At 34.0% G+C, this 57,671-nt stretch carries 64 protein-coding genes, 4 pseudogenes and 2 riboswitches; of the genes and pseudogenes, 57 read left to right on the forward strand and 11 right to left on the reverse strand.

From position 1 onward, the window contains the following. Positions 1–60: 60 nt before the first annotated feature. The 6 genes and pseudogenes from COD11_RS25095 to COD11_RS27295 form a co-directional block, all read left to right on the forward strand. Complete coding sequence (locus COD11_RS25095; protein ID WP_098799616.1) at positions 61–474, forward strand: GNAT family N-acetyltransferase; 414 nt, start codon at positions 61–63, stop codon at positions 472–474. A gap of 106 nt (positions 475–580) precedes the next feature. Continuing rightward, complete coding sequence (fabZ, locus tag COD11_RS25100) at positions 581–1,006, forward strand: 3-hydroxyacyl-ACP dehydratase FabZ (protein ID WP_098799617.1); 426 nt, start codon at positions 581–583, stop codon at positions 1,004–1,006. Positions 1,007–1,009: 3 nt separating this feature from the next. Beyond that, on the forward strand, positions 1,010–1,579 hold the full coding sequence (locus COD11_RS25105) for a histidine phosphatase family protein (protein ID WP_098799618.1): 570 nt from the start codon (positions 1,010–1,012) through the stop codon (positions 1,577–1,579). A 72-nt stretch (positions 1,580–1,651) separates the two neighbouring features. Next, on the forward strand, positions 1,652–3,688 hold the full coding sequence (locus COD11_RS25110; protein WP_098799619.1) for a molybdopterin-containing oxidoreductase family protein: 2,037 nt from the start codon (positions 1,652–1,654) through the stop codon (positions 3,686–3,688). A 54-nt stretch (positions 3,689–3,742) separates the two neighbouring features. Continuing rightward, on the forward strand, positions 3,743–4,054 hold the full coding sequence (locus COD11_RS25115; RefSeq protein ID WP_098799620.1) for a DUF3892 domain-containing protein: 312 nt from the start codon (positions 3,743–3,745) through the stop codon (positions 4,052–4,054). 124 nt (positions 4,055–4,178) lie between these two features. Beyond that, positions 4,179–4,304: pseudogene (locus COD11_RS27295) on the forward strand (YjcZ family sporulation protein); the annotation flags it as partial. Between the two features lie 103 nt (positions 4,305–4,407). On the opposite strand, the gene COD11_RS25125 reads toward COD11_RS27295, so the two are convergent. Then, the gene (locus COD11_RS25125) at positions 4,408–4,629 is read right to left on the reverse strand and encodes a hypothetical protein (RefSeq protein WP_098799621.1); all 222 of its coding nucleotides are present in this window, start codon (positions 4,627–4,629) and stop codon (positions 4,408–4,410) included. 176 nt (positions 4,630–4,805) lie between these two features. Here COD11_RS25125 and COD11_RS25130 point away from each other — a divergent pair, with 176 nt between their 5' ends. Then, on the forward strand, positions 4,806–5,024 hold the full coding sequence (locus COD11_RS25130) for a spore germination protein (protein WP_098799622.1): 219 nt from the start codon (positions 4,806–4,808) through the stop codon (positions 5,022–5,024). A 118-nt stretch (positions 5,025–5,142) separates the two neighbouring features. Here the strand turns inward: COD11_RS25130 and COD11_RS25135 are convergent, their stop codons facing one another. Further along, the gene (locus tag COD11_RS25135) at positions 5,143–5,583 is read right to left on the reverse strand and encodes a DUF2512 family protein (RefSeq protein WP_176551245.1); all 441 of its coding nucleotides are present in this window, start codon (positions 5,581–5,583) and stop codon (positions 5,143–5,145) included. Between the two features lie 156 nt (positions 5,584–5,739). Here COD11_RS25135 and COD11_RS25140 point away from each other — a divergent pair, with 156 nt between their 5' ends. The 8 genes from COD11_RS25140 (at position 5,740) to COD11_RS25170 (ending at position 9,400) form a co-directional block, all read left to right on the forward strand. Next, complete coding sequence (locus COD11_RS25140; protein WP_098799624.1) at positions 5,740–5,943, forward strand: hypothetical protein; 204 nt, start codon at positions 5,740–5,742, stop codon at positions 5,941–5,943. A 13-nt stretch (positions 5,944–5,956) separates the two neighbouring features. Next, entirely contained in the window at positions 5,957–6,256 is a 300-nt protein-coding gene (locus COD11_RS25145; RefSeq protein WP_098799625.1) for a spore coat protein, read from the forward strand. A 196-nt stretch (positions 6,257–6,452) separates the two neighbouring features. Beyond that, positions 6,453–6,617, forward strand: a complete 165-nt coding sequence (locus COD11_RS27170) for a hypothetical protein (RefSeq protein ID WP_162987381.1) — start codon at positions 6,453–6,455, stop codon at positions 6,615–6,617. Positions 6,618–6,644: 27 nt separating this feature from the next. Beyond that, positions 6,645–6,866 (forward strand): YozQ family protein, encoded by a 222-nt coding sequence (locus COD11_RS25150; RefSeq protein WP_098799626.1) that lies wholly within the window; start codon positions 6,645–6,647, stop codon positions 6,864–6,866. A 121-nt stretch (positions 6,867–6,987) separates the two neighbouring features. After that, a complete protein-coding gene (locus tag COD11_RS25155) occupies positions 6,988–7,986 on the forward strand; it encodes a DUF3231 family protein (protein ID WP_098799627.1) in 999 nt (332 codons plus the stop codon). A 120-nt stretch (positions 7,987–8,106) separates the two neighbouring features. Continuing rightward, positions 8,107–8,928, forward strand: a complete 822-nt coding sequence (locus COD11_RS25160) for an SPL family radical SAM protein (RefSeq protein ID WP_098799628.1) — start codon at positions 8,107–8,109, stop codon at positions 8,926–8,928. A 70-nt stretch (positions 8,929–8,998) separates the two neighbouring features. Then, positions 8,999–9,190 carry a hypothetical protein gene (locus tag COD11_RS25165; RefSeq protein ID WP_098799629.1) on the forward strand — a complete coding sequence of 64 codons (192 nt, stop codon included), beginning with the start codon at positions 8,999–9,001 and terminating at the stop codon, positions 9,188–9,190. Between the two features lie 12 nt (positions 9,191–9,202). Continuing rightward, on the forward strand, positions 9,203–9,400 hold the full coding sequence (locus tag COD11_RS25170) for a hypothetical protein (protein ID WP_098799630.1): 198 nt from the start codon (positions 9,203–9,205) through the stop codon (positions 9,398–9,400). Between the two features lie 68 nt (positions 9,401–9,468). Here COD11_RS25170 and COD11_RS25175 read toward each other — a convergent pair whose 3' ends face one another. Beyond that, positions 9,469–10,698, reverse strand: coding sequence for a sensor histidine kinase (locus COD11_RS25175; protein WP_098799631.1), 1,230 nt, complete (start codon positions 10,696–10,698; stop codon positions 9,469–9,471). A gap of 232 nt (positions 10,699–10,930) precedes the next feature. Here COD11_RS25175 and COD11_RS25180 point away from each other — a divergent pair, with 232 nt between their 5' ends. The 13 genes from COD11_RS25180 (at position 10,931) to COD11_RS25240 (ending at position 24,597) form a co-directional block, all read left to right on the forward strand. After that, a complete protein-coding gene (locus COD11_RS25180) occupies positions 10,931–11,848 on the forward strand; it encodes a manganese catalase (protein WP_098799632.1) in 918 nt (305 codons plus the stop codon). Positions 11,849–11,903: 55 nt separating this feature from the next. Continuing rightward, positions 11,904–12,071 carry a hypothetical protein gene (locus COD11_RS27175; protein ID WP_218012762.1) on the forward strand — a complete coding sequence of 56 codons (168 nt, stop codon included), beginning with the start codon at positions 11,904–11,906 and terminating at the stop codon, positions 12,069–12,071. A 105-nt stretch (positions 12,072–12,176) separates the two neighbouring features. Then, positions 12,177–13,031 carry a gamma-glutamylcyclotransferase family protein gene (locus COD11_RS25185; RefSeq protein ID WP_098799633.1) on the forward strand — a complete coding sequence of 285 codons (855 nt, stop codon included), beginning with the start codon at positions 12,177–12,179 and terminating at the stop codon, positions 13,029–13,031. A gap of 248 nt (positions 13,032–13,279) precedes the next feature. After that, positions 13,280–14,386, forward strand: coding sequence for an HD-GYP domain-containing protein (locus COD11_RS25190; RefSeq protein ID WP_098799634.1), 1,107 nt, complete (start codon positions 13,280–13,282; stop codon positions 14,384–14,386). Positions 14,387–15,419: 1,033 nt separating this feature from the next. After that, a complete protein-coding gene (locus tag COD11_RS25200) occupies positions 15,420–16,649 on the forward strand; it encodes an MFS transporter (protein WP_098799636.1) in 1,230 nt (409 codons plus the stop codon). Further along, positions 16,624–17,175, forward strand: coding sequence for a GNAT family N-acetyltransferase (locus tag COD11_RS25205; RefSeq protein ID WP_098799637.1), 552 nt, complete (start codon positions 16,624–16,626; stop codon positions 17,173–17,175). Before COD11_RS25200 ends, COD11_RS25205 begins: the two co-directional genes overlap by 26 nt. 96 nt (positions 17,176–17,271) lie before the next feature. Next, positions 17,272–17,466, forward strand: a complete 195-nt coding sequence (locus COD11_RS25210; protein ID WP_247343350.1) for a hypothetical protein — start codon at positions 17,272–17,274, stop codon at positions 17,464–17,466. Between the two features lie 355 nt (positions 17,467–17,821). Next, positions 17,822–18,649 (forward strand): pentapeptide repeat-containing protein, encoded by an 828-nt coding sequence (locus COD11_RS25215; RefSeq protein WP_098799638.1) that lies wholly within the window; start codon positions 17,822–17,824, stop codon positions 18,647–18,649. A 132-nt stretch (positions 18,650–18,781) separates the two neighbouring features. Continuing rightward, entirely contained in the window at positions 18,782–19,642 is an 861-nt protein-coding gene (locus COD11_RS25220) for an SDR family NAD(P)-dependent oxidoreductase (protein ID WP_098799639.1), read from the forward strand. Positions 19,643–19,909: 267 nt separating this feature from the next. After that, positions 19,910–19,988, forward strand: a riboswitch (ZMP/ZTP riboswitch). A 139-nt stretch (positions 19,989–20,127) separates the two neighbouring features. Continuing rightward, complete coding sequence (locus COD11_RS25225; RefSeq protein ID WP_098799640.1) at positions 20,128–21,327, forward strand: phosphoglycerate dehydrogenase; 1,200 nt, start codon at positions 20,128–20,130, stop codon at positions 21,325–21,327. Positions 21,328–21,466: 139 nt separating this feature from the next. Beyond that, positions 21,467–22,228, forward strand: coding sequence for an NRDE family protein (locus COD11_RS25230; RefSeq protein ID WP_098799641.1), 762 nt, complete (start codon positions 21,467–21,469; stop codon positions 22,226–22,228). 74 nt (positions 22,229–22,302) lie between these two features. Beyond that, the gene (locus tag COD11_RS25235; RefSeq protein WP_098799642.1) at positions 22,303–23,304 is read left to right on the forward strand and encodes an LLM class flavin-dependent oxidoreductase; all 1,002 of its coding nucleotides are present in this window, start codon (positions 22,303–22,305) and stop codon (positions 23,302–23,304) included. 234 nt (positions 23,305–23,538) lie between these two features. Beyond that, positions 23,539–24,597, forward strand: coding sequence for an LLM class flavin-dependent oxidoreductase (locus COD11_RS25240; RefSeq protein ID WP_098799643.1), 1,059 nt, complete (start codon positions 23,539–23,541; stop codon positions 24,595–24,597). 522 nt (positions 24,598–25,119) lie between these two features. Here the strand turns inward: COD11_RS25240 and COD11_RS25245 are convergent. Then, a complete protein-coding gene (locus tag COD11_RS25245; RefSeq protein WP_098799644.1) occupies positions 25,120–26,322 on the reverse strand; it encodes an MFS transporter in 1,203 nt (400 codons plus the stop codon). A gap of 275 nt (positions 26,323–26,597) precedes the next feature. On the opposite strand from COD11_RS25245, the gene COD11_RS25250 reads away from it, so the two are divergent. From COD11_RS25250 to COD11_RS25265, 5 genes and pseudogenes are all read left to right on the forward strand, one after another. Then, a complete protein-coding gene (locus COD11_RS25250) occupies positions 26,598–27,029 on the forward strand; it encodes a hypothetical protein (protein ID WP_098799645.1) in 432 nt (143 codons plus the stop codon). A gap of 491 nt (positions 27,030–27,520) precedes the next feature. Beyond that, positions 27,521–27,913 (forward strand): annotated as a pseudogene (locus tag COD11_RS28290) (PAS domain-containing protein); the annotation flags it as partial. Between the two features lie 204 nt (positions 27,914–28,117). Beyond that, positions 28,118–28,450: pseudogene (locus COD11_RS28295) on the forward strand (methyl-accepting chemotaxis protein); the annotation flags it as partial. Positions 28,451–28,630: 180 nt separating this feature from the next. Beyond that, positions 28,631–29,344 carry a response regulator transcription factor gene (locus COD11_RS25260; protein ID WP_098799647.1) on the forward strand — a complete coding sequence of 238 codons (714 nt, stop codon included), beginning with the start codon at positions 28,631–28,633 and terminating at the stop codon, positions 29,342–29,344. 39 nt (positions 29,345–29,383) lie between these two features. Continuing rightward, entirely contained in the window at positions 29,384–30,583 is a 1,200-nt protein-coding gene (locus COD11_RS25265) for a sensor histidine kinase (protein ID WP_098799648.1), read from the forward strand. Between the two features lie 107 nt (positions 30,584–30,690). Here the strand turns inward: COD11_RS25265 and COD11_RS25270 are convergent, their stop codons facing one another. After that, positions 30,691–31,311, reverse strand: a complete 621-nt coding sequence (locus COD11_RS25270; RefSeq protein WP_098799649.1) for a CPBP family intramembrane glutamic endopeptidase — start codon at positions 31,309–31,311, stop codon at positions 30,691–30,693. A 312-nt stretch (positions 31,312–31,623) separates the two neighbouring features. Between COD11_RS25270 and COD11_RS25275 the strand changes: the two genes are divergently transcribed. The 5 genes and pseudogenes from COD11_RS25275 (at position 31,624) to COD11_RS25295 (ending at position 35,228) form a co-directional block, all read left to right on the forward strand. Further along, positions 31,624–32,340 (forward strand): ABC transporter ATP-binding protein, encoded by a 717-nt coding sequence (locus tag COD11_RS25275; protein WP_098799650.1) that lies wholly within the window; start codon positions 31,624–31,626, stop codon positions 32,338–32,340. A gap of 13 nt (positions 32,341–32,353) precedes the next feature. Further along, positions 32,354–33,094 carry an ABC transporter permease gene (locus COD11_RS25280; RefSeq protein ID WP_098799651.1) on the forward strand — a complete coding sequence of 247 codons (741 nt, stop codon included), beginning with the start codon at positions 32,354–32,356 and terminating at the stop codon, positions 33,092–33,094. Positions 33,095–33,204: 110 nt separating this feature from the next. Then, positions 33,205–34,122 (forward strand): annotated as a pseudogene (locus COD11_RS25285) (glycerophosphodiester phosphodiesterase). Between the two features lie 214 nt (positions 34,123–34,336). Further along, positions 34,337–34,543 carry a transcription initiation factor TFIIIB gene (locus tag COD11_RS25290; protein WP_098799652.1) on the forward strand — a complete coding sequence of 69 codons (207 nt, stop codon included), beginning with the start codon at positions 34,337–34,339 and terminating at the stop codon, positions 34,541–34,543. 163 nt (positions 34,544–34,706) lie between these two features. Further along, positions 34,707–35,228 (forward strand): nitroreductase family protein, encoded by a 522-nt coding sequence (locus COD11_RS25295; RefSeq protein ID WP_098799653.1) that lies wholly within the window; start codon positions 34,707–34,709, stop codon positions 35,226–35,228. 202 nt (positions 35,229–35,430) lie between these two features. Here COD11_RS25295 and COD11_RS25300 read toward each other — a convergent pair whose 3' ends face one another. Next, the gene (locus tag COD11_RS25300) at positions 35,431–35,871 is read right to left on the reverse strand and encodes a cell wall hydrolase (protein WP_098799654.1); all 441 of its coding nucleotides are present in this window, start codon (positions 35,869–35,871) and stop codon (positions 35,431–35,433) included. 210 nt (positions 35,872–36,081) lie between these two features. Here COD11_RS25300 and COD11_RS25305 point away from each other — a divergent pair, with 210 nt between their 5' ends. The 3 genes from COD11_RS25305 (at position 36,082) to COD11_RS27180 (ending at position 37,959) form a co-directional block, all read left to right on the forward strand. Continuing rightward, positions 36,082–36,354 (forward strand): hypothetical protein, encoded by a 273-nt coding sequence (locus tag COD11_RS25305; protein ID WP_098799655.1) that lies wholly within the window; start codon positions 36,082–36,084, stop codon positions 36,352–36,354. A 15-nt stretch (positions 36,355–36,369) separates the two neighbouring features. Continuing rightward, positions 36,370–37,695, forward strand: coding sequence for a D-serine ammonia-lyase (locus COD11_RS25310; RefSeq protein ID WP_141549748.1), 1,326 nt, complete (start codon positions 36,370–36,372; stop codon positions 37,693–37,695). 123 nt (positions 37,696–37,818) lie between these two features. Continuing rightward, the gene (locus COD11_RS27180) at positions 37,819–37,959 is read left to right on the forward strand and encodes a hypothetical protein (RefSeq protein ID WP_176551246.1); all 141 of its coding nucleotides are present in this window, start codon (positions 37,819–37,821) and stop codon (positions 37,957–37,959) included. Positions 37,960–38,074: 115 nt separating this feature from the next. On the opposite strand, the gene adhP is transcribed toward COD11_RS27180, so the two are convergent. Then, positions 38,075–39,088 (reverse strand): alcohol dehydrogenase AdhP, encoded by a 1,014-nt coding sequence (gene adhP, locus COD11_RS25315; RefSeq protein WP_098799676.1) that lies wholly within the window; start codon positions 39,086–39,088, stop codon positions 38,075–38,077. A gap of 378 nt (positions 39,089–39,466) precedes the next feature. Beyond that, the gene (locus COD11_RS26570; protein ID WP_141549749.1) at positions 39,467–39,613 is read right to left on the reverse strand and encodes a BH0509 family protein; all 147 of its coding nucleotides are present in this window, start codon (positions 39,611–39,613) and stop codon (positions 39,467–39,469) included. A gap of 284 nt (positions 39,614–39,897) precedes the next feature. Between COD11_RS26570 and COD11_RS25320 the strand changes: the two genes are divergently transcribed. Further along, positions 39,898–40,077, forward strand: coding sequence for a hypothetical protein (locus COD11_RS25320; RefSeq protein ID WP_098799657.1), 180 nt, complete (start codon positions 39,898–39,900; stop codon positions 40,075–40,077). 191 nt (positions 40,078–40,268) lie between these two features. Beyond that, entirely contained in the window at positions 40,269–40,412 is a 144-nt protein-coding gene (locus COD11_RS27185) for a hypothetical protein (protein ID WP_176551247.1), read from the forward strand. A gap of 100 nt (positions 40,413–40,512) precedes the next feature. On the opposite strand, the gene COD11_RS25325 is transcribed toward COD11_RS27185, so the two are convergent. Further along, positions 40,513–40,689, reverse strand: coding sequence for an aspartyl-phosphate phosphatase Spo0E family protein (locus COD11_RS25325; RefSeq protein WP_098799658.1), 177 nt, complete (start codon positions 40,687–40,689; stop codon positions 40,513–40,515). Positions 40,690–40,938: 249 nt separating this feature from the next. After that, a riboswitch (SAM riboswitch) is annotated at positions 40,939–41,038 on the forward strand. A gap of 213 nt (positions 41,039–41,251) precedes the next feature. Between COD11_RS25325 and COD11_RS25330 the strand changes: the two genes are divergently transcribed. Next, positions 41,252–42,355 (forward strand): 5-methyltetrahydropteroyltriglutamate--homocysteine S-methyltransferase, encoded by a 1,104-nt coding sequence (locus COD11_RS25330; protein WP_098799659.1) that lies wholly within the window; start codon positions 41,252–41,254, stop codon positions 42,353–42,355. Positions 42,356–42,486: 131 nt separating this feature from the next. Here the strand turns inward: COD11_RS25330 and COD11_RS25335 are convergent, their stop codons facing one another. Beyond that, positions 42,487–42,588: a YjcZ family sporulation protein gene (locus tag COD11_RS25335; protein ID WP_098799660.1), complete on the reverse strand. Its 102-nt coding sequence runs from the start codon at positions 42,586–42,588 to the stop codon at positions 42,487–42,489. A gap of 347 nt (positions 42,589–42,935) precedes the next feature. Beyond that, complete coding sequence (locus COD11_RS25340) at positions 42,936–43,496, reverse strand: TetR/AcrR family transcriptional regulator (RefSeq protein WP_231307597.1); 561 nt, start codon at positions 43,494–43,496, stop codon at positions 42,936–42,938. A gap of 205 nt (positions 43,497–43,701) precedes the next feature. On the opposite strand from COD11_RS25340, the gene COD11_RS25345 reads away from it, so the two are divergent. The 13 genes from COD11_RS25345 (at position 43,702) to COD11_RS25405 (ending at position 57,616) form a co-directional block, all read left to right on the forward strand. After that, complete coding sequence (locus tag COD11_RS25345) at positions 43,702–45,702, forward strand: efflux RND transporter permease subunit (protein WP_098799661.1); 2,001 nt, start codon at positions 43,702–43,704, stop codon at positions 45,700–45,702. Further along, positions 45,702–47,492 carry a hypothetical protein gene (locus COD11_RS25350; protein WP_098799662.1) on the forward strand — a complete coding sequence of 597 codons (1,791 nt, stop codon included), beginning with the start codon at positions 45,702–45,704 and terminating at the stop codon, positions 47,490–47,492. The genes COD11_RS25345 and COD11_RS25350 overlap by 1 nt, the downstream gene beginning before the upstream one ends. A 186-nt stretch (positions 47,493–47,678) precedes the next feature. Further along, positions 47,679–47,972: a VOC family protein gene (locus COD11_RS27190; protein WP_176551248.1), complete on the forward strand. Its 294-nt coding sequence runs from the start codon at positions 47,679–47,681 to the stop codon at positions 47,970–47,972. Positions 47,973–48,177: 205 nt separating this feature from the next. Then, positions 48,178–48,966 (forward strand): hypothetical protein, encoded by a 789-nt coding sequence (locus tag COD11_RS25360; RefSeq protein WP_098799663.1) that lies wholly within the window; start codon positions 48,178–48,180, stop codon positions 48,964–48,966. A gap of 4 nt (positions 48,967–48,970) precedes the next feature. Then, positions 48,971–49,429, forward strand: a complete 459-nt coding sequence (locus tag COD11_RS25365; RefSeq protein ID WP_098799664.1) for a hypothetical protein — start codon at positions 48,971–48,973, stop codon at positions 49,427–49,429. Between the two features lie 164 nt (positions 49,430–49,593). Then, the gene (locus COD11_RS25370) at positions 49,594–50,409 is read left to right on the forward strand and encodes a lipid II flippase Amj family protein (protein ID WP_098799665.1); all 816 of its coding nucleotides are present in this window, start codon (positions 49,594–49,596) and stop codon (positions 50,407–50,409) included. 413 nt (positions 50,410–50,822) lie between these two features. Next, a complete protein-coding gene (locus tag COD11_RS25375; RefSeq protein ID WP_098799666.1) occupies positions 50,823–51,839 on the forward strand; it encodes an SGNH/GDSL hydrolase family protein in 1,017 nt (338 codons plus the stop codon). A 225-nt stretch (positions 51,840–52,064) separates the two neighbouring features. Continuing rightward, positions 52,065–52,787: an ABC transporter ATP-binding protein gene (locus COD11_RS25380; protein ID WP_098799667.1), complete on the forward strand. Its 723-nt coding sequence runs from the start codon at positions 52,065–52,067 to the stop codon at positions 52,785–52,787. After that, positions 52,787–53,854: an ABC transporter permease gene (locus COD11_RS25385; RefSeq protein ID WP_098799668.1), complete on the forward strand. Its 1,068-nt coding sequence runs from the start codon at positions 52,787–52,789 to the stop codon at positions 53,852–53,854. Before COD11_RS25380 ends, COD11_RS25385 begins: the two co-directional genes overlap by 1 nt. Before the next feature lie 30 nt (positions 53,855–53,884). Continuing rightward, on the forward strand, positions 53,885–54,532 hold the full coding sequence (locus COD11_RS25390; RefSeq protein WP_255301708.1) for a TetR/AcrR family transcriptional regulator: 648 nt from the start codon (positions 53,885–53,887) through the stop codon (positions 54,530–54,532). A 271-nt stretch (positions 54,533–54,803) separates the two neighbouring features. Then, on the forward strand, positions 54,804–56,738 hold the full coding sequence (gene fbp / locus COD11_RS25395) for a fructose-1,6-bisphosphatase (RefSeq protein WP_098799670.1): 1,935 nt from the start codon (positions 54,804–54,806) through the stop codon (positions 56,736–56,738). 251 nt (positions 56,739–56,989) lie between these two features. After that, positions 56,990–57,295, forward strand: coding sequence for a PAS domain S-box protein (locus tag COD11_RS25400; RefSeq protein WP_098799671.1), 306 nt, complete (start codon positions 56,990–56,992; stop codon positions 57,293–57,295). 27 nt (positions 57,296–57,322) lie between these two features. Further along, positions 57,323–57,616, forward strand: coding sequence for a histidine kinase dimerization/phospho-acceptor domain-containing protein (locus COD11_RS25405; protein WP_098799672.1), 294 nt, complete (start codon positions 57,323–57,325; stop codon positions 57,614–57,616). Positions 57,617–57,671: the final 55 nt, after the last annotated feature.

Raw genomic sequence — 57,671 nt, forward strand, 5'->3', positions numbered from 1 at the left:
GTTATATACTCACTGTTTGCTAGTTACATAACGATACAATGAATATAGAAGGTGAATAGAATGAGCCATCAATTTTCCGATCAACTTCCTTCCTTTGAACAATTCGTTTCTTTGCATGAAGCGAGTGGATTAATAAAAAGTAAAAAAGGTACGTATACGAGGGAACAATTATATCAAGCAGCTGAGAATAGCTGGTATCACATATCCATTTATGACCAAGACCAACTAATTGCATTTGGAAGAATGATCTCTGATGGTGTTTATCAAGCATTAATTTGTGATGTTATGGTTGATCCTTCTTATCAAAAACAAGGTTTAGGTAAAAAAATAATTGAAGCACTTTTACAAAAATGTAAAGACTCTGGTATACAATCTGTTCAGCTTTTTTCTGCAAAAGGAAAGCAGCAGTTTTATAAAAAATTAGGATTTGAAGAAAGAGAGCTAGATGCTCCTGGAATGTCACTTATAATATAGAAAACTCAGTGTATAAAGAAACACTGAGTTTTTTTTATAAAGTATTAGTACCAAGTTCTAATAACAAGTGTTAAAATGTTTACAAGCAAATTCAAGGAGGAATAAAATGGTAGATAATAATAAAATAAAAGAGATCATACAACATCGTTATCCTTTTTTATTGATAGATAAAGTGACAGAGATTGAAGAAGGTAAGAGTGCCGTTGGAATGAAAAATGTTACAGGAAATGAACCATTTTTCATGGGGCATTTTCCAGAATATCCGGTAATGCCGGGTGTATTAATAGTAGAAGCATTAGCGCAAATGAGTGCGGTTGCCATGTTAACGAAAGAAGGAAACGAAGGCCGGTTGGGGCTATTAGCGGGAATTGATAACTGCCGGTTCAAACATCAAGTAAAACCAGGAGATCAATTGAAGCTGGAAGTGGAAATTACGCGTGTAAAAGGTTCGATTGGAAAAGGAAGAGGAATTGCATCAGTGGATGGGAAAGTCGCTTGTGAAACAGAATTAATTTTTGCATTTGGTAAGTAAGCAATGGAGATAACATTAATCAGGCATGGACGCTCTCAGTTAGATGGTAAAAAAAGGATTACATTCCGAGAATTTTCAGATTGGGTGATCCAGTATGATTCACTTGGTGTGGTTGAAGAATCCTGTTTTCCGAATGAAGCACTAAAAAAAATAAACGAAGCAAATCTTGTTATCACAAGTGATTTAAAAAGATCGATTGATTCAGCATCCCTTTTAAGAAAAAGTGTAAAAACAATATCTAGTAGTCTTTTTCGTGAAATAGAATTACCTGTAACAACTAAAAGTTTCTCAAGCATTAAATTATCTTCAGATACATGGGCTGTTTTGTTCAGAATTTTGTGGTTTAGTGGCTATTCTTCTAACTGCGAATCCTATAACAGTGCCAAGGAACGAGCAGAAGTTGCAACCAATAAAATGATCGAACTTACATCTATACATAATAATGTTGTTTTAGTAGGACATGGCTTTTTTAATCGATTAATTGCGAAAGAGCTTAAAAACAAAGGCTGGAAAAGAGAAACAAAGATAACCTCTAAGCATTGGGGTACCACCACTTTTACAAATCATTTGTAATCTATCTAATCGTTTCAGAAAATTCTGTTATACTCAATATAACAATTTTGTATAACTGAAAGGATAGAAGATATGGAGACTTATAAAAACATAGAAAATGGGATCGTGCCTTCTGTTTGCTCACTTGATTGCCCTGATCAGTGCGGATTGCTTCTTCATAAAAAAGATGGTCGAATCAGGAAAATTGAAGGAGATCCGAACCATCCGGTAACAAAAGGAGCCATTTGTAATAAAGTTCGCCATATGGGAGAGAGAATCTATGATGTTAAAAGACTTCAATCTCCTCTTAAACGCGTAGGGAAAAAAGGAGAGGGGCGTTTCGAGACCATCACCTGGAAGGAAGCAATTGATACGATTGCTTCCAGGTGGAAGAATATTATTTCTGACGCAGGAGCTGAATCAATTTTACCATATAGTTTTTACGGAAATATGGGAAGAATTAATTCAGAAGGAATGGATCGACGTTTTTTCAATCGACTCGGTGCAAGTCAACTTGATAGAACAATATGTTCAGTAGCTGGCTCAAAGGGATATCGCTATACAATGGGCGGGAGCTATGGAACAGATCCTGAAGAGATGACAGATACTAAGTTATTTATTATGTGGGGAATCAATGCAGTTAGTACGAATATGCACCAAATGATGATTGCTCAAAAAGCAAGAAAAAAAGGTGCTAAAATCATTGTGATTGATGTTCATAAAAATCAAACAGGAAAAATGGCAGATTGGTTTATTCCTATATTACCAGGAACTGATGGAGCACTTGCACTAGGAATTATGCATATTCTTTATAAAGAAAATCTAGTGGATCGTCCTTTTTTAGAACAATATACGATTGGTTTTAATGAACTAGAGGAACATGTCCAACAATATGAACCTCAACTTGTTTCAAGTATTACAGGAGTTCCTGAAGAAGATATTTATTCATTAGCCCGTATGTATGGGGAAACCTCTCCATCGATGATTCGAATTGGAAATGGCCTGCAGCATCATGATAATGGTGGAATGATTGTTCGTACGATTTCATGCTTACCTGCTTTAACAGGTCAATGGAATGTAAAAGGTGGAGGTGCACTTAAAGGAAATTCAGCATTTCTAGCTTTTAACACAGATGCATTACAACGACCTGATTTATTAAAGCAAAATACGAGAACGATTAATATGAATTCATTAGGAAAAGAACTTTTAGAATTGAATTCTCCTATTCAATCTTTGTTTGTATACGGTACTAATCCAGCGGTTGTTGCACCAGATGCGAATAAAGTACGGAAGGGCTTAGAAAGAGAAGATTTGTTTACGGTAGTTCATGAGTTGTTTATAACAGAAACTGCCATGTATGCTGATATCGTTTTAACAGCAACTTCTGCCTTTGAGAACATTGATTTTTATACGTCCTATTGGCATCATTACATACATCTACATGAGCCAGTTATCCATCCTTTTGGTGAAAGTAAATCAAATACAGATGTTTTTCGAATGCTTGCTGAAGCGATGGAATTTGAAGAACGAGAATTTAAGGACAATGATGAGGAATTAATTAAACAATCGTTAATTCAAACAAACAATCCTTTTTTAAAGCATGTAACCTATGAAAAGCTAAAGAAAAAAAGGTATTTAAAAGCAAATAGAAATAGTCAATTGTTAGATAACTTAAAAACACCTTCAGGAAAAATCGAATTATTTTCTCAGCAAATGAAGGAAGAAGGTTATCCACCTTTACCTACTTATATCCCGATTTTACAGGAAAGTGATTTTCCATTTTTATTCGTACCAGGACCAAATCATAATTTCTTAAACTCTACATTTTCTCATCAAGATAAGCATATGAAGCTTGAGAAAACACCAAAGCTTTTCATCAATTCTCTTGATGCAACAAGACTTGGTATAAATGATGGTGATACTGTCCGAATTTGGAATCAGCGAGGTGAGTGTCAATTAACTGCTTCAGTTGGTGAACAAGTTTTACCGGGTGTTGTTGTAAGCCAGGGGTTATGGTCTGATTTGAATGGTAAAAATCATTTAGTAAATGCGTTAACTCCAGATCGTATTGCTGATATGGGGGGAGGGGCTGTGTTCTTTTCAGGTCGTGTGAAAGTAGAAAAGATGTAGAAGAAAGAATAAAATCACTTCAACTGGAAATAAGAAACATGAGGTGATTATGTGATGGATCGTTTTGAAGAAGTGTTTAATCAATACAAAAGTAAAGCAGATCAAGATGAAATTAATGCTGAAATATCAACTGATATGAAGACGAATCAAGAGAAAATCATTGCTGTAAGAAAAAACGATGATGGCGATTTAATCGCATTTCAAACAGAATCTGGTAGACAGTTAGACTATATGCAAGCACTTTCTGAGGCAAGAGATGGTAGGTTAGCACATGTTGATGTGTTTCATAAATATGGGCGTGACATTCTTCGTAGTGAGCCTGATGGTGATAAAACTAATAACTTAGATTCTTTGCCGGAATTCTAAAGTTAAACAAATATCCCTTATATAGGTATATATCTATTACAAAAGTAATCCTCCTAACATATTTATAAGTAAAACATTATCCAAAAAGATATGTTTTAGCATATAAAAAGGAGGAAATAACATGGGCTATGGTTGTAATTACGGATGTGGATATGGATATGCTCCAGTTGCTTCAGCAGGAGTAAATCCTTTTGTGTTGATTGTTGTTTTATTTATTCTTCTTATCATTGTAGGAGCAGCTTGGTGCTAAGAAGTAGAAAAAGGTTGCCCTGGCAACCTTTTTTATTATTTTGCTAAGTATAAGGAAAATTAGGTTTTCTTCAAAGGGGCTTGTCAATAAGCCAAGTTTTCTCTTATTCAAGAATCATTCCTTTTTGATAACCCCTCATAAAGCCTGATAAAACCTCTTCTACTGATTCATTTGCTTCAGGAATTTGGACAATTACCTCATTGCGACTTTCTACACTTGTGATTGAAATCGTTTCCATCCTGTTTATGTTAAGTTGTACTTTGAGATCATCTGCAACTTGGTTTGCTTGAAATTCATCTTGTATTAAGTAACGTATATTTCTCAATGATATACCCTCCATTATTACGAAGAAATTTGCTTCATCTTATGCTTTGTATAAAGTACCCATTTCATGTATGAAAAACTTTGTCTATCTTTTCATTGAGTAGGGACGTGTCCACAACAATATACATAAATTCCATACAATAGCGTAAAAGCTCTAACGAAAGGGGGGCTAGCTAAATGCCGTGTTTTATTAAAAATTTAAAAATTGATAGTGTTAGTGGTGGAGTGATTAATTTTGGTGATTCATATAGCATTTCTCCCAAAAGCATCGACAAAGCCATAACAGGATCAGGTGGTGGGGGAGTTGGGGACTATCAATTAGTTATGAATGGTCAGAGCATAACAAATGGTGTTGATCCAGAAGTTTTAGATCAAAATTTACTTGGTAATAATTAAAGTAGGTACCAGATTTTTAATAAATCCTCTTAAATCATCCTTCATTTTATTATATGCAGAACTGAAATTTGTGTTGCCTGTATATATTATGCAAAAAACCTAATCATTTCGATTAGGTTTAATCTTCCTTTATTTTATGATAATCTGGAGAAATTTCTTCCGATACTTCAGTAGTGTAACGTAAATTTCCTATATTCACATGGCTTTCTTTTTCGTATAAAACGTTTTTTCTCATATATCGATGGAAGACGCTCTCAAATAACGCAACACCAATTGCTGTGATAAGTGATGCGATAAATACATTCGTGGCATAGGTTGTGATCGTCGCTAGGTAAAACCATGTAAGTAACATTGCAATGGCAAAATCAGAAATTGTTGCAGTAAAGTTTGATGTTCTTGGTAAAAGCATTAAATCTCCAAGTATATAAGAAACTAAGCCTAAAATTAGAGTAAGTCCTAATATAACTGAAAGGGAATATTGAAATAACAAGCCAAGCACAACAAAAAGTAAAAGAAAAGAAACAACAGATTTTATCGCCAGAGCTTTTAAATGGTTCACGTTTTTTCTTCCTCCAATCTTTGCACTCTTAATATCTTCTTTATTGATATCCCTTATGTTAGAAATTGCATCCAAATTCACATCATTATGGATAATAATAAAATAAAGATAAATACTAACGTAAGAGAAGGATTTTAAAGTAGGAGTGACTTAAAAATGAAACAGCTAACAATGAAGGAATTATCTTTTATTGAAGATGAAATTAGAGCGGAAGAAATTACAGCAAAAACAATGAACTGGTGTGCTTCTCTTTGTGAAGATGAGAGCTTAAAAAAGTCATTAGAGCAAATGGCAGAGCTGCATCAGCTAAAAGTTGCAGACTTATCACAATACTTTAATCAATCAAAAATGATGCAATAAAGGAGATTTTACAATGCCTAACAATATAGAAGGACGAGGATTAACAGATCGTGAAATGGTACAACTTTGTTTGGAGCTAGAAAAAGGAAGATGTCGAAGCTTAGGAAGCACGATGTTGGAAACCACTCATAAGGAACTTCGGGACATCTATACTCAGTGCTTTGATAATGCTTCAAAAAATCATTATGAATTATATCAGTTAATGGATGAAAAAGGGTGGTATAAAACAGAACTTGCTACTGTAGATCAAATTAAGAATGTTCAGGAATATATGCAAAATAATTTACATCCTGATGATCAGTTTCAATCATAGTAAGTTTTCTTTACATATACGAAAAAAGAGCATTTCTGCTCTTTTTTTGTTGTTTAAGCCATCAATTTTAACATTGAAATGAATCTGAACACTAGGTAATTTAATTTTGTACATTGATTTTATTTCATTGGACATAATGAATTCAGAAGGTCCTTAAAGTGTATGTTAATAGAGTTAAGAGGAAAAGGAGATCATCATGAAAGAAAATAATAAACAGTTTCAACAAGATGCAGATCAATACAAAATGCCTCAAGCATTACAAGAACAACAAGACGTTACCTATAATGTAGGGTACGAGGCATCAACAGGAAATCAAACAAATCCAAATCATGATATATCAAAAAAAGAAAATCGTTCATAAAGATTTATAATAAAGGAGTGTATAGGAATGGCGGTTAATAAAGCAAACGAAAACACTAAAGATCTTGCAGGAAAGATTTATGATGTGAAAGACTATCAAGCAACTGATACTTTATCTGCTGGAATAGCGACAACACATGAACAAGCATCTGATGCATATATGGAAGGTGAGATACACCCTGTTATTGATGATGTAAATGGTAAAGATGTTGAAGTGAAAAAAGAAGGTTACGAAAAAGAATCACGATAAGAACAAAGGTGAGCCATTTTTTACGGCTTACCTTTTTACATATTCAGTTTTTCCGTAAAGTAAATACTTTTTACATGGCTGGTTAAAATACAAATAGTTATTAAAAACGGAGGTTATTAGAATGGAGTCACATCATGTTCGTTTAACAGCTTCTGAGATAGGTGGGCTTTGGACTAATTATGTATCAGATAGCATGTTTATCTGTGTGTATAAATATTTTTTAGCACATGTTGAAGACAAGGAAATTAAATCTGTTTTAGAGCATGCTTTAGATTTGGCTCAACAACATGTTTCAGTCGTTACAAAGATTTTTACAGAAGAGAAACATGCTATTCCTGAAGGATTTACTGAAAAAGATGTTGATATAAAAGCACCAAAATTGTTTACAGATGAATTTTTCCTTTTTTATACAAAACAAATGACAAAGGGAGCACTTGTTACTTATAGTGCTTTACTTCCACATACATTTCGAAATGATATAAGAGAACATTTTATGTCTTGCATCTCGTCGACAATGGAATTATTCAATGATACAACAAACATTATGTTGTCTAAAGGGCTGCAAGTGAGAACACCTTACATACCTTACTTAAAAGAAGTAGACATGGTTGAAAAGCAACGCTTTTTAGCAGGTTGGATTGGTGAGCAAAGACCTTTAACAGCGATGGAGATTACAAATTTTTATTCAAATTTACAAACAAACTTCCTTGGAGGTACTTTAGTTACAGCATTTGGACAGGTTGCTCGAACTGAAGATGTTCGAAGCTATATGAGAGAAGGAAAAAAATTAGCAAAAAAACATACAGAAATTATGAGTAACTACTTAAAACATGATGATCTTCCTGCTCCAACTCCATGGGATGCTTATGTGCTTGTGACAAAAGAACCTCCTTTTTCAGATAAATTGATGATGTTTCAAGTATCTATGATGTCTGCTGCGGGGATGGGGAATTATGGAACAGCTATTGCTGGGAGCCCGCGACGAGATATTGCAGCAGAATATTCGAAATTATTAGGTGAAGTTGGTTTATTTGCTGAGAATGGGGCAAGCATACTCATTAAACATAAGTGGATGGAACGTCCACCACATGCAGTTGATCGGAATGAATTGATGAAATAGTCAGGGTTGGAGATAAGATAAGATAGCGAAGGAAAGGGGCCCCTGGCTTCTTTTTTGTTATTCCTAACTTAAAAGTTATAAAATTTTCATAATTTTCAATAGTAAAATCGTGGTGAAATAATGAAACCTTCCATAAATTATAAAATACCTAAAAAAATATTAACATCTACAAGTGGATTTTTATATGGCTATACACATTCATTAAACCCTTATTCTGGTTGTGCCTTTGCATGCTCGTATTGTTATGTAAGACAAAGTCCTGTTGGGTTGTTTAGAAAACAAGAATGGGGAACATGGGTTGATGTAAAACAAGAATCTCATGATAAACTCTCTCGTGAAATCAAAAACTTAAGAAAAAGAGACAAACCTGTAACAATATTCATGTCTTCAAGTACTGATCCCTATCAGCCTGTTGAATATAAAGAACAAATTACAAGGGCTTTACTTGAGGCAATGGCTGAAATCCCACCAGATTTTTTATTTGTTCAAACAAGAAGTCCTTTAGTAACCAGAGATATAGATTTGTTTCACAAGCTGAAGGAGAAGCTAAGGATTAGCATAACAGTGGAAACAGACGATGATGATGTTCGCAAACGATTCACTCCGCAAGCACCACCAATACAAGCAAGATTAAAAGCTATTTCTCAGCTTAAAGAGGCTAATTTACCTGTTCAAGTAGCAGTTGCACCAGTACTGCCATTTTCAAATGAATTTCCAAAAATTCTTTCAAGCTTAGTAAGTCGAATTGTTGTTGATGATTACTCAGGTGATGGAAGCCAAGGTAAAAGAAGTGAGAGATTGAATGTAAGGGAATTGTACAAAACAGAAGAATTAGATACATGGTACGGAAAAAATACCTATCAAGTTGCAGTAGAAAAGTTAAAACAATCACTTTCTTCAGATCAAATATTAATTAGCCAAGAAGGCTTCATGCCTTATTAATGACGAATAGAAACCCTCTTGTTAGTTAAACTATGACAAGATGAAATTTCATAGAAAGAGGGGACAAGCTTTGCGAGCAAGTCGCAGAAATGAAAAACAAATTGATACAATCTATTGGTTTTCAATTATTGGCTTTTTATTTAGTGTTGTCTATACCATTGTGGTTATGACAAAAGGGTCTCAAGTAATCGATAAAATTGATTATATTTATAACCGCAACCAAAGAGAAGCAGAAAGAAAATGGCGAATGACTTTAAAATAGGAGTGGTACAAAATGAATCAGGAAAAACTACTTGCAGATGAATTAAGTAAAATGATTGAAGAAGATCAAATTCCTTTATCTATTGCAGAAGATATCCATGAAATTAGTGGAAGTTTACGCTCAGGTAATATGAGTTTAAATGACTTAAAAGGAAAAGATGAATTTATAGAAAAAGCTATAAATGAGGCTAAAAGTCGTTTACATATGTGAGTAATAACGCATACAGATAAAAGACAGGTTAGGCGTAGCATCTAAAATTAACATGACTACGCCACTGTCTATCTAGGAACAGCAATAGGGAATTTTATTGTAAACTTTGTTCCAACCCCTTGCTTGCTTTCAATTGAAATGCTTCCTTTCATCCCCTTTATAATACTAAACACAACCATCATTCCAAGTCCTGTTCCTTTTTCCTTTGTTGAAAAATATGGCTCCCCAATCCGATTGATTTGCTCTTGTGACATGCCAATTCCTGTATCAGATATTTCAATTAAAACGTGTTTATTTAAAATCGACGTATAGATGTTTAATGTCCCACCATCCGGCATAGCTTCTATACAGTTTTTCGTGATGTTTAAAAAACATTGCTGAAATTGTTGCTTGTTGCCCTGTATAACACATGTTACAAGATCAGATTCAATTACGACAGAGTTCATATTCGCATAAGAGAAGATAATGTCTTCAATATGTTTAAGATGAATGCCTATATCAAGTAACTCCCAATATGCAGGAGCCGGCTTTGCAAATGTTAAATAATCATTAATAATGTTTGAAGCAGTATCAAGCTCATCAATAGCAAGCTTAATATATTCATCTCTTTTCTCTTTTTCAATGGTGTCACTTTCTAACACAAGTTGTAAAAATCCTCTTGTAACAGTCAAGGGATTACGTACTTCATGAGAAACACTAGCAGCAAGTTGACTAACTACTTCTGATTTTTCAGTTTTAATAATTTTTTGCCTTAGAGAGATTGTTTCTCGAATGCTTTCAAATATATAACCAACAACAAATATGGCAACTGTTGGTGAGAATAACATCATTATTGTATGAATTGTGATTATTTCTTCTTTATTTGTGAACACAAATAAGAAAATGGTAAAAACGATCGTAACATAAACCATCGTCTCAAGTTTCTTTGAAATGTTTGAATTCAAGAAAGTGGGAGACATGAAACCGCACACTAACCCTAATACCCCATACATAATTAAAAAGGTAATGTATGTGTCAGTTACCCCATAAAAGAAGGTAAATACGACAACAATGACAATAAATAATATGGTTGAAGTAACAATTCCGCCATAAAGCCCTCCGATTATATAAGGAATAAGCTTTAAATCCTCAACAAATGAGCTTTCTAGGGGGAAAGGAATACAAAGCGTAATTGTTATGGCAGAAGCAATACCTATGACAATTTTATTTTGGTGATGACCCGTTTTTTCTGACCAAAGATGCTGAAGGAAGATTCCGACCAAAATAAAAAGTAAATTCAATAAAAATTCATTTAGCATATTACGACCTTGCTTTCATCTTTAATTTCAAACCTAAGCAATGTTTGTATTCGGCTAGTTAAATACAAAATCCTCTTATTTCGATAAAAATTAACAATCTTTACATAGAGAAAATTGCAATTGATTAAGTTAATGAAGTATTGGTTACAATTGGTCGTTATATCTTTTCTTACTATCCCCACACTAATAGTGTAAGTTGATTTAACAATACTTTCTTCAAGGGAGAGATTTCATGTTTTATCATGTAAAGGAACTGCAATATAACGCAAAACCAAGTCAACCGGACCCAGTATATGCAAAAAAATTACAAGAAATTCTTGGTGGACAATATGGGGAAATGTCAGTTATGATGCAGTACCTTTTCCAAGGCTGGAACTGTCGTGCTGAAGGAAAATACCGTGATATGATTTTGGATATTGCAACAGAAGAAATTGCCCATGTAGAAATGATCGCAACAATGATTGCCCAGCTCCTAGACGGTGCACCAGTACAAGATCAAGAACAGGGAGCAAAAGACCCTGCAGTTGAGGCTGTATTAGGTGGAATGAATCCTCAACACGCTATCGTAAATGGGCTTGGGGCACAACCAAATGACAGTGTCGGCTTCCCTTGGACAGCTCGTTACACAATTGCAAGTGGGAACTTATTAGCAGACTTCCGTGCAAATTTAAATGCGGAATCACAAGGTAGACTTCAGGTTTGTCGTTTATATGAAATGACAACAGACCCTGGGGTAAGAGATATGCTATCGTTCTTAATTGCACGTGATACGATGCACCAAAACCAGTGGATGGCAGCCATTGAAGAAATTGAACAAACACAAGGTGCAATTGTACCAAGTAACTTTAACCAAGAGTATGAGAAACAAGAGGTATCATACTCATTTATGAACTTTTCTGAAGGAGAAGACAGCAGCACTGGTAACTGGGCACATGGGCCAACATTAGATGGACAAGCGAATTTCGAATATATCCAACATCCAGAGCCAATGGGACAAAAGCCACAATTACAACCAGGGCCTGCTTATATGCATGGAACAAACCCTAAAGACATGCGTATTCAGCAAGGAATGGGAAAATTAGAACCAACTCAATCAGCAAATAACAATATCTTTTCAAAATCACAGCAACCACAAAATCAAAACTTCTAAAATAATGAACCCAAAGCATCTACCATGTTGGTAGGTGCTTTGGAATTTGAAAGGAATGAAAACTTTGGAAAAAGATCATTTTGGTGAAAACTTAAGTCTAGACGGTAAAAGAAAAGAGGAACACTTAGAAATAAGCTCTACAGGTTATGGATTAGAATCTGTAACTTCATCTGATCCAGCTAAATCAGAGGAAACGAAACAGTCAACTTGCGGAGGATTATAATAACAGGTTAATCTTATGAACATAAGAAAAGCAAGGTCCTCCTTAGATAGATTTTTCATGATACCATTGTAAGTAACGATGATATGCAGAGGAGGACATTTTCTTATGGAAAAAACATATAAGGTTTTTGTGTATGGTACACTCCGTGAACATGAATTCAATCATCATTTTCTAAATGGAGCAGTGTGTCTTGCAAGGCAATGCTGGACACTTGGCATTCTTTTCGATACAGGTTTAGGTTATCCAGCGATGATTACAGATAAAGTAAATGTAATATACGGGGAGTTATATGAAGTAAATGAAATTATATTAAAAAAGCTAGATTGGTTAGAGGGCTACGAAGCAGAAGGGATCGATAACGAATACGAACGTATAACCCAAACCATTTTTACTGATCATCACTCAGAACAAGCCATTGTATATAGTTACTTACATAATAAAGTAGAAAATCTGTCTATAATTAATGGTGGTGACTGGAAACGTCACTTATATACAAATAAATCTAAATTACTTTATTTTGCTTATGGTTCATGTATGGACAATGAAAGATTCAAGCTGGGAAAAGTAGATCACTTGTTTAAAAACATAGTCGGCTGTGGTCATGCCACAAACTTTTCTTTAGCTTATACCGTTCATTTTCAAGATGGAAGCCGCGCGGATATGATAGAAGCAGATGATATTGTTGAAGGAAAAGTATATGAAATTAATCAAGAGGCCTTATATTATTTGTATGAACGAGAAGGTGTAATGGCTAACATTTACCGCCCTGCATTTATTAATGTAGAAATAAATGGTATAGTACATAAAAATGTCCTTACATTTCTTGTTATGAATAAGAAGGAAGAAGTTGCACCACCTGAACATTATTCAAATGAAATACTACGAGGTGCTAAGGGATTTGTAAGTAGTGGTTATTATCGTAAGTTGGAAAATAAACTATTGACTTTAAAGCAGGAATAACATATTGATATTTTGATATAGTAATTAGCGATTGTTAACTTTTTTATTTTATTTCCTAAATATGATGATCACGAACTTTCATTGAAATATAAAGAAAAATTGACTATAATCGACAGTAAGAGACATTTAGTATGACAAGAAAAAGACATCAAGAAAAGAATTAATGTGCTGGTTGACCCGTACACATAGTGAAGACGCATTAATCCTAACTTTTTCAAGGAATACATGTGAGACAGGAGCAAGAAAGAATGCGTTTAGTTAGATTAGAGCGATGCTCATCAGGAATAAAGCTAGGAAAATCTATTTATAGTGAAAATGGCAAAATTCTACTAACAAAGGGAACTGAACTTACTGATAGCTTTATTAACAGACTTAAAAATCTTAATATTAATACAGTTTACATAGAAGATACAGCATCAGAAGGTATCGATATTATTGAATCTATACCAGTTGAACTATTAAATGAAGCAACGAATGTCATTACTGATGGATTAAATACAATCGCAGATATAAATATGACAAAACCCACTGTTAAGGGTATGATGGAAACAGAAAAAACGGTTAGAAATTTTCAACGAATATTCAAGGATATTTTGACGATCCTAACTGAAAACCCAACAGTCCTAAATCTGCTTGCTACCACAAAAATACATGAAAGTCATGTGTATACCCATAGTTTGAACGTAACAATTTATTCGTGTCAGCTTGCAATTAAAAACGGTCTTCAAACAAAAGAAATCGAGGAGATTGGTTTAGGAGCATTATTACATGATCTTGGAAAAATCTTTGTAAAACCTGAAGTGCTAAACAAACCTGGTCGATTAACACAAGAAGAGTTTGAACAAATGAAATCACATTCACAACTAGGTTTTGATATTTTAAGAAAAGTACATGAAGTACCTTTTGTTGTTGCACATTGTGCTCTTCAACATCATGAAAGAATTGATGGAGCGGGTTATCCAAGGGGACTGAAAGGAAACCAAATTCATCCCTATGCAAAAATTTTAAGTGTGGCTGATGTGTTCGACGCGGTAACAAGTCATAGAGTCTATCGCCCAGCTATGCTTCCACACCAGGGAATGGAGCTTTTGTATTCGGGAAGTGGCACGCAATTTGATACAGACCAATTGAAGTTATTTAAAAACTGCATTGCGATCTATCCACAAGGACTAACTGTTAAATTAAATGACGGAAGAACAGGAATTGTCACTAAATACAATTTCCATTCAGTGGGACGTCCGGAAATACGGATCATTCGTGACGAAGAAGACCAGGAAGTAGCACCATATGAAATTGACTTATCATCTTCAGGAAACCTTACGCTAGAAATCGTAGAAGCTGATGCGTTGTTATAATTTATAGAGTAGATGACCCATGCACTTGAAATTGGTGCTGGGTTATTTTTGTGAAGAGCGTTGTTTTCATATCGGGACAAGAACTGGTTGAAGCAAGCATGATGTGTCTCGATAGGAGGAGAATGGGGACAGATCCTGGTTGAGGCAATCATGATGTGTCTCGATAGGAGGAGAATGGGGACAGATCCTGGTTGAGGCAAGCATGTTGTGTCTCGATAGGAGGAGAATGGGGACAAGAACTGGTTGAGGCAATCATGGTGTGTCTCGATAGGAGGAGAATGGGGACAAGAACTGGTTGAAGCAAGTATGGTGTGTCTCGATAGAAGGAGAATCGGGACAAGAACTGGTTGAGGCAATCATGGTGTGTCTCGATAGGAGGAGAATGGGGACAGAACCTGGTTGAAGCAAGTATGGTGTGTCTCGATAGAAGGAGAATCGGGACAGAAAACGGTTGAAGTAAGCAAGATGTGTCTCGATACATGAGGAATCTGGACAGAACCTGGTTGAAGCAAACATGGTGTGTCTCGATTGAAGGAGAATCTGGACAGAAACTGGTTGAAGCAAGTATGGTGTGTCTCGATACATGAGAGATCTGGACAGAAAACGTGAGAAGCAAGTATGGTGTGTCTCGATAGAAGGAGAACTGAGACAGAAACGGTTGAAGCAAGCAAGATGTGTCTCGATAGAAGGAGAATGGGGACAGAACCTCGTTGAAGCAATCATGGTGTGTCTCGATACAACGGGAATCGGGACAGAAAACAGGCCATTAAAACAGAATGTGTCCCCAAAAACACCACTACCTTAACTAAATAAATTCGCTAAATTAACTCAACAATGGATTTTTTCCACAATAAAATAAAAAAATAACATCCGCTTCAACAACATATGCTAAAATTAGGAAAAAACATATTTCTTTATCGAAGTTACAAGGACTATATAAAAGTTACTCTTTAATCCATTCTAGAGATAACAGCTAAAAGTCAACACACTCACACTTTTTGAAACCGTTATCAAGAACGTAAGGGAGGTCCCTATGATATCACAAGAATGGAGGACATTGTTTTGGGTTGGACTTTCTGTCTTATTTGCCTTGAGCTTATGGTTTAGTGCATCATCTATAGCACCAGAGCTTATTCGCTTTTGGGATATTACCTCGCAATTAGAAGCATGGCTATCAGCTTCAGTACCTCTTGGCTTTGTTGTAGGAGCATTTTGTAGTGCTTATTTTGGTATGGCAGATCGCTTTCATTCTCGTAAAATCTTTGCTATCTCTGCACTAAGTGGTTCATTTTTTAATGGAATTCTCATCTTTGTTGACCAGGCTTTACTCGGAATTCTCTTAAGAGTTTTAACTGGTGTATGCCTTGCTGGTGTATATCCTATAGCTGTTAAAATATTATCTCAATGGTTCCCTAGGAAGCGTGGACTTGCTATTAGTATATTAATAGCTGCATTAACACTAGGTTCCTCTTTACCACATTTTGTGTTAATGTTTTTTTCATCATTTCAATGGCAGTTCGTACTCATCACGAGCTCTGTACTCTCCTTTCTTTCAGCAATTATTATCTATTTTATTGTAAAAGATCCAACAATAACTTCGACAAAAACTCCTTTTTCCATTACATTTATTCATCAAGTTGTAAAAAATAAACCTGTAATGCTAGCGAACTATGGGTATTTCGGGCATATGTGGGAATTGTATGCGATGTGGACATGGCTGCCAACATTCTTAGCTGCTAGTTTTTACAACAATTCACCTGGGGTTTCACCTTGGATTATCGCCTTTTCCACATTTCTATCTATTGGAATTGCAGGAGGAATTGGATGTGTTCTAGGAGGCATTATTTCTGATAAAATTGGAAGATCTAATCTTACAATGATCTCGATGATGATAAGTGCAATATGTTCTATTTTGATAGGTTTTACATATGGTCAGGTTATTTGGCTGACTCTTGCTGTATCATTTATTTGGGGGATGACTGTTATATCAGATTCAGCACAATTTTCAGCAGCTGTTTCTGAGGTATCAGATAGTAGTTATGTAGGAACAGCATTAACTTTTCAAATGTGTATTGGATTTCTAATTACTATATTTTCAATTAATCTTATTCCAGTTTTACAAAAAATTATGGGGTGGGAGTGGGTTTTCACACTATTAGCGATTGGACCGGTCCTTGGAATCGTATCTATGGCCAAGTTTAAATATTATGAGGTAACAGCAATCGGAGGAAATAAAAATGAAGATACAGCAACAAGAATTTGAACAAAATCAATTGAAGTATATGATTAGATCTGCAGAAGAACAAGATGCATTAGTCTTATCAGAACTGAGAGTCAAGATTGATGGTGAAACGGAAAATCTAGACAGAGAACCCGGTGAAGCATATATAGATGAAGCTGGTTTTAAACAGTTAATAAAAGAAGATACTGAAAAGCAATGCAACCTTTTTTTGGTCGTTGAAGTAAATAATAAAATTGTGGGTTTTTCACGATGTGAAGGAAGTGAGTTGAAGAGATTAGCTCATAAGGTGGAATTTGGAATTTGTGTATTAAAGGAATTTTGGGGATATGGTATTGGAAGGAATCTTTTAGACGAATCTCTAAAATGGGCTGATTCTACTGGTATCAGGAAAGTAACGCTTAGTGTTTTAGAAACCAATGTTACCGCCATAGAGCTTTACAAAAAATTCGGTTTTGAAGTAGAAGGCACACTAAAAAATGATAAGTTGCTTTCTGATGGACAATATTATCATACCATGATTATGGGAAGACTTTATGAAAAAATGTAATGAGTTTCAATAGTAATTTTTTTAGGGGATAGAAATGGAAAATATTACAATTAAACGGTATAATGGGTTAAGGTCTAAATGCTAGGAGGGGTTCCAATGCAGATGGGAGCATTTACTGTTTATCTTATATTAATCGCAGCCATTGTTCTTGATTTCTTTTGGCTTGATGTTGAACAAAAGAGATGGGGTTGGATGAAAAACTGGTCCAGGCTACATAAGGGTTTATTTTTCTCTGGATTTATTGCCGTAACTGCATGTATTTATGTTGGCTTAAGCTTGAATTATATGTAAAGAAAGCTCTCAATGTGATAGCTTTCTTTTTTTAAGTTAAGGAGGAACAATGGATCTTTTACTAAAAATTCTAGCCTATGTTGTATTTATTTTAGGATCCCTTTATTTTTTCTTTGGTAGAAGCAACCCTGAAAATAAGCAGAAAAGAAAGCATAGTAGATTTATCATGTTAGTAAGCATTGTGCCATTAAGCTACTACTATTGGTTCTCGAATTAAAGTAAAAAAAACGTTTATTAAGGATGGAAACATTTTTATTACAATATAGTGATAATCTATACATACGATTGTTATGATATGGTATTATTGCAAGGTAATTTTAGATATAACTAGGCTTTTTAAAGGGAAGTGTAATTCTTGTCTACGAAACTACTAAATAGTGAAAAATATAGCGCTGATTGTGTAAATTGTTTTGGGCTTTGTTGTGTGGCCTTACCTTATGCGAAATCAGCAGACTTTGCAAAAGATAAAGCTAGTGGATCTCCATGTGAAAATCTTCAAGAAGATTATCGCTGTAAAATTCATAAAAACTTAAGAAATACAGGATATCGCGGGTGTACAGTTTATGAATGCTTTGGGGCAGGACAGAAGGTTTCCCAAATATCATACAAAGGGAAAGATTGGCGTGAGCACCCAGCAATAGCAAAAGAAATGTACGATGTTTTTCCAATTATGCAGCAACTGCATGAAATGCTTTGTTACTTAACAGAAGCATTGCAGCGAGCAGAAGCTAAAGCAATTTATAAAGATCTAAGAGATATGATTGAGAAAACAGAGGCTCTCACTGCTCAAAATCCTAAGTCTATACTCGAGTTGAATCTCCATGTTCATAGAGCTGGTGTAAGTGAGTTACTACAAAAGGTAAGTGAGTTAGTTCGTTCACAAGTAAACAAAGCTGAAAAAAGACATGAAAAAAGAAGCGATTTTATAGGTGCAAAGTTAAGAAAAGCAAACCTAAAAGGAGCAAATTTAAGAGGAGCACTGCTAATTGCAGCTGATTTAAGAGAAGCTGATATGAGAGTAACTGACCTTCTTGGTGCAGATTTACGCGATGCTAACTTAAGTGGAGCAAATTTAATGGGATGTATTTTTCTAACGCAAGCTCAAGTAAATTCCGCTAATGGAAATCGTGATACGAGGTTACCACTTGGTTTAAAAACACCAGATCATTGGGTGGTGAAATAGTAATGTAATCACGATCTGCAATTTATATGATAATAATAATATTATGTTAACTAAAATATCATCTTCGTTATTTTACGATAATTAAGATGGAGTTTTATCAAAGACCTTTTGCCAAGTAAAAGGAGTGAACATATGGCTAGCAAAACATGCTTAATAACTGGTGGAAATTCGGGGATTGGAAAAGCTGCAGCCATTCAACTAGCAAAACATGGTTTGAAAATTATTATCGGTTGCAGAGATGAAAATAGGGGTTTGGTTGCATTAAAAGAAATTAAGGAGAAAAGTAATAGCAATTCTGTGGAATTATTACTACTAGATATGAGTTCTCAACGTTGTATTAGATCTGCAGTTAATAAATTAATATCTAATCACAGCCAAATCGACATTCTTATTCATAATGCAGCTGATTTTGATATTAGTAGAAAAGCACCTCAATATTCAGATGAAAACATTGAAACTGTTTGGGCAACAAATCACGTTGGACCTGTTTTGTTGACAGAATTATTACTAGATAAACTAAAACAAAGTGAACAAGGTCGAATTATTACAATTGCTTCACAAGGATTAGTTTTACACCCGTTTTTAAAAATCAATTTTGCTAATCCTGAATTTACCAATGAAAAATTCCGAGTTGAAACAGCGTATTATCAATCAAAACTTGCTCAGGTGATGTATACATATTGGCTTTCCGATAAGTTGAAAAACACAAAAATTACAGTGAATTGTATAAGAGTTACCAATGTGAAAATAGATATTGAACGTTACCCAAACTTATCTCAACTGATGAAACTTATGTATTCAATAAAAAGTAAGTTTTCCATCTCTCCAGATGAAATGGCTCAAACCTACTTATATTTAGCAACATCTCCTGAGTTACAATCAGTTACCGGAAAATACTTTGACGAAAAAAATAGACTAGTAACTTCATCAACGTTCAGCAAAGATAAACATCAGATTGAGAAATTAATGGAACTAACCGCTAAGTATATTTAATGACTCAAAATCTTGATCATTTTTACTAGAAGATTATTTGCTGTAACATGTTAAAAAATTTGGAGAAATAAGTCAGTATATGCGCTTACCCAGGAAATGATGCAATCTATAAAATGGTACAAGGGTAGAAATTAACGGCATTATTATGGAAACGTTTAATTTTTTAGTATGAAATAACAGAAAATAGTACTCAATAGTTTAAACAAGAATATTCTTAAAATAACTGTTGAAGTTCACGCTAACTGTGTTAAAATGTATTTAATTCAAAAGGCTATGTGTAACTGGCGAAACGCGGATAACCGTGAGGGAGCACATAGTGTCGAAGCCGTTCGCCTGGGCAAAGGTAAGGGAAATCTTCCCTTGCCTTTTTCTGTTTAATAGGAGAGGATAATTCGAGTAAACTATGTTATAATTCCATTATTCTATTAAAATGAAAATATTCATAAAATTTGAAAACTTACCTGATGAAAAGAGGAGATCGAAAGATGAGTACAACAACATTAGAAAAAGTAAAGACAATTAAAACGTTAAATAACATTGCAGAAGTTGGTTTAAATGTATTTAACAAAGGTAATTACACTATCGATAATAATAGTGAAAATCCTGATGCAATTGTTCTTCGCAGCTTTAACATGCATTCAATGGAATTTGCAAACAACTTAAAAGCTATTGCACGTGCAGGTGCGGGCGTAAACAATATTCCAGTTGATAAATGCACAGAGCAAGGTATTGTTGTATTCAATACTCCTGGTGCGAATGCAAATGCAGTAAAAGAAATGGTTCTAACTACGTTAATGGCTTCTTCACGTAATCTATTTGCAGGTGTTGAATGGACGAAAACATTAGATGGTGAAGGCGAACAAATTCCTAAGCTTGTCGAAGCGGGCAAAAAACAATTTGTTGGGAAAGAGATTAAAGGTAAAACGCTAGGAGTAATCGGTTTAGGCGCGATTGGTGCGCTTGTAGCTAATGATGCTCTTGGACTAGATATGGATGTTATCGGATTTGATCCATTCATTTCTGTAGATACTGCTTGGAATTTATCTCGTAAAGTTCAACGCGCAATGAGCCTTGAGCAACTTTTTGCTAACTCTGATTATATTACAGTACACGTTCCACTAACTAACGACACAAAAGGTATGTTTAATCAAGAAACATTCAGCATCATGAAACAAGGTGTTCATATTATGAACTTCTCACGTGGTGAGTTAGTGAACGAAGATGATATGAAGATAGCATTAGAAAGTGGAAAAGTAGGTAAATATGTAACAGACTTCCCTAATCAAAACATCTTAAAAATGACAAACGTTGTACCTATTCCACATCTAGGGGCATCTACAAAAGAATCTGAAGAAAATTGCGCGATTATGGCAGCACGTCAAGTGAAGGAATTCTTAGAAACAGGAAACATTCGTAACTCAGTTAACTTCCCGAATGCGTCTCTTCCATATACAGGAAAACGTCGTGTAGCAACTTTCCATAAAAACGTGCCAAATATGGTTGGCCAAATAACTCAAGCTATTTCAAGCTATAACTTGAACATTGCAGACATGGTAAACAGAAGCCGTGGTGAGTATGCGTACACAATGATTGATATTGACAACGAAGTAAATGGTGACATTATCCCTAAACTAGAAGAGAAAATCACTCAAATTGAAGGTATTGTGACAACTCGTTTAATCTAATAAAAGCTATTTTTATTAAAGGTTGCTGTTAAACAGCAGCCTTTTTGTGTTTGAAAAAGTCACTTTAGAGGAAGTAATGTTTGTTTTTTTGTAAAATATAAGCAATAAGACCACAATTGGTTGTAAGGAAGTGATATAAATGTGCTTAATTAATTTTGCTTACAAAATAGATCCTGTTTATCGTCTAATACTTTCTGCAAATCGAGATGAATTTTATAAACGATCTACAGCGCAAGCTGGGTTTTGGGAAGATGCCCCATATATTTTAGCTGGAAGAGACTTAGAAAAAATGGGAACATGGATGGGAGTTACAAAAAACGGTCGTTTTGCAGCACTTACGAATTACAGAGAACCGGTAAAAGAAAATAAACAGCTACGATCTCGGGGGGAACTAGTGAGCAAATTTCTGCAATTCAATGAAAATCCCAAGGACTACTTGGATAACATTCAAGAAAATCGTGAACATTATCCAGGATTTAATTTACTTGTTGGAAATCAAGATGCACTTTACTATTATTCAAACGTAGAAAATGAAATAAAATTACTTCAACCGGGTTTGTATGGATTAAGTAATTCTTTACTTGATACACCATGGCCGAAAGTTCGTAAAGGGAAGGAAGGTTTACAAAGTTGCTTAAATCAAGCAGGTGAAAAATTGACAGAGTGTTTGTTTTCAAGCCTACAATATGCAGATCCAGCTGCCGATTCAGAATTACCAAGTACAGGTGTATCTATCGAATGGGAGCGAAAGTTATCTCCATTATTTATAAGAACACCGGATTATGGTACAAGATCTTCGACAGTACTTTACATGAAGAATGAGGAAGTTAAATTTGTTGAAAGGACATATATTGGGGGTCAGGTCAAGGAAAAAGACTTCGAATTTCAAATTGAAAAGTAGTAAGCATAAAATTTTTTTTCTTCGATTTAAATTGGTACGATAGTAAAGAACTTGATGAAGAAAGGACAATTACTATGTCAAATATACAAATACCTGTTTCTGTTTTGAATTTGGTGCCTATTCGCAAAGGACAGGAAGCTAAAGATGCAATCGATTCGATGGTTGATTTAGCGCAGGCAACAGAAAAAATGGGTTACTCACGATATTGGATTGCAGAGCATCATAATACATCAACACTTGTTAGTTCTGCTACATCCATTTTAATTAAACATACTCTAGAAAACACGGAAAGAATTCGTGTAGGATCGGGAGGAATTATGCTACCGAACCATTCTCCACTGGTTGTTGCTGAACAATTTGGAACAATGGCTACTATTTATCCAAACCGTCTCGATTTAGGTTTAGGTCGTGCACCAGGCACAGATATGATGACAGCAAGTGCACTAAGACGATCACAAAACGATTCAGTTTATACGTTTCCGGAAGATGTTAACTCATTACTTACTTATTTTGGTCCGGTGGAGCGCCAAGATTATGTGAAAGCACATCCAGGAGTTGGGACAAACATTCCTATTTATATTCTTGGTTCTTCAACAGATTCTGCATACTTAGCAGCTAAACTAGGCTTACCATATGTATTTGCTTCACATTTTGCTCCACGTTACATGGAGGAAGCCATTTCCATATATCGAGCAAGATTCCAGCCGTCTGAATATTTAGATAAACCTTATATGATGGTATGTCTAAATGTGATTGCAGCTGAAAGTGACGAAGAGGCAAGAAGAGAACAAACTTCCATGCAGCAATTTTTCTTAAATGTTGTCCGCGGAACGCAGAATCCATTACTACCACCAGTAGAAAGTATGGAAGACTTATGGCAGCCTCATGAAAGAGAAATGGCTACATCTATGTCCAGTGTCACGTTGCTTGGTAGTAAGGATTCAATTCGTCAACAACTAACAAACTTTCAAGAAAAATATAATGTTGATGAAATCATGGCTGTTTCCTATATCTATGATCAAGACAAACAAAAACGTTCGTATGAGATTTTAAAAGAAGTGGTAGATGGTAAGTAAGAAATGTGAAATAAACTAGGATGATAAGAAATAGGGATGGTCCTTGGCCATTCCTATTTTTCTGCTTTAAATAATAAATTTAATGTTGTTGAACAAGATATTTAAGTTTAGAAATAATGTTAAAGGAGAGAAGGTTAATTTACTATTTACCTTTAAGTAAAAGTACTTATAAAAAGAGAAATATCATTCTTTTTGCTATAATTCTAATTATCCATAAAAGTAGGAGGAACAACAATGGAAATAGGAGTAAGTACCTTTGTTGAAACAACACCAGATTTGAAAACAGGCAAGGCGATAAGTCATGCTGAGAGAATACGAGAAGTCGTAGAGGAAATTGTCCTCGCAGATTCAGTTGGACTAGATGTATTTGGAGTAGGTGAACATCATCGTGAAGATTTTGCATCTTCCAGTCCAGCAGTCATTCTATCGGCTGCTGCCTCGCAAACAAGGAACATTCGTCTAACAAGTGCGGTTACGGTGTTATCATCAGCTGATCCAGTTCGGGTTTTTCAAGACTTTGCGACACTTGATGCCATTTCAAATGGACGAGCAGAAATTATGGCAGGAAGAGGTTCTTTTATTGAATCATTCCCTTTATTCGGTTTTGATTTAAAAGATTATGATGAATTGTTCGAAGAGAATCTTGCATTATTATTAAAAATTCGTGAATCTGAGAAGGTATCATGGAAAGGCGGACATCGCCCAGCTATACATAACCGAGGTGTTTATCCCCGACCAGTTCAAGATCCTTTACCAGTTTGGATAGGAAGTGGAGGGAATTCTGAATCTGTTATTCGTGCAGGTATTCTGGGGTTACCGCTCGTATTGGCGATTATAGGGGGAATGCCCGTACAATTTGAGCCACTTGTACAATTGTATAAAAAGGCTGTTGCTCATGCTGGCCACGACATTTCAAAGTTAACCGTTGCCTCACATTCTCATGGGTTTATTGCAGATACAACAGAAGAAGCAGCCGATAAATTTTTCCCATCAACACAATATGTGATGAACAAATTAGGAAAAGAACGTGGCTGGAGTCCGTATACAAGAGGAAGCTTTGATATGGCTCGAACACTTGAGGGTGCTCTGTATGTTGGAGATCCAAAAACGGTTGCTGAGAAAATCATTTACCTACGAAAAAATGTAGGAATCACTCGTTTTATGTTACATGTACCTGTTGGAAGCATGCCTCATGATGATGTAATGAGAGCGATTGAACTATTAGGTAAAGAAGTAGCTCCTATGGTACGCTCAGAAGTTACAAAGTGGGAGAAACAAGAAAGCGGAGAATAGCTTGGACTACTCTATTGTCCGAGAAATATCTGTGCTCAAAATAAAGCAAACCTCTATTCATTCATGAGGTTTGTTTTATTTTGAAGATTAGGGAAAATTTACTTGGTTTTGCGTTTACTTTGAAACAAAAAAGGATACGTCATTTTTACTAAAAGGATCAGTTTTGAAGTACAAAATACGAAGTAACATTGTTTTTCAAATAGTAATTCTCACCAGGCTTAAAAAACGATTTGGCAAGGAAATCAGCTGCTAAAATAAGCGGAGAAATTTCTCTTAATGTGTTAAAAGCATGAAAAATAGATTAAATAGACGGAAAAATTCCACCTATTTAATCGAATAAGATGAAAATGGACCATTTTTCTTTGCTTAAACGGAAAAATTCCGCTTATATCGTCCAAACCAAGTTCCATTCTTCATTTAAACGGAAAAGATCCGCTTATATTGATCCGCCTCTTGGACATTGGTGTGCTATTCGAAAACCTAACTCGTTCCATTTTACTGAATCTTTTTAGCAATCTATAACTACGATGATAGTAGTTTCTTTTTAATAGTTGAATATATTCCTGAACTAAACAATAATAATGCTGCTATGATGAATGAAAAACTAACAGAGTACAGCTCTGTTAAAAATCCAAAAATAACAGAAGAAACAGCAAAAACAAGAGAAAGCAATGCACCTTGTGCTGCATAAATTTTAGGTAATTGATGAATTGAAGCAGCTCTTTGTAAAGACGTTTGTAAGGAAATGCTTTTTACCTGCTCTAAAAATCCACATAATGCTGAAAGAAAGAGGGCTGCTATTGGTGATGAATTTAAACCAAAGGTAAGTGTGCCTAGACAAATTCCGAATGAAGAAATAATGATCACATAAGGAAGATGCAAATCAACAACCTCGGCAAACTTCACCGCAAAAAGCCCTCCAATAACAAGACCAAGAAAAAAGGTCGCATTAATATAACCCCACCATGACTGATCTTTTCCTAGGATCTCTGCCACATAAACATAAAGAATCGCTGCTATCCACACTGCACTTGCAATATATTCAAAAACATAAATCAAATGAATTGAACGTATTGACGGGATTTTCCAAATGAAAAGCCAACCTTCTTTTAGTGATTGCCACTTAGATTGCACCGTTGTATTGTCTTCCTCACCAATTTGTTCAGTATTATCTTTGAGCAATCTCATAAAAAAAGTAGAAATAACAAATAAACATAGAGTGAGCCAAATCATTTGATTTCCGCCAATTAGAGCAACTAATATTCCGCCAGATGCCCATCCTCCGAGTTGAACAGTTTGATCCAAAGTAGCAACAAAACTGTTCGCTTTTATTAAATCATCTCTATGGACAAGACGAGGTAGCATTGCATCTCTCGCAGGTGTTGCCCATCCATCTAAAAAAGAAATACAAAATACAAGAACAAAGGTGATGACGAGATTCCATGAGAATGTGATTGTTACCATTTGCATTGTGAAAAGTAACAATGTCTTAGCTAACTGTGAAAAAACTAATAGCGACTTTAATCGATATTGATCCAAAAGCAGCGGTGCAATAAAGCCACTAATGAATTTTGCAACAGTGATGATAAACGGTACAACCGCTAAATACATAGCTGAACCTGTTTGCTCATGAATAATGGCCATAAGCCCAACAATGTAAAACACATCACCACTGTTTGCTAGTAACTGTCCGAGCCAAAGGTGTCTAAAAGATGTTGTTTCCATTTTTCTACCTCACTTATATTCAATTTTAGTTTTGGGTAGAAAAACAGCTACATCTTTTAGCCCCCTACTGTGATTTATACAAAATTATAATACAGAAACACACCACCTGAAAAGCAGTACTTGTCAAATAAAGTGACTATTTGTGTACCTTTACTGACTAAAATAGTGACGATCAGCTACTAGTTGAGTATGACTTTTTTTCAATAATATTAGAAATATAAAGTGCAGTTAGAAAAATCTGCTTAATAAATTATCGTGTAAAGGAAGGAAAGCAAATGAAAAAACTTATGTTAATTACTGGAATTTCAATGGCATTTATTTTAACCGGTTGTTCAGTTGACTTAGATATGTCAACTTCGGAAACGGAAGAATTTGCAATGGAAGTGGAAAAATTGGCTGATGTGTTTATGGATACAAAAGGAGAACTGGAATCCTTAAAGGAAAACAAGTCATTATCGGAGGAGGATGAGCAATTAATTTCTAAACGAGTTGATGAACTTATTGATCAAATTGATGAATTTAAAGAGGAGAATTCATCCATTGTTGCAAAATTCGCTCAAAACGTAGCGGAAGAAAAATTGAACGAAAAAGAAGAGATATTAAAAAATATCAAAGATAAAATTAAAAATCAGCAAGTAGAGATGTCTGATTTAGATACGATTATAGAGGTAGTTTCTGCGGATGTTGAATGGAAGTTATTTGAATAGATAAAGAGACCGGTGACTGTGTGTGATGTGCACCCCAAAAGTTAGACGAACCAATTCTAACTTTTGGGGTGTTTTTTACTGATTGATTCTCTAATAATAAAAGTCTTATAGAAGAAATGAGAGGACATTGTTGTATTTTGTCGCATTGATATAGGTATATATTCCTAGTTATCATTTCTTTCATAAAATAAAAGGATCATAGGAGTTATTATCTCTAAAACATTTTTAGTATATAGATATAGTGTTCCTTTTTTTAAGTTTAATACAAATTTCGAGCTTACGAGTAATTTTGTTGAATATTGTAGAGGTCATCAATCGTGTTTTCGACAACACTATATTTATAGGAGGAAAACGACCAATTGTTAAGAATGTGTAAATATGACTAAATTTAGAGTGTTCAAGTTTTACAATCGTAGTATTTTTAGACTATGATAAATGAGTGAGCAATAATTTTTCACTAAAATAATAGGATAGAATTGAGGATAATTATTATGCTGGTATCTAAATTAGCAAGCGTTTCCAAATCATCCCATGTTTTAGACGAAGTTTCAGTTCTAAGTGCAATCGAGAAATCAGTTGCAATGATTACATTTGATCCGCATGGAAAAGTATTATGGGCAAATGAAAACTTCGCGAAAACAATGGAATATCAAATGTCAGAAATGCCTAATCTGTTGCATAAACAGTTTTGCACAGAAGAATTTTCTAGAGGAAGAGAGTACCTGGAATTTTGGAGAAATTTACGGAAAGGGAAAAGCTTTCAAGAAAAAATACAGCGTGTAACGAAAACAGGTCGACATATTTGGCTTGAAGCAACTTATTCACCAGTATTAGATGAATATGGGGTGGTACAAGGTGTTGTCAAAATTGCTACAGATATTACAATACGAGAAAAACATACAGTAGAAGTTGCATCACGATTAAAGCAAATGTCCGCTGATCTTTTAGATCGGGCAGAAGAAGGAATTTCTACAAGTGAAGACGTTGCAGATGCGAATGCTGAGCTTGTCTTACAATCAGGTGAAAACTTAGAAATTTTAAAAATATTAAAACAGAAAGCTTCTTCTATTGAAAACATCACGAAAACAATTCGTGAAATTGCTTCACAAACTAATCTTTTAGCTTTAAATGCAGCGATAGAAGCAGCTCGTGCCGGGGAACATGGAAGAGGATTTAACGTTGTAGCAGATGAAGTTCGAAAACTAGCAAATCGTGTACAAGATTCTGTTCAAGAAGTTAATGCACATATCGAAGGAATTACAGGTGAAATTGTTAAAATCAGTGATGTAACACAGCGTTCACAAACAGGAATAACAAGCAGTCAAACATTGATTGAGCAAGCAATGCAAGAGTTTAAAAACATATGCATGTCAGCACAGCAATTAGATGAACAAGCTAGAACATTTAAGGAAATGCTTTGATTTTAAATATACTATCTTGTTTATTTAATGATCTGTTTATAGGAAGTTTACCTCTTAATTTACGATGAGGTAAGCTTTTTTTGGTTAATAATGACAACTTCTTCTTTTCCTTTTTTCATAGCTTGCTATACTAAAGGTAGATGACAAAAGTTCTATTATTTAGAGAGAGAAGGACCGCCAGTGAGTAGATCCATTTTAATTGTTGATGATCAACCAGAGATTACCGAATTGCTCAGCCTTTATCTAAAAAAAGAAGGCTTTCATATTATTGAGGCACATGATGGAATGGATGCATTTCAACTAATTGCAAAAGAACAAATCGATTTAATGCTTGTGGACATTATGATGCCGATCATTGATGGTTATCAACTTATTAAAAAAGTGAGAGAAACGATACAAATTCCGATTATTATTATTTCGGCAAAACAAGAAGATCAAGACAAGATAGAAGGTCTTAGTTTAGGAGCGGATGATTTTATTCAAAAGCCATTCAATCCTTTGGAAGTTGTAGCAAGAGTTCAAGCTCTTTTAAGAAGGAGCTATAACTATTCCTTAGAAGCAAAAACACAACTAGAAGATCATGATTCACGAAAAATAGTTGTTGGAAATCTCACACTAGATGAAAATTCGTTTTCGATCATAAAACAAGAAAGGGTCATTCAGTTAACGAAAATTGAATATAGAATTCTTGAGTTGTTAATGGATTATCCTGGAAGAGTTTTTACCAAGCAGCAAATTTTTGAAAGAGCATGGAATGATTATTACATCGGTGGTGAAGAAGATAACACCATTAATGTTCATATCTCAAAGCTAAGGGAAAAGATTGAAGAAAATCCGAAAAAACCAATCTATATAAAAACTGTTAGAGGATTGGGATACAAGTTTGAAAAATAGACTTTATAGGCCTTTTAGGTCTATTTTTTTGAGGTAGGGATGAATTTGAGTTTTAAGCTATTTCCAAAGGAAGAAGGATTTCATCCATATATGTATATTGCTAATATGTGTATTCCTTTTTACTTTTTGTTACAAGAACCTTCAAATAAGCTGTACCCTGGTTTATTGTTAATGCTTGCATTTATGATCATCTACAGGCAGATATTTTGGAGTGAAAAATTAGTAAAATATTTATTAACAAGTGAGATCATCATTACTCTTATTTTTGCATATTTTTACAACCCTATGTATTTATATATCATTTTTGTGTTTGTGTACCTGTTTGTGCGATTGCCATTAAAGTGGATGTACGGTTTATGTGGACTTTTTACATTATTTAGTATTACCCTTATCTATCAAGAAATTTTTCCAGATCAACTGTATTTATTGATAAGCTTTTTGCCTCCATTATTTGGTGGAGGAATATTACCGTTTATTATGAGAGCATCGCTTAGATACAAAGAATTAAATGAAGATTTGAAGCGATTAATGGAAGAAAAAGAACAACTTGAAGAAAGTAAAAAAAGAATGTTGGCAGATCTTTCTCATGATTTAAAAACACCAATGACGACTATTCAAGGATATTCAAAAGCATTATATGAAGAACTTGTGGATGATGAAGAACAAATAAAACGGTACTTAAAATATATTCATAACAAATCTGTGAGAGTAACAACATTAATTGATGAGCTTTTTATGTTTTCAAAATTGGAAACACCGGACTCCCAAATGAATATTGAGAAAAAAGATCTTTGTGAGTTTTATAGAGAAGTTATAGTAGAATATTATCAGTTATTCGCAGATAAAGAAATGGAGCTTCTCATTGACATTCCAACTAGTAAATTGATGTATGAATTTGACACTAAACTCTTATACCGCGCTATTTCAAACTTGTTAGAAAACACTGCTAAGTACAATCCCGAACACACAACAGTGTTTATTTCACTAACAAAAAATGTGAATTCTGTTACTCTTGAAATTGGTGATGACGGATTAGGCATTAAAGATGACTTGGTCAATACATTATTTGATCCTTTCGTAAGAGGAGATCAAAGTAGAAAGAATGACGGCGGCTCTGGATTAGGATTAGCTATTACAAAAAAAATTATCGAAAAGCACGAAGGAAAGGTCACCCTAGATACAAAACCAAAGCGTGGGAAAACGAATTTTATCATCGAACTTCCTGTTAAAGAGGTATAGCACATGCTGTTTTGAAGAATTTGTTAGGTTGAACCTAACAAAGGAATAATGTGATTCTAAAAAATAGTATGCTAGATCATTTAATATGTAGCATACTATTTTTAGAGTTAGGCGAAGAAACTTCCTAAGGCAACTATTGAGTTCAATAGTACATGAAGAACAATTGGTACAGAAAGTCGATTAGTAATATAGTAACTAGTTGAAAAAATTAAAGACGATAGAAATAAATTTGGAAAGCCTATTAAAGTAAAATGCCATGCTGCAAATAAAATAGAAGTTAGAACTATGCTTAGAGCAGCATTTGTTTTTTTATAGAAAAAAGTTTGTATATGTCTTCTAAAAACAACTTCTTCAAGAATAGGAGCAATAATAACAGTAATGATTGCTACTAGGGGTACCGCTTTTATCAGATTATCTGTATTAGAGTTCGATAGCGTAACACCTAAGTATTCTTTAATGTTTGTAATAATCAGAGTCCCTATGATTAATAGAATAAAGCCTATTAACACAACAAGAATAGAAACGATAACAGATCTCTTTATAGTAAATGGAGATTCTCTCAAATCTTCTTTTGATAAAAATAAAACGATACTGAGCAAAACAGGAAAGAGTATCAGATTTAAAATAGCCTTCGAATAGGAATCAAATTCAATTAATACCCCCAACAAACTCATCATACTTAACAATCCAAAATAAACAAATAATGAAGAAATACTACTTTTACTCACAGTTGAAATCTCCTAACATGTTATAGACCTATTGTAAAATAATACCATAGTGTATTGTTTTTTGTATATCAAATCATTTATCAACTAGTTATGTATTTACAACATTAAACTTGTTTCTTGGTGCAAATTTGAAATTAGCGCCACAAAATTAAACAACTTAACATGAGTGTTTTACCTCCTAATTTCTACTAACTACCATTGAATCAACTCCTGTAAGTTTAATAATAAAATATGGTTGGATTAAGATTTAATTAAGATTTCATTTGTAAGATAAAGGTATAAGTTAAGGACAGAACAAAAGGAGTTGTGAAGATGGTAAATGTAATTGAACTAGAACATATTGCAAAAAGCTATGGTGATGTTAGAGCGGTAGACGGGATCTCTCTTCAGGTTAAAAAAGGGGAGGTACTTGGTATTATCGGGGCAAATGGAGCTGGAAAATCAACCACACTAGAGATGATGATGGGGCTTAGAAAGCCGGATTCTGGAACAGTGAGGGTTTTAGGAAAGGATATGGTATCAGCTTCAAATGAAATGAAACAAAAAATCGGGATACAGCTTCAACAAACAGCACTTTATGATCGGATAAAAGTAAAAGAGGCACTAACTCTATTTAGTTCTTATTATGACAAAAGAAGAGACTTAAAAGAAATAATTGCAACACTTGAACTTGAGCCTTATCTCAATAAATATATTAAAAACTTATCAGGCGGCTGGCAGCAGCGCACGTCGCTAGCGCTTGCGTTAGTAAACGACCCTGAAATTATTTTCTTAGACGAACCAACTACAGGGTTAGATCCACAGGCACGACTTGAATTATGGAAAGCTATTAATATGTTTAGAGGGGAAGGTAAAACAATTATTCTCTCGACTCATTATATGGATGAAGCACAAAGACATTGTGATCGAATTGCGATCATCAAACAAGGAAAACTTGTTGCATGTGATGAGCCTACTCAGTTAATTCAATCATTAACTTGTAAAGGCTCAATGGAAGATGTTTACTTACAATACGCGGTAGGGCAATAAAGGAGGAGTTAGAATGCAATCAGTTATTACACATACAAAAATGGAATTAACATTATTTTTTCGTGAAACACTAGCGTTACTTTTTACGTTTATTGTTCCAGGAGTTAGTTTTGTTGTCTTTGGGTTAATGTTTCAAACAAACTCTTATGATGGGTTGGATTATTTTCAGGCTTATATTCCAAGTATGATTGCGATTATTATTTTTACAACTGCTTTTTTCTCCATAGGGCTTCAAGTTGTGATAGATCGTGAAAAAGGAGTATACAAGCGGCTTAAAGGAACGCCAATTAATCAGAATGCGATTTTCACGGCAACTATTATTAAAGGATTTTTTGCGATTTATGTAGGAGTAATAGAAATTTTGCTTATATCCAAGTTTGGATTTGATACGAATTTAACAAAGAGTCCCATCGAATTTTTGATTTCATTAACATTTTGCTCAATCACATTTTTTTCAATAGGATTTCTCGTTTCCAGCCTAGTGAAAAGAATGCAAACAGCATTAGGAATTGCAATGGTCGCCATGTATCCAATGATGTTTTTATCAGGTGCAACACTTCCGCTTGAAGCTCTACCAGAAATTTTACAAAAAATAGCTGTCTTTGTTCCTTTAACTTATGTTGTAAATGTGTTGAGAGACGGCTGGAATGGGACACTTTTCACAACTCAGTCTTTGGATGATATGGGGGTTTTAGCTGTGATTTTAGTTGCTTCATCAATCATTGGTATAAAATTTTTCAGGTGGACTGATTGAACTACCAAAAAATTGATAGTAAATATAAAATTAGAAAATTTACAAAAAAGCAGTTGAAGATTTACAAACTCCCTTTAAAGTGAGAATTGACACTTATTTATGGGAGTTTTTTGTATGAAAACAAACGTTTTGCCGCATTAGCTTTCTGTATAACAGTCACAGTTCTCATCGTTTTGAATTTTACAGATTTAAGTTCAAAGAAAGTAAAATCTCCTCCTAATACAAACCAATTGATTGTTGCACACCGTGGTGCTTCAGGACTTGCACCTGAACATACACTTGCTTCTTATGAGCTAGGTGAGAAGGTAAACGGAACTTATATAGAAATAGACCTTCAGATGACAAAAGATGGTCATCTTGTTGCCATGCATGATGAAACGGTGAATCGGACAACAAATGGAACTGGATTCGTTAAGGATATGACATTGAATGAAATTAAAAAATTGGATGCAGGTTCGTGGTTTAATTACATGTACCCGCAATATGCGAACTAAGCTTATAAAGGATTGGTAGTACCTACACTGGAAGAAATTTTTCAAACGTTTGGAAATGAAGCCAATTATTATATTGAAACAAAATCACCAATAAAATACCGAAATATGGAGGGAAAACTACTAGAACTTCTAGATCTCTATCAACTTTCAAGCCATAATGATGATACTAACCATGTGATTATCCAATCATTCAGTTCAGAAAGCTTAGAAAAAATTCACGAGCTAAACCCTAACATCCCTTTAGTTCAGCTTCTAGCTTATAGAGGAAATGCTACTATTTCGAATAAACAGCTAGCTGCTATTAAAAAATACGCAATCGGAATAGGTCCAAACTTTAAATCTATTGATCAAACTTACGTAGAAAAGGTTAGAAAAAGTGGACTTGACATTCATCCTTACACAATAAATGAGGAGGAAGAAATGGAAAAAGCATTGTTATGGGGAGTTACCGGTGGATTTACGAATGATCCTGAACTTTTTCAAAATGTATTAAATACATTTAATCGTAGGGAAAACGTTTGTGGTAAATATTAAAAAATAATGCATAAATCACTCCTGTTAGTTTTTTTACATTTCCTGGGTTAATATATGCGATAGTTGCCTTGATTCAACGGCGTGTGTCCATATTTTTATATTTGTTAATAGGATTAATTAATATTTTATAAATCTGGAACTATTTATCACTCCATTCGTATGTAATAGTAGATCATAAAAATAGAAGTTAGAGAATAAAAAAGGAGAGAATAAAATGAGTATTGCTCCAAAAATAACTGAATGCTCAAAATGTGGCGGAAAAGAGTTAGGAAAAGGAAAACATAGTGGTTATGCTGTAATGTACCCTATGAATAAAATGAGTTTAGGTTCAGATATTGAATACATTATTTGTACAGATTGTGGTTTTATACTTGAAAGCTATGTGAAAAAGCCGGAGAAATTTAAGGGAAGTATTTATTAAGTTGCTATTCATCTACTTGACAATCAGTCTCTAAATACCTAGTCACATATTATATTTTGACTAGGTAATTCCTATACATACGATTAAATTATTGATTTCTTTTCCTATATTTGGTGAAATAAAGATGTATATAAAATATTTCTTTATTGTGGAGGGGAAAAGAATGGAATTTAATCAGGTGCTTAAGAAACGTAGAGAAATTACAAGTTTTTTAGAAGAAAAAATTCCAAAAGAAGTGATGGAGGAAATTCTTAATCAAGCTTGTCTAGCCCCGACTGGTAACAACTTGCCTTCTAGAGAATTTGTTGTTGTAACAAATCGAGAGACATTAGATCTTCTTTATCATACAACACCATATATGAAGTGGTTGAAAGAAGCACAAGGTGCCGTTATTGTTACAGGGCGTCCTGAAATTAGCAAGTATTGGCTGCAGGATGCATCGATTGCATGTAGTTATATTTGGTTATCAGCAGTTAACGAAGGACTTGGTTGTGCTTTTGGAGCTGTTTTTAATATGGAGGATGAAGTGAAATCAAAACAAGGAGAAGAGTATGTAAGAAAAATCCTTCACATCCCTTCTGATCGAAGGGTTATTGCGGTCTTAGGATTGGGGTATCAAAAAGAAGCCCCAAGTAAAAAGGATAGTACTCCAAAAAATGAACTCGTTCATTACGAAACATTTTAGTATGAGGATATTATGATGGTCGAAGAAGTAGGGATTTGTATTGAATGTAGTAAGACGATATATTGTATTGACGGTTTTTTAAATGGAAAGCTAAACGATCAAGCGAAGCTATTTTGTTTTCAATGTTTTGATGATAGCAAGATAAGTGATTCTAAAATAAAAGATTAATATCAAAAATCCCCACAATTGTGGGGATTTACTTTTACCAAACGTAAGCACCTTCGCAAGTATCAGGCTTTGGTTCATAGTAGCAATGTTGTTTGTATTGTCCTGTGATTGGTTGATCGTACCATGTAGGTGGACATGCAGCATAAGGATTAAAGTACCAAAGTGCAAACTTTGAAGGATGCTCTCTCCAATAATCAAGATTTTGTTTAGCTAATTTTTTTTCTATACCTCTTGCTCTTTGGTAAAAAACATTTCCTTTTTGAACGGCTTCAAAAGAATAATTTCCTCCCTGAACCTGGTAAATAACATCTCGAACTGATCGTAAGTCTTTAAAATCTAAGCAATTAGCCTTTAGTCGATTAACAATAACATTGCCAACCATCAGCATTCCTAGTTTGCCTTCACCTTCTGCTTCTGCTCTCATCATCCTTGCCATTAAATCGATGTCACTCTCGGTGTATTTTACTCTTGGCATTTTTATCACCTCTATAAGAATTGTATTAAAAAACGCCAACAAAAATGTAAGGTTTAGATAATTTTTATAAATATGGTATGGACATTTTTTTAAAAGATTATGTTTAATTCTATTTTAAGAGATTTTTAAAAGAACTTTCTTTAAAAAGCAGGAACTATCTAAGTTAAATATAATTTTATTACTTGAGAAGAAATAGGAAGGGAGCAGAATATGGAAACGGCAAAAAAAGCAGGATCGAAAGCAAAGAAGCAAACGAACATAACACAAATTTTACGCGCTTTATTTTTTATTATCCTATGTTTATTCATTGTGAACATATATTATCTATCTACAAAGGACCAATTGGTTCCACAAATCCTTAAAGCATACTCTGCATTTGTAAACTTTAGTCTATCCATCCCAACACCTATTCTTATGTTAATTGGTTATTCAATCGTTATTTTTTTTATTGGTTATTTTGTAGGAGTGAAAAAGAAAAAATAAAAGAGGGTAATTTTAATGAAAATAATTCATGGTAAAACATTAGAAGAATGGAAAAGAGACAATCCCAATCTACATACAATAATGGAAACAGAGGAAACATTTTGGAGGAATCCTAAATATAAAGATTTTGAAGAAGCTGTATCCAAACTTTCCATTACACTGGATGATGTGAAGGAAGCGGAAGAAAGGCTAATAAGATTTGCACCATATCTTATCAAGGCTTTCCCAGAAACAGAAGAGGCTAATGGAGTGATTGAATCGCGAACTATTCGTATTCCTAAAATGAAAAAGGCGATGGAGAACCTCTATAATATGCAAGTAAATCAAGAAGTTTTTCTGAAAGCTGACAACTTGTTACCTATTTCAGGTTCCATTAAAGCTAGAGGTGGAATTTATGAAGTATTAAAATATGCTGAACGCATTGCTATAGACAACGGAATGTTATCATATGATGACGATTACTCTATATTAACTAACAAATCGTTTGGAGAATTATTTTCACAATATTCCATCGCAGTAGGTTCGACAGGTAATCTCGGACTTAGTATAGGAATCATAAGTGCCAAATTAGGGTTCAACGTATATGTTCATATGTCAGCTGATGCAAAAGAATGGAAAAAAGACTTATTAAAAGAAAAAGGCGTTACTGTTATTGAGTATAATTCCGACTATAGTAAAGCTGTTTCTGAAGGAAGAAGGCAAGCTCAAGCAAATGAGAATATGCATTTTATAGATGATGAGAACTCGAAAGATCTGTTTTTAGGATACGCAGTCGCAGCGCTGCGATTACAAAAGCAATTAGAAGAGTTAGGGATAGTAGTTAATGAAGAAAATCCGTTGTTCGTCTATTTACCTTGTGGTGTGGGGGGAAGTCCAGGTGGAGTTGCTTTCGGATTAAAATTGATTTTTAAGGATTCTGTGCATTGCTTCTTTGCAGAGCCAACTCATTCTCCAGCAATGCTTTTAGGTTTATTAACTGGACTACATGAGAAAGTTTCTGTCCAAGATTTTGATATTGATAATATCACAGAAGCTGACGGATTAGCTGTAGGCAGACCTTCAGGTTTTGTTGGAAAGCTTTTAGAAGAACTCATCAGTGGGGTTTATACTGTTGAAGATGAACATCTTTTTCAATTGCTTACTATGTTAGTTGACACAGAAAATATAAATTTAGAACCTTCAGCTTTAGCTGGATTTCCAGGTGTATTACACATCATTAATCAACCCGATTTTCAGTATCCTCACGCAACTCATTTGGTGTGGGCAACAGGAGGAAGCATGTTACCGGAAAAGATGAAGAAGGAGAACTATGAAAAGGGGAAAAGTTACATGGAAAAATAAATGATACACATAAAGGCCTTTAGAAAACATAACTGTAATTACCTGTTTATATAATTGGTATAACTTATATTCAAGTAGGAATATTAAGAATAATCGATTGCTGGGTAATGCAGGAGGACAGCCATGAAAAATGAAAAAATGAAGCAACTTGAAAATAACTTTGTTGGAATTATTATTGCCTTCATATTAGCTTATATTATTGGATCATTTATTTTTGGCTATGAACTGACGGATGGATTTATAGGTGGTTTTTTTCATAACTGATTTACCTGTTTGTACAGTAGTATTTGATTTTAAATATATTCAAAAAGCGTCCAGTTGCATCTTGTTCCAGGTCATCTGAACGCTTTTTATCTTTCAATTATTTAAGATTTTATGATTATTCTAGTGTTAATACAACACGTCCGTTAATTTGACCTTTTTCCATTCTTTCGAATACTTCATTGATGTTATCAAGTGGCTCTGTTGATATATTTGTTTTAACTTTTCCTTCTGCAGCAAACTGTACGGCTTCCTGGAGGTCTTTTCTTGTTCCAACAATTGAACCTTTTACAGAAACACCGTTAAGAACAGTATCAAAAATTGGAATTGGAAGCTCATCATTTGGAAGACCAACAACAACCAGAGTTCCACCACGCTTAACAGATCCGTAAGCTTGTTCAAATGCTTTTTTCGTTACCGCAACACTAATAGCTGATTGAACTCCACCTACTTTATCTTTAATTTCTTGAATAGGATCACATTTTAAGCCATTAATTGTTAAATCTGCTCCTAATTCGGATGCTAAATCAAGCTTGTCATCTTGAATATCTACAGCAATAACGTTGAAACCCATTGCTTTTGCATATTGTAAAGCAACATGTCCAAGGCCACCGATACCATAAATCGCTACCCAGTCACCAGGTTTAGCTTCACTTACTTTTAATGCCTTGTATGTTGTTACCCCAGCACAGAAAATTGGAGAAATTTCAGCAAGGTCAACACCAGAAGGTACTTTTACAACATAATTTGCAGGTGCTTTGCAATATTCTGCATAACCACCGTCAACGGAATAGCCGGCATTTAACTGTTCATGACAAAGTGTTTCTCTCCCTGTTAAGCAGTATTCACATTCACCACATGCAGAGTATAACCAAGGAATACCAACGATATCTCCAATTTTAATGGAAGTTACACCTTCTGCCACCTTTACGACTTCTCCAACACCTTCATGTCCAGGTACTAATGGAAGCTTTGGTTTTACCGGCCAGTCACCGTGTGCAGCGTGAAGGTCAGTGTGACAAACTCCACATGCTTTAATTTTTACTAAAATTTCGCCATACTCAAGAGTTGGGACTGGAATTTCTTTTACCTCTAGTTTTTGTTTGAATTCGTTTACAATTGCAGCTTTCATTGTTGTAGGAATAACTTGATTTGTTACTTGTTGGTCAACACTTGTTTTCATATTAAAGCCCTCCCTTTGTTTTTCGATAAACATATATGCAAGAGGTGTGCCAAGTTTTTTCTAAAGTTTGGACTTTCATAAAATATATGAATATATAAGGCTTGTTAGCTAGTTTTAAAATGTTATAGATTGAAAACAGGCCAAATTTTTGGCACAAAATAATCAAATTATTGGCGATGTTTCGTATTTTTGGTAATCGAAGAATTGAAAGAGGCATATTTGAGGTGGCTACTTATTTTAGGGAGGTTTATAAGGTTCCGAAGGTAATTTAAAACAAAAAAGCTTTTGTACAAAGTACAAAAGCTTTTTCTTTATTAATATAGTAAATTACATATAGTCGTAAACAGAATCTTCAAAATAGAGCCAGTGATAGTATTCAATTTGCGGATCTGTCATTTCTGCGATTTCTTTTTCATTGAATTTTTTCTTCGCTAATAAATCCTTCACTTTAGATTGTCTAGCTAATTGGCTCATGGTAAATCCTCCTTAAATATGGGAAAAACGTTGTTGTATTAATATTGTAAACGTTTTCTTTGTTGTTCTTGTTTTTATTATATATTTCAAATTGATATTAAACAAATATCAATTTGAGATTATTATTTTAAAAACAATATAGAATTGTTATTTATTGATTATTTAAGGAGAGGTTAACTAGTTAAATCAGGAGAAAATCTGTAGTTAATGGTAAAATTATGGTAAAATATAAATAATCTGAATATTTTATTTTCTGATATGTCGACTTCAAAAGGAGAGATTTTGTGATTTGGTTGCTTTTTTTGATCCCATTAAGCATTGTGATTACACTAGCTATATATTTTGATAAAAAAACAGGAGCTGTTCCTCCGGATGTTAATAAAGGGAATCATAATGTAGAGTCCGAAGTGTTGGGGAATCAATATAACCATCTTAATAGTGGTGGAGGAGAAGGTGGGTTCTAGAGGGACAGTATACTGTCCCAATTTTTTATTTTACGTCAAAAATATGACTATAAATGTATTTGTATTTGGTAAACTAAAGATAAGAAATTTACATTAAATTTACCGATTTGTAATAAGATTTCTATCATTAATTAATATTCATTAGTTATCATATATTAGAAAATGATCTTTAAAGTGAGAGGTAATTAGTAATGTTTGTAAATGATCAAGTAATGTATAAGGGTTGTCTTTACACAGTATTGCATGATTATCAAAATGGACAACTTGAAATCATGAAAATCGATGAAAAGTATTTAGTTGAATTAGTGTATGAAAAAGAAATTATTAGACTTTAAAGCTACCTATCAGGTGGTTCTTTTTTTATAAGAATTTAAGTTTATGTAAGTTGGATTTTAGTAAAACCTTCTAAGAGGTTTTGTTAAATGAATTCTTACATTATTCAATAGTGTTGTTTTTTTCATTTTCCTGATGATATCGCTTAATTAGTTCGTCCAATTGAATACTACATTCCAAAGTATACCGACTATCTAGACCAGTATTTTCCGCAATTTGAAATAAATCAGATTTAAGACCATTAATGCACATCATAAGTTTCTTGGTTTCCTTAGCCATCGTTCATATCCTCCGAAAATAAAATAGACACAAGGAATATTATGCAAAAATTTGTCTGTAATTGAAAGTGTTTCGACAGAAAAACAATTGAAGTGACAAAAACTTAACAAACAGAGGGACAGGTACACTGTCCCATTTTTTATTTGGGACAAGTAACCTGTCCCTCTGGTTGGAAAAATTCTCTATAAGTGTTGACAGCTTTGATTGTTTAATTGTATAGTAATAAAACAATTTAATATATTCAAAAATTTCTTATCAAGAGAGGTGGAGGGACTGGCCCTTTGAAGCCTCGGCAGCGGACTTTTATAGTACTGTGCCAATTCCAGAGCAATCATGCTTGAGATAAGAGGATCAGGTCATATTTATGAAAAACTAGCCCCCTCTTTCTTTTGGAAGAGGGGTTTTTGTTTTAAAAGTATACTAGGTCTGTAGTAAAAACTAAGTCTACATATTTTTATCCTGGTGAATGTTTTATTACCTATTGCTGACCTGATCATTTTCATCACTAGGGATTACATCTATAGCCTTTAATTTAAACCATCCAAAGTTAGGAGAGATTTACATGACAAAAACACTAGTAAAAGCGCCTTTTAGAGCCGATCACGTTGGAAGTCTATTACGTCCAGAAAGAATTCATCAAGCAAGAAAAGATTTCCAAGAGGGGAATTTAACGTCTGAACAACTACATAAAATTGAAACGGAAGAAATTAAAAAAATTGTTGATAAGCAAATCGAAGTTGGTTTGCAAGCTGTGACCGATGGTGAGTTTCGTCGTAGATTTTGGCACACAGATTTTCTAGAGCATTTAAACGGTGTAGAGGGATATGTTCCAGAAAGCGGGTTTGCATTCAAGGGTGAGGAAACAGAAAGATACGATGTTCGTGTTATCGGAAAAATTTCATTTAACCCTGAGCATCCTCATATAAAAGAATTTATCGAGTTTAAAGAAATTGTCGGGGATCGTGCGGTTGCTAAACAAACGATTCCTAGCCCGAACCAATTATTTAATGCAGGGATCCGTAACCTGGAAATTTATCCAGATATTGAAGAATATACGAATGATGTTATCCAAACATATAAGGATGCCATTAAAGCATTTTATGATGTTGGTTGCCGCTACTTACAACTAGACGATGTATATATTGCTGGACTTAATGCACCTGAAATTCCGTTTAATGATAGTGGTTTTTCGCGTGAACAATTAATTGACTTAGCTTTGCGTGTTGTAAATGGTGTTCTTGAAGATAAGCCAGAAGATTTAACGATTACTACTCACCTTTGCCGTGGTAACTACCGTTCTAAATGGGCATTTGAAGGTAGCTATGCTAAAATTGCACCAACATTGTTCGCAAAAGAAAAAGTGAATGGCTTTTTCTTAGAATATGATGATGATCGCTCTGGTGATTTCGGACCATTAGATTATATACCAAACGATGGTCCAAGAGTTGTTCTTGGTGTTTTCACATCAAAACATGGACAATTAGAAGATAAGGAAAATATTAAAGCTCGTGTAGAAGAAGCAACAAAGTATGTGCCATTAGAGCAATTATGTATTAGTCCACAATGTGGATTTGCATCAACGCATCATGGAAATATCTTAACCGAAGAAGAGCAATGGGCGAAGTTAAAGTACATTGTAGATATTTCAAAAGAGATTTGGGGATAAGTTATTAAGCGAACAACAATAGATGGTTGTTCGCTTTTTTGTGGAGATAAGCAATGTGATGATCAGAACCCTTACTTTTCAAAAAGCAGACTACGCTGTAGTCTGCTTTAATTTTGAATTACTTTTTTAAATTAGTAACCACCGCCAACATAAGCAGCACCAACGATAATTAAAAGAATAAATAGTACTACGATTAGCGCAAAACCTGCACCAGAACCATATCCACCTGACATATTTTTCACCTCCTTTATCTGAGGTTAATTTATAGTATGAATACTTTTATGATTGGTTTGGACGTAGTCATTATTTTTTCGGATAAAATATCGAAAACCTCCGCTTGGGAGCCTAAAAGGAGGAGAAGTTCATTTTAAATTTCTTTAAAAAGATTTTTCATTATAAACGTAAAAAGACACTCTGTTTTGAGTGTCTTTTAGAGATCTTACATGGGTGCTTTAGGATTAATATATTTTATTCATAAAATGATAATTTGAACTGGACAATTGTGGATAAAGCTTTAATTTTATTAATAATAAATAGAAGAGACGGAAAAGGATTACTTCCTTATAAAGAGACAAAGAACCTATGTCCCGAAAAGACCATTTTTGATTAGATTATTAATCATTTCAGCCATTTCTTTTGGTGTTTTGTCCATTCCTCTGTTTAGCCATTCTTTGGTAACATAAATACTTCCACTTATGATAAATGTACTTACATATTCTGATGGATATCCATTAAATTGATGATTGGCTTTCCAGTTTTCTATAAAAAAATGATGTGCTACCTTCATTACCTTTTTTTGAAATGTTGTGTCCACTTTTTCATTAAGAAGTATTTTGCAAATTTCTTGCTTAGAAGCGAAGTATTCCAGCAATTTTTCAATCATCTTTAGGTCATCTTCTTCATAGCTGTATTGACTCAAATACCTTTTCATCTCTTCTATCAATTCTTCTTCCGTTTTATCAAGAAGGTCAAATTGATCGGAATAGTGAGCATAAAATGTAGAGCGATTAATATCAGCTAAGTCACAGATTTCTTTAACAGTAATGGAAGATATCTGTTTTTCCTTTAATAATTGGATTAAACTTTCTTTTAGAACCATACGCGTATATTTTTTTCGGCGATCTAATTTTGAAGTTGTCATTGCATTCTCCTTTTTTACTCGTTTTCCAACACAATTGATGAATATGTTGGAAAAATCACAGATGTAAAATAACTGTTTGTTGAATAGGCAACACCGTGTCCATATAATGATAGAGTGTATAGGAAAAAGTCGCAAGAGAGGGTGAAAAACGATAAATATTGCATCATGGATTATTAAACATAAAAAAACTGTTGCGATAACATTTATGATTGTTACAGTCATTTGCGCACTAGCTACTTTAAAAGTGTCAGTCAATTACGATATGAAGGATTACTTACCGGATGATGCTCAGTCCACAATCGCGATGGACATTATGGAACAGGAATTTGAGGGAAGTGTTCCGACGAATCGAGTCATGATTCATGATGTGACCATACAGGAAGCTTTAGATTTTAAAGAAAAACTTGCAGCGATTGATGGTGTATCAAACGTTACATGGTTAGATGATGCTGTTGACTTGAAATCTCCGCTTGAAATGGCTGACGAAGAAACAGTAGAAACCTATTATAAAGAAAATAAAGCATTATTTTCATTCAGCATTCGTGAAGGTGATGAAGTAGCAATCACCGATGAGATTTATAAGCTCATCGGTGAAGATCATGCGATGGCGGGGGAATCACTTAATACAGCAACACAACAAAAAATGGCTGGTACCGAATCAATGTACGCAGGTGCATTACTAGTGCCGATTATCATCTTAATTTTAGTTTTATCCACCAATTCTTGGATAGAGCCATTATTTTTCTTAACAGCTATTGGTGTTTCTGTATTAATTAATATGGGATCAAACATTTTCCTTGGAGAAGTTTCCTTTGTTACTCAATCAGTCGCACCAATTTTACAGCTTGCCGTATCACTAGATTATGCAATTTTCCTCCTTCATAGTTTTGCAGACTATCGGAAAAAGGTCGCAGATCCTCACGAAGCAATGGAGCTCGCGATGAAAAAATCATTTTCAGCGATTACGGCAAGTGCGTCAACCACATTTTTTGGTTTTATCGCGTTATCGTTTATGAATTTTGAAATTGGTTCAGATCTAGGAATTAATCTAGTAAAAGGAATTTTATTAAGCTTTATTAGTGTGATGGTTTTCCTTCCTGCACTAACACTACTGTTTTATAAATGGATTGATAAAACTCAGCACAAACCATTACTTCCAAGCTTTAAAAACAAGGGAAATGCTGTGCTAAAACTAAGAATACCGAGTTTGATTTTAGTTTTACTAGTCATCGTTCCTGCATTTCTAGCACAAAGTCAGACGAACTTTATTTATGGTATAGGAGACCAGCCTGAGACAACAAGAGCTGGAAGTGATTTTCAAGAAATAAAAGATCAGTTCGGAGAAAGCACGCCGATCGTCTTGCTTGTTCCTAAAGGGGATGTCACCAAAGAGGATGAGCTGGTACAAGAGTTAGAAAATATCGAGCATGTGTCTAGTGTGCTGGCTTATGTGAATACAGTTGGTGCTGAAATTCCACCAGAGTATTTGGATCAATCCATTACAGAGCCATTTTATTCTGAAAATTATAGCCGAATGATCCTTCAAACTAATACGAAGAATGAAGGAGAAGAGGCATTTCAGTTAATTGAAAAAGTCCACAGTACAGCAAATCAATACTATGATAAAGTCTATTCTGTTGGAGAAAGTGTAACATTGTATGATATTAAAAAAACGGTTCAAAAAGATAACCAATTGGTAAATCTATTAACCATTATTACGGTTGCATTCGTTTTGTTTGTAACATTTAAATCACTGTCAATTCCTTTAATCCTACTTCTTACTATTCAAACGGCTGTTTGGATTAATCTATCTGTACCTTACTTTACTGTTTCTTCATTAGTGTATGTTGGCTATTTGTTAATCAGCATTATTCAGCTTGCAGCAACAGTAGATTATGCCATTTTATTAACAGATGCTTATAAAGAGTATCGAAAAGAAATGACTGCGTTACAAGCAATTAAGAAAACGATTGATGAAAAAATGTTTGCCATTGGAATATCTGCTTCGATTTTATCAAGTGTTGGATTTATCCTTTGGATTACCTCGTCAAACCCAATTGTCACTTCAATCGGTTTATTGCTAGGAAGAGGTGCATTACTTGCGTTTATTATGGTCGTCCTCTTTTTGCCAGCATGTATGTTGGTCTTCGATAAACTTATTACAAAAACAACCTGGAAAGCTAACTTTTATAAGGAGGAGGACTGATGATGAGGGGAGTTAAGAAGTTTTTGGTTATTTTCGCCGCTATTGGTTTAGTTTTACCTTCACTTCCAGCTACCGCACAAGAAAGTGGAGAAATCTCCTCAAAGGACGAAGTAGTTTATGCAAAACTAAGCGCAATTGGTGAGGAACAAGAATTATATGTAGTGAACATTTTAGATGTAGAAAAGGCGGGAAAAATTGTTGATTATGGTTCGTATTCTAGTTTGAAGAATTTAACGAATGTAGATGAAATGAATCAAGTCGACAATGCTGTTGAGCTTTCGGCTTCAGAAGGAAAATTTTATTATCAAGGAAATATGAATGAAGAACCATTACCTTGGAATATTTCCATTTCATATTTGTTAGACGGAAAAAAAATCTCCCCTGAAGAGCTTGCCGGGAAAGATGGGCGTGTACAAGTGAAGATTGCTACATCTTATAACGATCAGGTAAATTCTGTCTTTTTTAACAACTATTTATTACAAGTTTCTCTTGCTCTAAATACAGATCTCTTTAGTAACATCGAGGCTCCTGATGGAATGCTTGCTAATGCGGGGAAAAATAAGCAAGTAACATTTACTGTTATGCCTAAAAAAGAAGAAGAACTTGTTGTGGAAGCTGATGTTGTTGATTTTGAACTAGAAGGTATAAACATCACAGGTATTCCATCGTCTATGCCAATTGATGCACCGGATATAGATGATATGACAGGTGACTTATCTCAACTAACGAAAGCGATTAATAAAATAAATAATGGCGTGGGTGACCTGCAAAATGGGTTAGCACAAATAAACGATGGAGCAAAGAAGCTTGGAGAGGGTTCACTAAAATATAAAGACGGAATGACTTCAATAAGCTCTTCTTCCCCAGAAATAGTTAGTGCTTCAATATCTATTTCTCAAGCACTACAAACATTAAATGCATCTCTAGCTAACGGCTCAGAAGATATGAATTTGGACGATTTTGAACAGCTGACTGCAGGACTGTCGGAAATAGCAAAAGGTTTAAGAGACACATCTGATGGGTTAAATACCTTAAAAGAGAATTATTCAACAGCATACAGCACTTTAAACAAAGCGATGGAGGCTATTCCTGACTATGAAATTACAGAAGAACAAACCACACAGCTTTATAATAGTGGTGGAGATCAAGCAGTATTGAAACAATTGCTTGAAACATATTCAGCCGCAAGAACTGCAAAGGGCACTTACGAAGCTGTCAAACAAGCCTTTGATGCAGTAAATGGAACACTAGGGGAGGTTAGCGGATCGCTTACTTTGATGGCCGATAATCTGGATAAAATGTCAGGCGGGCTTTCTACTTCTTTGGAGGATATGGACTTTGCTGAGTCTTTTGCACAATTGCAGGATGCCATAAGTCAGCTGTCTACTAATTATCAAACATTTCATTCCGGGATAGTGAAATATACTGGTGGGGTGAACGAACTATCTCATTCATATACGCAAATTCACAATGGAATTGTAGGAGTGTCTAAAGGAACAAATGAAATAGAAAATGGACTTAGTAGACTTCATGATGGAACGAATGAACTTTATGAATCTACAGCTGATTTACCAGAGCAAATGAAAAAAGAAGTCGATCAAATGATTGATGACTACGATAAATCAGATTTTGAAGCTGTATCATTTGTTTCACCAGAAAATAAAAAAATAAACTCCGTTCAATTTGTTCTTAAAACAGAAAGCATAAAAAAAGAAGAAAAAGAAGAAGTGAAAACTGAAAAAGCTGAAGAAGAAAAAGGATTTTGGGCAAAGTTAATGGACTTGTTTTAATGGCAAAGGTGTCATCCTCTAATTAATAGAGGAGTGGCACCTTTTTAAATTGATCTTTTAAAATGAAACATACATTTAACTTAAGCTAATTAGTTAATTTTTTAAAAAAGGAATTTTTTGTTAAATAAAGAATGTTCAAAAGGATTGTGGTTTTTATTCCTATAAAAATAAAGGAGTTGTTTTTTCATGTCATTAAATGTTCAAAAAATAGATTTACAAAAAGCAGATATTTCTGGGTTAAAGTGGCAAGAAGTGAATGCTGAAGAGCTAGAAATAGATAATGTAAGCTTAGCAAAAACAAAGGTTAACAATGCAAATATGAATAGTATGTTACTAAATGATGTTAATTTAGAAAAAGTTGAAATATTTATAGAAAATGGAGTAGAGATTGTAGACGAAATTTCCGATGATAGACCTGTTGGAGATCATTTTAAATTTTATGATTTAGATAGAAATCTGTTAGAAATATGGCAGCCTTAGAAAATCAAATCTGGAAAAAATTTCGTTTCAATATAAAAAGCCAATCCCTACATGCTTTTACTAGGAAATGGCTTTTGATGCAATATGTTGGAGTAATTGGTTTGGCAATTTGTTTTTAATATTAGGATACTTTACCTATAAATGTGAAACATTAACTATAAGAGTTTAATTTAGTCTTACAACTTCCATAGGGTGAGTATATAATATGAATAATTACAGCAATGATAACACAGCAAGGCGGTATCGAGCTCATGTCAGCATTTTAGGAACCACTCAAATTCATCTTAGAAATCCATATATCATTGGGTGGTGGAGTGCAGCTTTTCCCGGATTTGGACATCTGCTTTTATCAAAATATCTTCGAGGATTTGTTTTGTTTATTTGGGAGGTTGTCGTAAATATACATTCCAATTTAAATTTAGGAATGATTTATTCCTTTCAAGGTGATATAGAAAAAGCGAAAGAAATTTTAGATACTCGTTGGTTATTAATTTATATTCCGGTTTATATTTTCGCGATCTGGGACAGTTATCGTACAACGGTAGATATGAATAAGGTTTTTATCTTAGCAGATCGTGAGGAGCATAAATTTAATTCATTTACTATAGGTGCCCTAGAGATTAACTACTTGGATAAAAGAAATCCGGTTATGGCGATCGTGTGGTCGCTTTTCATACCTGGCTTAGGCCAACTTTATATACATAGAATTTTGACAGCATTTTTCATTATTATCTGGTGTGTTGTCTTTTTTTATTATTCTCATGGCCTTGAAGCTATTTCACTTATATTTTTAGGAGAAATTGAAAAGGCTACGAATGTTGTAAATCCTGAATGGCTTTTGTTTTTCCCTTCTCTATATGGATTTTCTGTGTATGACTCGTACATAAACACTGTTGAAAATAATAAATTATACGATAAAGAGCAACGTGGCTTCTTTATGGAGAACTATCAATCAGCATCTTTTCAGGTATTAAAAGGTCAAAAGGTGGATTAAAACAATGCAACTTTTTTCAACATTTGAGCATACCGTTTTTATAGAAATGGCTATTGCAACAATAGAGAAGAAGGGAATAAAAAAAGAAAACATTTTTGTAGTCCCTCTTGATAATCGAAAAGAGAAGCATAAAGTGTTTGATACTCTCCATCGTTCGGATGGTACGTCGCTGATTGATATAGGAGCAGCACTAGCAACAGCTTTTGCAGTGATTGGTGCTAGTATAGGATTTGAGCTAGCGTGGGGACCCATTTATTGGGGATTAATTGGTGCATTTGTTGGTTTTATGCTCGGCTTTGCTATTCGCCTTTTTACTGAAGTAATTATTAAAAAGAAACGAAGGCTTTTAAAAGGGTTTCACTCTGAACTTATTCTCATTGTCGATTGTGAGGATTCTCAAGCAGAAATGATTGAAAATATTCTGTTTGCTCACTTTGCATTAGGTGTTGCAAAAGTGAAGTGAAATGATATCTGAATTTTTCAGTGTTTAAGATGAAACACATTGTTTTGTCTTTTTTTATGAGCTTGATAAAAATATATGTATAATAGAATTTAAAGCTTTTTTTACTTCTCAAGGAAAGTTTTATCTTTTAATATAACAAGAGAAGATGTTTAAGGAGTTTATATATGGAATTAATAACAAGCAAGTTAATCATGATTTCAGTGTTTATATTGGTCATTACAATGGTAGAGACTTTAGCTTATTCGACTAGGATTTCTGGTACGCGGGTCAAGCTAATTGCTACTGCAATTTCTTTATTTAGTACTCTTGTCATTGTTTCTAGATTTTCGACTATGATTCAACAACCACTAACAGCAAAACTAATTGCGGAAGCACCTGATTTGAACAAACTACATTTTATAGAGGAACAATATAGAGTTTTAATTGGAGTTACCACAATTGGTGTATTGTTTGGAATTCTACTCTTCCCAACATTTATCAATATTTTTTCAAGAGCCATCGTTCAGCTATCAAAACAACGGGGATCTATGGTGGGATTATTTCTTAGTCAATGTAATGGAAAAGGTTTTAAAAAAATAATGAAATGCATTAGACTGCCTAAATTATCATATCTTAAGGGAATTACATATAAAACCATACCAAAAAGGCTTTTTGTTACCAATATAATCGTTTCTGCAGTTTTTACGATTGGGGTACTTTCTTCTATTTATGCATCCATGTTAGTACCTGAAGATTATGCTCAAGCTGCCCTGATGTCATCAGGTATTATTAACGGTATTGCGACAATATTATTAACATTGTTTATTGATCCAAAAGCTTCAGTTTTAGCGGATCGAGTCATGAAAAAAGAATGTGATTATATTTATTTAAAAAGCTATTCTTTAACAATGGTTAGTTCAAAATTAGTGGGTACGATTCTAGCTCAATTATTATTTATTCCAGCTGCATATTATGTTGCTTGGTTTGCTAGTTGGATATAAGTTAATTGTCTTTAACCTTTAGCAATTGCATATGAGAGGTACTTAAAAAAGAAAAATAATATTTAAAGAAAATATTGCTAAAGGATTTTGGACTATGATTCTTTATGAATCAATGGGAGGGCAAGTTGAGTGATAAATAAGGTGCTTATACCTTATGAGCAGTCAGGCACTATCCAAAAGGATACGTGCTTATTTTATTTTTATGGAAAAAATGAGATGATTAATGCATGGGTGTTACGGGTAAATACAATAAAATTATTAATGTTTGTGAAGAACTATTCATAAACATGGAAGTAGTAGGTGGTGGAATAAAATTCCATGAGTATTCCGGAATTTTTATAGTACAATTATGAAGCATTGCACAATGATTATGAGTGATTATATATTTAACAACTAGAATGGTGTGGTTATAGATGCAAAGACTAAAAGTAATAGTCACTATTGCTAGTTTACTAGTAGTGTGCTTTAGTTTATACTTCTTTCTTTCTCATTCTAATCAAACAAAACAGAGTAATGTCGAAACATCAATTATGAATGAAGCGACAGAATCTGACGAAACTACAGAAAAATCTAACACTGAAGAAAAGGGTGTTTCTGAAGCAGCGGGACCTGAAAAAGACGTGAAGATTGAGGATGTTTCGATTGAATTAGCAGATGGAAAAAAGGAAGAAATACTAGAAGATGAGAATAATAAAAATACAATAACAGAAGGTATTAAGGAGAAGGTAAAAGAAGCTGTAGAAGGTGTTATAAAACTTTTTGAAAAGGACCTAAAGGTCGTAGCAATTGGTGATTCTCTCACTCAAGGTGTTGGTGATGAAACAAAAAATGGCGGGTATGTCGGGATTTTAAATACCACATTTGAAAATAATAACATAAAAGTTACGATTGAAAACTACGGGAAAAGAGGAAACCGTACAGATCAATTACTAAAACGTCTTGAGAAAAAAGAGATTGCTTCTTCTATTCAAAAAGCTGATATTGTATTAGTTACAATAGGGGCCAACGATATTATGAAGATTGTTAGAAGCAATTTTACAAACCTTCAGCTTGAGCATTTTCAAAAAGAGGAACAACAATATATTGAGAGATTAACAGCCATTTTTAGTAAAATTAATGAACTAAATCCAAACACTAAAATTTATTATATTGGTTTTTATAATCCTTTTGATCGTTATTTTCCTGAAATTAGTGAATTGCAAATGATTGTTAACGACTGGAATGAAATTGGCAAGTCTATAACAGAGGATTTTGAAAATGTAAATTATATCCCAATCGCTGATCTTTTTAGTAACTCAGATGTAGAATTATTATCCGAAGATTATTTTCATCCTAATACGACCGGTTATAAACTTATGGCAAAGCGTATTTTAGAAAGCATGGAAGAAGTTAGTGTTGAAAAAGAGGGTATTACTGAGGATGAAGAATAGTTTAAAAAGTAAATAACAAAACAAAAAGGCGCTTTCCTTACTAGGATAAGCGTTTTTTTTAGGTAGTAAATTGCTGATGGACTAAATTAAAATGTTGATCTGAAACCAAAATCTTAACATAAAAATGTAAGTAACTACTCACTTTTTTATTGACTGTAAATCCTGACCAATGTTATAAATAAAGTGAGTAATTACTCACTTTATTATTTTTTAGGGGAGGTAAATATGAAAGAGAGTATTGTTATAGAAAAGATTAGTAAAAGCTTTGGGAAAAAAATAGTTTTAAAAGAAATAAATATGGAGATTAAAGAAGGACATATTTACGGATTTATTGGTCCTTCAGGTTCGGGTAAAACAACATTAGTTAAAATGATTGTTGGTACAGATATACCTGATAACGGAACAATTTCTGTTCTCAATCAAAAGGTACCAAATCTTGAATTGTTGGAGAAAATTGGCTATATGGCTCAATCTGATGCGTTGTATAGTGAATTAACAGGGAAAGAAAATCTAACTTTCTTCGCTTCACTATATAAACTTAATCATAACGAAATAAAAAAACGTATTGCATATGCAGCTGGTTTAGTAAACCTTACTGAACATCTCTCTAAAAAGGTTTCTACCTATTCAGGTGGAATGAAGCGCCGCTTGTCACTTGCGATAGCATTAATTCAAGATCCTAAGATTCTTATCTTAGATGAACCAACCGTTGGGATTGATCCGGAATTAAGGTTTAGTATTTGGGATGAATTATTACGTTTAAAGAATGAAGAGGGTAAAACCATAATTGTAACCACACATGTGATGGATGAAGCAGAGAGGTGTGATGTGATTGCAATGATTAGGGATGGATCTATTATTGCAAGTGGTACACCACAAGTATTAAAGGAAAAATACAATGCAACTAATTTTGATGAAGTATTCTTACATGCAGGGAGGAAAAAATAGTGAGAACTGCTGCCCTTATTAAACGAATTTTTCAGCAAATGTATAGGGATAAACGAACATTAGCGCTACTTTTCATTGCACCATTATTAATCTTAACGATGATGCATTTAGTTTTTAATGGAGAGAACATTGACCCAATACTTGGAGTAGAGAGCGTAGATCAGAGATTAATAGAAAAATTAAAAAGCGCTAATATTATTATTGAAGAATTTAATGAAGAAGTGGTTGATGTAGAGAACACAATAATAAAACAAGATTTAGACGGTTTTCTTAAAGTTGAAGACGGACTGTTTACATTAACATTATTAAATAGTGATCCATCTTCTGCAAAGTGGTTACAAATGAAAATAAATCAAATAACTAGTTCATTATTTCAAACACCACTATTGCAGCAATCGAACATGAAAATGGATATGGCTAATAAAGATCAGATGAAAACAGAGTATGTATATGGAGATAGTGATACAGTGTTTTTTGATGTTTTAAGTCCAACCTTAATTGGTTTCTTTGTGTTCTTTTTCGTTTTTCTTATCTCTGGAATTGGTTTGCTAAAGGAACGAACTTCCGGAACTTTGGAAAGATTGATGACAACACCTATTCGTCGAGGAGAAATCATTGCTGCATACCTAGTTGGGTTCGGGGTTTTTGCAATACTTCAAACATGCATTATTGTTTTTTATTCTATAAATGTACTGGATATGGTTCTAATAGGCTCGATCTGGAATGTTATTTTGATAAATCTACTTCTTGCATTAGTTGCTTTATCTCTTGGTATTCTTTTGTCATCCTTTGCCGCATCTGAATTTCAAATGGTGCAATTTATTCCTATAGTCATTATTCCACAAATTTTTTTCTCAGGAATATTGCCACTAGAGGGTATGGCAGATTGGTTACAAATTCTCGCAAAATTCATGCCACTGTATTATGCTGCAGATGCTTTAAAGGGAGTTATGTATAAAGGCTCTGAGTTAAATGAAATAAGTGGAGATCTTTATGTATTAATAATGTTTGCTATTGTTTTAATTCTCTTTAATTTATTTGCTCTGAAAAAGTACCGTAAGCTATAATAAGGGGATAGAATGAAGGGTGTGGGGTACGTGTCTAATAGCAGGTTATTGGATGCAATGATTGCTCAATCAAAGCTATCCAAAAAACAAACAGAAAAACAACAAAAAATTGTTGAGACGGCCATAAAATTATTTGCTGAAAAAGGGTATGCAAATACCTCTACCAGTGAAATTGCAAAAGCAGCTGGGGTAGCAGAAGGAACCATATTTAGACATTATGGAACAAAAGATAATTTACTACTTTCCGTTATTCTTCCTTTTTTTAAGGACTCTCTACCTATGATGGCAGAGGAAGTTTTTAAAGAAGTGATGTCAGAGAAAGACACAACATTTGATGAGTTTTTAAAAGCATTATTAAAAAATAGAATTGAATTTTTTTCAGCAAATAAAGAGATTTTTCAAGTGGTTATAAAAGAAATTTTATATAATGAAGAATTGAAAAATGAATTATTGCCTTTTCTTTCCGAAAATATTTTACCTCGATTAAAAAGTGCTGTAGAACATTATCAAAAACAAGGTGAATTGAAAAACATACCAAGCAGCCAAATAGTAAAAATGATCATCACATTTTTCGGTGGATTCATCGTTTCTCGGTTTGTCTTACTAAATGTTGATAAAATCAGTGACCTAGAAATAGATCATATAGTGAATTTTGTGTTGGACGGGATAAACAAATAAATAACTACAAATATGCGAAAAAGAGCCATTTAACTACAGAAAGTATTAATGGGTCTTTTTTGTATCTTTAGTGTAGCTCTCATTCCCCCAATAAATGCCCCCAAAAATATTCTGAAAAATGATAAAATGAAAATGTCTTCTAATAGAATAATAGAATTAAAAACATTATAATGGCAAATAAAGACAATAAAAAGACCAAATCCGTTATAAATACCCTCAATGCTTTTTCTTATAATATAAATAACATAAGTCGTGAAAGGGGATACATATCTTGAATACAAAATTCTTAGATTTACTGGCCCAAAAATATGATAGCGAAGAAAAAGTGGTCACTGAAATTATTAATCTAGAAGCTATCTTAAATCTACCAAAAGGGACAGAACATTTTGTAAGTGATTTGCACGGGGAGTATCAAGCCTTTCAACATGTGTTACGAAATGGATCTGGGAAGGTCAAGGAGAAAATTGAAGACATTTTTAAAAAGATTTTAACTGAAAAAGAAATTAAAGAATTTGCCACATTAGTTTATTATCCTGAAGAAAAATTACAGTTAATCAAAAATGATTTTGACAATGAACAAGAATTACACCATTGGTATACCGTCATTATTGAGCGCATGATTAAGCTTATTTGTTATGCGTCCTCTAAATATACACGCTCGAAATTGCGTAAAGCATTACCTAGTCAGTTTGTTTATATTGTTGAAGAATTACTATATAAAACAGATGAGTTCACAAATTTTAAAGAACCTTATTATACAAAAATCGTTCAGCAAATTATTACCCTTGGACAAGCAGATAAGCTCATCATTGGTCTTGCCTATACGACTCAGAGACTAGTTGTTGATCATCTTCACGTTGTAGGGGATATTTATGATCGTGGACCTGAACCAGATAAAATTATGGAAGCTCTCATCAATTATCACTCTGTTGATATTCAGTGGGGAAATCATGATGTTCTCTGGATTGGTGCTTTTGCCGGATCAAAGGTATGTCTGGCAAACATTATTCGAATTTGTGCTCGTTACAACAACCTGGATATCATTGAAGATGTATATGGAATCAACCTCAGACCGCTTCTTAACCTAGCGGAGAAATATTATGGTGATAATCCTGCCTTTAGGCCAAAGGTACAAGGAGATGAACCGATAACGGAAGAAGAAAAATTGCAAATTACTAAAATACATCAAGCCATCGCAATTATTCAGTTTAAGCTTGAAAGTCCGATTATCAAAAGACGTCCGAACTTTAATATGTCAGAAAGACTTTTGCTTGAAAAGGTAGATTATGAGAACAATGAGATTACGATTTATGGACAAAAATATCCACTTGAAAATCCTTGCTTTGCAACGATAAATCCAGCTCAACCTGATCAACTGTTAAAAGAAGAGCAGCAAGTAATAGACAAGCTGTTGTTTTCTGTTCAGCACTCGGAAAAGCTTGCAAGACATATGAATTTTCTCATGAAAAAAGGCAGTCTTTATTTAAAATATAACGGAAACTTATTAATACACGGCTGCATACCTTTAGATGAAGAAGGAAATATGGAAAAAATGATCATCAAAGATAAAACCTATGGTGGACGTGAATTACTTGATGTGTTCGAACATTATTTACGCTATTCATTTGCACATCCTGAAGAAACAGACGATCTTGCGACAGATATGGTGTGGTATTTATGGACTGGCGAATATTCTTCATTATTTGGAAAAAGAGCAATGACAACCTTTGAAAGATATTTTATTGGGGACAAAACAACACATAAAGAGAAAAAGAACCCATACTATCACCTGCGCGAGGATGAGGAAACATGCCGCCGCTTGCTAAAAGAGTTTGATCTAGATCCAGATCAGGGGCATATCATTAACGGTCATACACCTGTAAAAGAAATTAATGGAGAAAATCCTGTTAAAGCGAATGGAAAAATGATTGTTATCGATGGCGGCTTCTCGAAAGCCTATCAATCTACAACTGGTATTGCAGGATATACATTATTATACAATTCCTTCGGCATGCAGCTTGTTGCTCATCAACATTTTAATTCAAAAGAAGATGTTCTCCTAAACGGAACTGATGTTTTATCCGTAAGACGGATAGTAGATAAAGAGTTAGAAAGAAAAAAAGTGCTAGAAACAAACATTGGGGAGGACTTATTACAAGAAGTTTCAATGTTGAATAGCTTGATGGAATACCGTTACATGAAGTGACGGGACAAGGGGACAGGTTTACTGTCCCGTTTTTTGTGTGCAATAAAATTTCTATTTTAAAAAGATAAGAACAGCCTTTACTATTGTTACTAGATACATAAAATGAGAAGGTGCCCATAGTGTAAAATGTCAATCAGCACAATGATGAAATGACTAGCTTAAAAGAAGAGCTCAAAAAGCTAAGAGTGGAACTTTCTACATATAAAAAATGAGATGAAGTTTCTCGATATTATGAACAGTTTTTATATAAAATGTCAGATGCGGCATACTATTTTAAAATCTATGAAGACAAGAGTGCAAGTAAATTCATTGAAGTAAATGAAGTTGCTTTTACTAGGCTTGGTTATACACAAGAAGAAATGCTTCAAATGTCAGCCCAGCATATAGATAGTCATAGAGGAGATCAACTACAAGAGATTTATAATAAGATATATATAAACGAGACATATACATTTGAAACAACACATGTATGTAAAGATGGAACACTTTTACCTGTTGAGAACAAAACTCATATTTTAGAAGTAGGAGACATTACACAAAGGTATTCAGGGATATGAACGGTTAGAAAAGCTAGAGACGGAACGATGTTGGATGTTTTGCTAACAACATTTGCTAAATCATATGATGGTGGTAACATAAAAGATATCTTACATAAGAAAGAAGCGGAAAGAGTTCTTATTAATTCTGAAAAGATATCAATTGTAGGTCAACTTGCTGCAAGTATTGCTCATGAAATTAGAAATCCTTTAACTGCAATCAAGGATTTTATGAAATTGGCAAAAGAAGGCTCCGTACAATTAGATATTTATTCGATTATTGATTCGGAAATTGATCGAATTGAAACGATTTCTAGTGAATTATTGGTCTTAGGTAAATAACAAATAGCACCCAAAATAACAACTTGACAATGGCTATTGTCATTGTGCGAATAAG

This window comes from Bacillus sp. AFS040349, from assembly GCF_002577655.1.
Taxonomy (GTDB): Bacteria; Bacillota; Bacilli; order Bacillales; family Bacillaceae; genus Metabacillus.

Bases quoted from the DNA above. Each gene is read 5' to 3' on its own strand.
- COD11_RS25095 (WP_098799616.1), top strand. From the start codon at position 61: ATGAGCCATCAATTTTCCGATCAACTTCCTTCCTTTGAACAATTCGTT.
- fabZ (WP_098799617.1), top strand. From the start codon at position 581: ATGGTAGATAATAATAAAATAAAAGAGATCATACAACATCGTTATCCT.
- COD11_RS25105 (WP_098799618.1), top strand. From the start codon at position 1,010: ATGGAGATAACATTAATCAGGCATGGACGCTCTCAGTTAGATGGTAAA.
- COD11_RS25110 (WP_098799619.1), top strand. From the start codon at position 1,652: ATGGAGACTTATAAAAACATAGAAAATGGGATCGTGCCTTCTGTTTGC.
- COD11_RS25115 (WP_098799620.1), top strand. From the start codon at position 3,743: ATGGATCGTTTTGAAGAAGTGTTTAATCAATACAAAAGTAAAGCAGAT.
- COD11_RS25130 (WP_098799622.1), top strand. From the start codon at position 4,806: ATGCCGTGTTTTATTAAAAATTTAAAAATTGATAGTGTTAGTGGTGGA.
- COD11_RS25140 (WP_098799624.1), top strand. From the start codon at position 5,740: ATGAAACAGCTAACAATGAAGGAATTATCTTTTATTGAAGATGAAATT.
- COD11_RS25145 (WP_098799625.1), top strand. From the start codon at position 5,957: ATGCCTAACAATATAGAAGGACGAGGATTAACAGATCGTGAAATGGTA.
- COD11_RS27170 (WP_162987381.1), top strand. From the start codon at position 6,453: ATGAAAGAAAATAATAAACAGTTTCAACAAGATGCAGATCAATACAAA.
- COD11_RS25150 (WP_098799626.1), top strand. From the start codon at position 6,645: ATGGCGGTTAATAAAGCAAACGAAAACACTAAAGATCTTGCAGGAAAG.
- COD11_RS25155 (WP_098799627.1), top strand. From the start codon at position 6,988: ATGGAGTCACATCATGTTCGTTTAACAGCTTCTGAGATAGGTGGGCTT.
- COD11_RS25160 (WP_098799628.1), top strand. From the start codon at position 8,107: ATGAAACCTTCCATAAATTATAAAATACCTAAAAAAATATTAACATCT.
- COD11_RS25170 (WP_098799630.1), top strand. From the start codon at position 9,203: ATGAATCAGGAAAAACTACTTGCAGATGAATTAAGTAAAATGATTGAA.
- COD11_RS25175 (WP_098799631.1), bottom strand. From the start codon at position 10,698: ATGCTAAATGAATTTTTATTGAATTTACTTTTTATTTTGGTCGGAATC.
- COD11_RS25180 (WP_098799632.1), top strand. From the start codon at position 10,931: ATGTTTTATCATGTAAAGGAACTGCAATATAACGCAAAACCAAGTCAA.
- COD11_RS27175 (WP_218012762.1), top strand. From the start codon at position 11,904: ATGAAAACTTTGGAAAAAGATCATTTTGGTGAAAACTTAAGTCTAGAC.
- COD11_RS25185 (WP_098799633.1), top strand. From the start codon at position 12,177: ATGGAAAAAACATATAAGGTTTTTGTGTATGGTACACTCCGTGAACAT.
- COD11_RS25190 (WP_098799634.1), top strand. From the start codon at position 13,280: ATGCGTTTAGTTAGATTAGAGCGATGCTCATCAGGAATAAAGCTAGGA.
- COD11_RS25200 (WP_098799636.1), top strand. From the start codon at position 15,420: ATGATATCACAAGAATGGAGGACATTGTTTTGGGTTGGACTTTCTGTC.
- COD11_RS25205 (WP_098799637.1), top strand. From the start codon at position 16,624: ATGAAGATACAGCAACAAGAATTTGAACAAAATCAATTGAAGTATATG.
- COD11_RS25210 (WP_247343350.1), top strand. From the start codon at position 17,272: ATGCAGATGGGAGCATTTACTGTTTATCTTATATTAATCGCAGCCATT.
- COD11_RS25220 (WP_098799639.1), top strand. From the start codon at position 18,782: ATGGCTAGCAAAACATGCTTAATAACTGGTGGAAATTCGGGGATTGGA.
- COD11_RS25225 (WP_098799640.1), top strand. From the start codon at position 20,128: ATGAGTACAACAACATTAGAAAAAGTAAAGACAATTAAAACGTTAAAT.
- COD11_RS25230 (WP_098799641.1), top strand. From the start codon at position 21,467: ATGTGCTTAATTAATTTTGCTTACAAAATAGATCCTGTTTATCGTCTA.
- COD11_RS25235 (WP_098799642.1), top strand. From the start codon at position 22,303: ATGTCAAATATACAAATACCTGTTTCTGTTTTGAATTTGGTGCCTATT.
- COD11_RS25240 (WP_098799643.1), top strand. From the start codon at position 23,539: ATGGAAATAGGAGTAAGTACCTTTGTTGAAACAACACCAGATTTGAAA.
- COD11_RS25245 (WP_098799644.1), bottom strand. From the start codon at position 26,322: ATGGAAACAACATCTTTTAGACACCTTTGGCTCGGACAGTTACTAGCA.
- COD11_RS25250 (WP_098799645.1), top strand. From the start codon at position 26,598: ATGAAAAAACTTATGTTAATTACTGGAATTTCAATGGCATTTATTTTA.
- COD11_RS25265 (WP_098799648.1), top strand. From the start codon at position 29,384: ATGAATTTGAGTTTTAAGCTATTTCCAAAGGAAGAAGGATTTCATCCA.
- COD11_RS25275 (WP_098799650.1), top strand. From the start codon at position 31,624: ATGGTAAATGTAATTGAACTAGAACATATTGCAAAAAGCTATGGTGAT.
- COD11_RS25280 (WP_098799651.1), top strand. From the start codon at position 32,354: ATGCAATCAGTTATTACACATACAAAAATGGAATTAACATTATTTTTT.
- COD11_RS25290 (WP_098799652.1), top strand. From the start codon at position 34,337: ATGAGTATTGCTCCAAAAATAACTGAATGCTCAAAATGTGGCGGAAAA.
- COD11_RS25295 (WP_098799653.1), top strand. From the start codon at position 34,707: ATGGAATTTAATCAGGTGCTTAAGAAACGTAGAGAAATTACAAGTTTT.
- COD11_RS25300 (WP_098799654.1), bottom strand. From the start codon at position 35,871: ATGCCAAGAGTAAAATACACCGAGAGTGACATCGATTTAATGGCAAGG.
- COD11_RS25305 (WP_098799655.1), top strand. From the start codon at position 36,082: ATGGAAACGGCAAAAAAAGCAGGATCGAAAGCAAAGAAGCAAACGAAC.
- COD11_RS25310 (WP_141549748.1), top strand. From the start codon at position 36,370: ATGAAAATAATTCATGGTAAAACATTAGAAGAATGGAAAAGAGACAAT.
- COD11_RS27180 (WP_176551246.1), top strand. From the start codon at position 37,819: ATGAAAAATGAAAAAATGAAGCAACTTGAAAATAACTTTGTTGGAATT.
- adhP (WP_098799676.1), bottom strand. From the start codon at position 39,088: ATGAAAGCTGCAATTGTAAACGAATTCAAACAAAAACTAGAGGTAAAA.
- COD11_RS26570 (WP_141549749.1), bottom strand. From the start codon at position 39,613: ATGAGCCAATTAGCTAGACAATCTAAAGTGAAGGATTTATTAGCGAAG.
- COD11_RS27185 (WP_176551247.1), top strand. From the start codon at position 40,269: ATGTTTGTAAATGATCAAGTAATGTATAAGGGTTGTCTTTACACAGTA.
- COD11_RS25325 (WP_098799658.1), bottom strand. From the start codon at position 40,689: ATGGCTAAGGAAACCAAGAAACTTATGATGTGCATTAATGGTCTTAAA.
- COD11_RS25330 (WP_098799659.1), top strand. From the start codon at position 41,252: ATGACAAAAACACTAGTAAAAGCGCCTTTTAGAGCCGATCACGTTGGA.
- COD11_RS25335 (WP_098799660.1), bottom strand. From the start codon at position 42,588: ATGTCAGGTGGATATGGTTCTGGTGCAGGTTTTGCGCTAATCGTAGTA.
- COD11_RS25340 (WP_231307597.1), bottom strand. From the start codon at position 43,496: ATGACAACTTCAAAATTAGATCGCCGAAAAAAATATACGCGTATGGTT.
- COD11_RS25345 (WP_098799661.1), top strand. From the start codon at position 43,702: ATGATTGTTACAGTCATTTGCGCACTAGCTACTTTAAAAGTGTCAGTC.
- COD11_RS25350 (WP_098799662.1), top strand. From the start codon at position 45,702: ATGATGAGGGGAGTTAAGAAGTTTTTGGTTATTTTCGCCGCTATTGGT.
- COD11_RS27190 (WP_176551248.1), top strand. From the start codon at position 47,679: ATGTCATTAAATGTTCAAAAAATAGATTTACAAAAAGCAGATATTTCT.
- COD11_RS25360 (WP_098799663.1), top strand. From the start codon at position 48,178: ATGAATAATTACAGCAATGATAACACAGCAAGGCGGTATCGAGCTCAT.
- COD11_RS25365 (WP_098799664.1), top strand. From the start codon at position 48,971: ATGCAACTTTTTTCAACATTTGAGCATACCGTTTTTATAGAAATGGCT.
- COD11_RS25370 (WP_098799665.1), top strand. From the start codon at position 49,594: ATGGAATTAATAACAAGCAAGTTAATCATGATTTCAGTGTTTATATTG.
- COD11_RS25375 (WP_098799666.1), top strand. From the start codon at position 50,823: ATGCAAAGACTAAAAGTAATAGTCACTATTGCTAGTTTACTAGTAGTG.
- COD11_RS25380 (WP_098799667.1), top strand. From the start codon at position 52,065: ATGAAAGAGAGTATTGTTATAGAAAAGATTAGTAAAAGCTTTGGGAAA.
- COD11_RS25400 (WP_098799671.1), top strand. From the start codon at position 56,990: ATGTCAGATGCGGCATACTATTTTAAAATCTATGAAGACAAGAGTGCA.
- COD11_RS25405 (WP_098799672.1), top strand. From the start codon at position 57,323: ATGTTGGATGTTTTGCTAACAACATTTGCTAAATCATATGATGGTGGT.